This window comes from Rhodoblastus sp. 17X3, from assembly GCF_030056575.1.
Taxonomy (GTDB): domain Bacteria; phylum Pseudomonadota; class Alphaproteobacteria; order Rhizobiales; family Beijerinckiaceae; genus Rhodoblastus.
Genome location: NZ_JASHHX010000026.1, coordinates 1 through 47,092, shown reverse-complemented (window position 1 = coordinate 47,092; position 47,092 = coordinate 1). Strand labels below are relative to the sequence as shown.

Here is a 47,092-nt window from a genome sequence, read left to right as displayed (position 1 = left end):
ACCCAATCCGGTCCATGGCTGGATGGAAAGGATGCGCCAGTCGCGGTCATAGCCGGGGTGACAATCTTCAAGAATTGGCGAAAGGCGTCATTCGGCAGCCTCCGCCTCGTGCAGTGCGTGAGTATTTTCTGAAGCTACCGCCGGGCGCCTAATTGGTATCAATTGGAGCGCTGCTATTGACGGGGACGGTGCGATGGATTGGCATGTCCAATATCGAAAAAGTGGAGCGCACCACATCGTTAGGCACCGGACCCCCGAGGAAGCCATCAAGGACGCATGTTCACTTATCGACGGAGGCTATGACGTCTTTGGCATTGGCGCATGGCCGCTCACCGATTCCATTGAAAAAGGCGAAATTGCCAAGATTTATGCTCTATGGGTGAGAGCAAAACATCCGTTCGGCAGAGATTGACGCTGCGACCCGATCGCTCGCGGGGCATTTGAGCCGCTTACGGCGAACGCCGACCGGCAACAATCGGCGGCTTTCAGTCATAGGCCGAGGGTCTGGTTCAGGACGGAGAACGGACCGAAGCGCGACCGTTGGGTTGCGCCAAGAGCGGCAATTCGAGTGTGGTCGGACGGCTCACGCGCAATAGACCCGATTTTTTTCATTCAGAAGTGATCCACGGCGTCGACGATCGCCGTGTTCCTTTCATGCCACCTTTGCGGCTAAGCTGAAACGATCGAGTCCCAATTTAGATTCGCAGGCCGCTAGGGGAAAAGCAATGATCAAGGTTTGGTGCGCGGTAGCATCATTATTCGTGACAATGGCGGGATTTTCCGCCGCGCCAAGCGCGCAAGCCGCGCCTTGCCTGATCGTCACCTTGACCGGCACGAGCGGCCCGCCACCCTATAATGGCCTCGCCGGACCCGGAACGTTAGTTCGGTATGGTGACGACGCCAACAACTGCAGTTCCACGCTGATGCAGTTTGACGTCGGGCGCGGGACACTCATGCGCCTATCGCAAGTCGGCGCCCAGGCGGCTCAGCTCAACGCCGTCTTCTTCACGCACATGCACTCCGACCACATGGAAGGTTTTTCCGATATCGTTCAGATGCGCTGGATGTTCGGCTCACCAAAAACGCCGAAGCTCGATATCGTTTGCGCCGTGGATGCGAAGTCGCCGTCTGGGCCTGACTTGAGCTGCAGCAAATTCGTGGCCCATATCGATGACGCCTATGAGCAGTCCGGCGAAACCGCCTACCGCGCCTTTGAGCTGAACGGCATCGTCAATCCAGCCGGACCCGTCGCCGGGTTGAATGTCATCACGTTCGATCCAAAGGATGAGCCTCAGGTCGTGTGGACGTCAGGCGAAGTGAAGGTCAGCGCGATTCGGACAACCCATATTCCGGGTTCCGCGGCGTTTCGGGTCGACACGCCGGCCGGCAGCGTAGCGATCGGGGGGGACTCCTCCAATGACACGCCGGCACCGCCCCGCAGGACTTCAACATCGGATGAATTCGAAAAACTGGCCAAAGGCGTCGACGTCATCGTGAATACGACCATTCATCCCGTCCTGTCGCCGGAAAGCGGCGCAAGCACCCCGCCCGCAGTCTACTACCGCCAGAGCAACGCCGCCGACCTCGGCGCCATGGCGCAGAGAGACGGGGCCAAACACCTCATGCTCACGCATCTGGCGCCGCCCATCGGCGCCTCCATGCAAGGAACCGTGCAAATCAAAGGCGGCCCGCTGACCGAACAGGATTATAAAAAGGCTGCCCAGGATGGCGGCTTTACCGGAGATATCGTCGTAGGAACCGACCTTGCCAGCGTGAGGTTGCCATCGAAATGACGCAGGCAGCTCACTGCCTCAATTTGTTTCGTTCGTGTTGACGCTGATCAAGCCGTGACAGCGATCCGTGGAATATGAAGGCTTGGCGGAAACACCGCCTATGAGCTTCTGCCGCGCAGAGCGAACAGGAACAACCTGTTGATTTCGTCGAGAAACACTCGCTGGCGCCCTCGAGAAATTGTAGCGTAGCACTGGAAAGTCCGGATCCCGCCCGCCGAAAATCGGAGCGCGCTTCATCCGCGACTGACGACAAAATGGGACAGTGACCGGATATGGGAGTTATTGGGAGGCTCGGCGCTGCATCGATCCTTGCGGGTTCACTCTTGTGGGCTGGCGGCGCGACGGCGGCCGAGGAGGGTAAGAGTGTCTACTTGCTCGGCGCCGCGACCTCGATGGCTGGCGTGACGCCGCCCCCCGGCTTCTATTTTTCCTCGTTCACCTATTTTTACCAAGGTAATGGAAGCGGCAATACGGCCTTGAGTTGGTCCCTGAGCCGCGCAGGAACCGAACTTCCACCATCGAGCGTTCTAAAGACCAACGCTAGTTTGAGCGTCAATGCGCAGGTCGGGATCAACATCTTTACGCTGATTTACGTGTCGCCCGAGCAGGTCCTGGGAGGGAACGCGGGGTTCGGTGTGCTTGCGCCTGTCGGTTATCAGGGAGTCGACCTCGATGTGACCGCATTGTCGAGCCTGACGCTTCCCAATGGAAACACGTTGCTCGCTGGACGCACCCTTCGGGAATCCGATCATACATTCGCGTTCGGCGATCCGCTGGCGACGGCGTTCATCGGATGGAATTCGAGTTTCTTTCACTGGAAGCTGACTGGCCTTCTCAATGTTCCGGTGGGAAGTTATTCCGCCACCAACCTCGTCAACATGGGATTCAACCGGTGGGCCGGAGACCTAACCGGCTCGATGACGTACCTGAATCCGCAGTCTGGCCTGGAAGTTTCTGGGGCGGCCGGGTTCACCTTCAATGGCGAAAATCCGGCCACAAAATACAGGACGGGCACTGAATTTCATTTCGAGGGGGCGCTCATGCAGCACGTCTCGAAGGCCTTGGCGATCGGCGTGGTCGGATATCACTATGAACAGATCACAGGCGATAGCGGAGCAGGGGCCGTAATTGGGCCGTTCAAAGGTCGCGTATCGGCCCTCGGTCCAAACCTAACCTATAATTTGGAAGTCGGTGGCGTGCTGCTTTTGACATCCGTGAAATACGTACGCGAGTTCGATGTTGAGAACCGCCTCAGCGGTGATGTGGGAATGTTTACGCTGACCATTCCGCTGGGAGGGGGGAAGCCTTCGCCCGCCCACAGCCCCGGCTGAGGCGTGGCGCCCTGGGGACAGCCCGGTGGAGGCAGCGGAGCGCGAAATTGGCGCAGTTGTCACATCATCCACAGACGGCAACAGAATTTCTGGCCGAGAAGGGCCATGAGCGCTGGTTCATTTTGCTATCGGAATGCCCGCTGAGTGGGCGATAGCCGCCAGCGGGACCTTCATGTCGTAAGACCGCAACGAGCCGTTTGCGGTCAACGCCGACCGGCAAGAATCGGCGGGAAACGGAAGCTCGCGGGCGCAGCCGGCGAGGGGCAAGGATGGGCTGATTCTGTTGAAAAACTCTTTTTCAGCTGCTGATCACAATTTTACAGCCCCTTGGAGCCTGCGGAATAAAAAAGATGCGGGGGACCAGTAGGATTGACGAAAAATCGGCTGAAAACCACCGCAGCCAATTATAGATGGCATTGAACGAGAAAAGTCGCTCGCCATCGAATTTTGCGGGATTTTTGAGACATCTAATTTTTCGAGTTTTTCAACAGAATCAGCCGTTTGCGACCAACGCCGACCGGCAAGAATCGGCGGATAGCGGAAGGCCAGGAGAGCTGTCGGCAAGGGCGGCTAGGCGCCAAGTTGCGGACATGGGCGGAGATTTGCACCTGATTTCTGCACCGACCAAGTCATTAATCGGGCTGGACTTGGCTAAAAGGTCGTTGCGCCGAATGGCATAGTCAAAAATCATCTTTTGCAGCGTCGCCATTTGTGTGACTTTTTTCGGGAACCGACGTTATCATTCAATCTGCTGCCGCCTTCGACTGAAGCGCGGCCGCGGTCGATGACGACAGGGCGCGCGATCTGGCCTTGATAAGCAAAAAACAGTTGTTCGCGCTTTTGGGGAGGAACAAGCCATGAGAAGGTTTTTTTCTATACTCGGCGTCTCGGGCGCATTGGCCACTGGTCTGATGACCGGCAATGCTGAGGCCTTCTCCCCGACTCCCGTACCTGCGCCGAATTCCGACTTGATCCTGGTTCTTGGCGGTTGTGGCCCTGGTTACTACCCGGACGCCTACGGGCAATGTGTGCCCGGTGGCGGCTATTACGGAGGCGGAGTCTATCGTGGCGGAGTCTACCGTGGCGGCGCGGTTTATCGCGGCGGAGTCTACCGTGGCGGGGCCTATCGTGGCGGCGCGGTTTATCGCGGCGGCGGTTATCGTGGCGGCGCGGCTTATCGCGGCGGCGGCTATCGTGGCGGCGCACGCGGCGTCCACGGCGGCGGGAGGGGCGGCGGACGGAGATCGGACTTCCGCCTGAAACACGACATCACTCTGCTCGGCTACATCCCCAATGGCGTCGGCTTCTACCGCTTTGTTTACAATGGAGGGAGTAAGGCCTATGTCGGCGTGATCGCGCAAGAAGTAAGAGGCGTCATGCCCGAAGCGGTTTTCGGAGGTCGGGACGGCTATTTGCGGGTCGACTACGACAAGATCGGCGTGAAATTCCAGACTTATGATCAGTGGTCGACGTCGGGAGCACGAATTCCTACCCCATGGGCTCCGTCAATGCAGTGAGTCTATCGGCGTCAGCTACGAATTTACCCCCAGGGTTGACCGCGAATCAAAAGTCTACTTTGGCGCAGAGATGGAAGAAGGCTGAGCATATAGGCTCGACCAAATTCGAGCGGGTCCCTCCTAGCGGGCTGCTGAAAAAGGCTTCCGCTTAAGCCAGGTCCGTGATTCCCTCGCTTTGTGAAAAGGAGCGAGGAATGCGCGGGACAGATCAACAGCCTGGGACGCTTTTCAGCTATGTGGATCTGGAATCGCGGGTGCGGTCCGATCACCCGCTGCGCGCGATCCGGGCGATCGTCAACGACGCTTTGGCGACGTTGACGCCCGATTTCGTCTCTCTTTATTCGAAGATTGGCCGCCCCTCGATCGCACCGGAGCGGCTGCTCCGCGCCATGTTGCTGCAAGCCTTTTATTCCGTGCGCTCCGAACGGCAGCTGATGGAGCGACTCGACACGGACCTGTTGTTTCGCTGGTTTGTTGGCTTGGCCATCGACGACAAGGTCTGGGACGCCACCGTGTTTTCGAAAAACCGCGACCGCCTGCTTGAGGGCGCCATTGCGGCGAAGTTTTTGGCTGCCGTGCTGAGCCAACCGCGGGTCAAGAAGCTGATTTCGAGCGACCATTTTTCCGTCGACGGCACGCTGATCGAAGCCTGGGCCTCGATGAAGAGCTTCCGGCCGAAAGACGGTTCGGGCGACGAGCCGCCGCCCGGCTCGGGGCGCAACGCCGAGGTCGACTTCAAGGGTCGGAGGCGCTCGAACGAGACGCACGCCTCGACGACCGATCCCGAGGCAAAGCTCTATCGTAAGGGCGCGGGCATGGAGGCCAAACTCGCCTATCTCGGCCACGCCTTGATGGAGAACCGGTCCTGCCTGATCGTCAACGCCTGCCTGACGCCCGCCGATGGGCATGGCGAGCGCAACGCCGCGCTGGCGATGATCGAGCCGCTCGCCAACCGTCCGACCGGGATCACGCTCGGCGCCGACAAGGGCTATGACGCGCGCGTCTTCGTCAACGAACTGCGCGCGATGAATGTGCGCCCGCATGTGACGCAAAACACCAGAGGACGGCGCTCCGCTATCGATGGACGAACCACGCGCCATGCCGGATACGCGGTCAGCCAGCGCATCCGAAAACGCATCGAGGAGGCGTTCGGTTGGATGAAGACCGTCGCCGGTCAGCGCAAGACCCGGTTTCGCGGCGCCGAGCGCGTCGGCTGGTCGTTCGCCTTCGCCGCCGCGGCCTATAATCTCGTGCGACTGCCCAAACTCATGGCGGCGTCGCCATGAGCGCGCCGGCGGACTGCCAGCTCGTTGGGCGCTGGCGCATTGTCGAGGCCGACCTTTGGGATCGCGACCATCTCGATCTCTGTGGACCGGCTGCGATCACGATCGGCGCAGAAGGACGCGGCGAAATCGCCTTCGGCGCAATGGAGGCGGGCCTTGAAATCGCCTATGGCCGCACCTCCATCGACTTCAACTGGATCGGCTTCGATGAGGGCGATGACGTATCAGGAGAAGGTTCAGCTGAATTGCTCGACGATGGCTCAATCGAGATTGAGTTTGCATATCACAATGGCGACGAAGCCGTGCTCAAAGCCAAACGCGAGCCTTTTTCAGCAGCCTGCTAGTGGATAAAACCTGACGCTTGGTGCCGACAACGAAAGGCGCAAAACGGCGGGAAGCGGGAATAGCGCGAAGGACCGGTCCCGAGAAAACACCGGTCGATGGCGGAATGGGAAAGATGCGCCACAAGCGGAAATCCGGAGGGGCAAGATCCGATCCGCGATTTCAGCGGATTGCGGACCTTGCTTCCGATAGATCACGACGCGATCCTGAGACCGCCCCCCTCCCCGCAGCCTCGTCGCACGTCGCATTGCGGCCGGAATCGGCAGCGGGGAGATCGCGCAACAAAAGGCCGCCAGTCGGCGGCCCTATTTGCAGAGATTGAAGCCAGATCCCGCTGAGCAGGAATGAACGTATTCATTCGTAGCGATAGTGGTGGTGATAGTGATCATTGTGGTGAAACCCACGGGCGATTGACGGCCCCGCCACGTAACCGACAGCGCCTCCCGCGACCGCGCCCACCGGACCTCCGACAATGGCGCCGGCGCCCATCAATCCTTCATTCAGCCGCTCCCCGGCCATTGCCGGAGCGCCGGCGAGAAGAAGCGCCAGGACAAAAAAAGTGCGTGTCATTTTATGATCTCCATATGCGGCGTAACGACGAGATGTGGCCAAATTTATATTCGGCCCATCAGCAGGAGAACGACGACGACGAGCAGGACCAGACCTATTCCGCCGCTGGGGACATAGCCCCAACTGGCGCTGTGCGGCCATGTCGGCAACGCGCCGACCAGAAACAGCACCAGCAGGATGAGCAGGATTGTGCCAAGCATGAAAAAACTCCTCAGTGGACGATAGGCGCGACGGCCTTGAAAGGCTTCGACGCCGTCGCGCGAAAATTGTTCGGATGGCGATTAGGTTCGACGCCGCTTGCCGCGTCATCGTGAAGGCGTCGCTTTCGTTCGCTCGTGGCGCGCGTGTCCGCCAAGGCGTTTTCGCGGCGCCGCCTGGTTCCGCAGTCGCTATTTTTTGAGGCTTTCCCTGAGCGCGTCCTTTGCGCCGCCCACGGCGTTCTGGACTCGGCCTTCAGCCTTGTCGTGCTCGCCTTCCACAACGAGTTTGGCGTCGCCGAGGGTTTTTCCGGCGGCTTCCTTGATGGCGCCCTTGGCCTGTTTGGCGACGCCCGCAATGCGGTCTTGGTCCATGTCGATTGCTCCGGTTTGTCAATGTTTTCGCGAGGGCGAACTCTTCACGGGCGACGGACTGCGTTACGCCCTGTTCGTCTTTTCAATTTACCGCGCCCGGAAGCTGAGCCGACAGAATCGGAAACTACTCACGCCGGATACGCGGCGCGTTTTGCTCAACGTCTTGTGCGAATTCAGCGCAAAGCCTTCTCTTGTTACGTCGATCATGCTGTGAGCCGAGACGCGCTTCGTTAGCGCGCTCTCGAGGCCTTGCACGAACCTGTCGTTTCGTCTGATCGCCATGACGAGCGTAGGTAGTTTCCGGCGCTAACGCGTGGAAGCCGCCGTGGTTAGCATTCATCCAACGCGATGATCTTTTGCGCCCCTCGCGTGTTGTTTCCAGACGGCGCGTCAAACTCCATGGCGGGGGCCGAATCTGGATCGGACGAAAGGGCGTCCCATGAGCACTCTTCTAATTATTGTCGTCTTGATCCTCCTGTTCGGCGGAGGCGGTGGCTATTACGCGCACAACCGCTATGGCGGCGCCGGACTCGGAGGCGTTCTCGGAACGGTTCTGCTGATCGTCGTCGTGCTCTGGCTTCTTGGCGGACTTCACTGAAACTATGCTTCAAACGGCGGCGGTCGGAATTTTCCAGTAACGGGGTTGGTCATGGCCGATAACGATCGCGCGATGGAAACGAACACGGAAGCTGAGTCGCCGCCGGAAATGCCGTTGCCCTCCGAACCGCAGGTGATTTTCCTCGGCGGCCTGTTCGCGCTCGCCGTTTTGACCGCAGCCTACGCCGCACGCGAAATCGTGCTGCCCCTGGCCTTCGCCATCACGCTGAAGCTTCTGCTGCAACCGGTGATGCGCCTGGTTGAGCGGGCGCGTCTGCCGCGAGCGGTCGCGTCCCTGCTGATCATCCTGGCCCTGCTCGCCCGAAGCTTCGCTGACGGCTTGTTCACCACCGTGTTGTTTCTTTATTTTCTGCTTTTGTCGGGTGACAGCTTCCTGCGGCGGCTGGTGGAAATCCTGCCGCGTTTCGGGGCTAAGCGCCAGGCTATCGACATTTCTCAACAGATCGAAAGCGATATTTCCGCTTATCTGGAGACGATCACGGTCATGAACTTAGCCGTCGGTCTCGCCACCGCTTTGGTCATGCACCTCACGGGGGTGGGAGATCCGATTCTTTGGGGCACGTTCGCCTTTCTGTTGAATTACGCGCCGATCATCGGTCCGGCGCTTTGCACGTTCGTCTTTCTTCTGGCCGGGCTGTTGACCATCGACGGACTTTGGGCCGCGCTGGCGCCGGCCGGTCTCTATTTAACGATCCATATCATCGAAGGCGAGACATTGACTCCAATGCTTCTGGCGAGGCGCTTCACGCTCAATCCCGTGCTTGTGATCCTGTCGCTGGTGTTCTGGTTCTGGATGTGGGGCATTCCCGGCGCGATTCTGTCCGTGCCGATGTTGGCGATCACGAAAATCATCTGCGACCGCATCAGACCGTTCGCCGCGCTAGGCCATTTTCTGTCGGGCTGATGTTATCTCTGCATTGGCGCGCGATGATGCACGCAAAGCTTGCTCGCGTTGGCGCCTCAGTCGGCCGGGGGGGCGTCCGCAAGTTCGGATCGCTCCGAGAGGGCCGCCACCGTCAGTCGGAAATAATGTTCGGCGTGCTGGAGATAATTCTCCGCGGCCACACGGTCGTTGCCGGTATGGGCGTCGCGCGCGAGCTGAAGATACCTTTCCGCCACGTGTTGCGCGCCGCCGTGGATCTTGACGTCCGGACCGTTGGATTCGTATGAACGCTCAAGGGAGCTGCGCTCACGTCGGCTGTTGGTTGAGGGGTTGCGAAAACGGCTAGTCTGATCGGATTGCATTCTTGTCTTTGGCCTTTCAAGGCTGAGGTTCGGAAGCGATCAAGCTTCCGTTGGTGGTCGGTTGATGACCCGGCGGGTCGAACCACGAGCGGCGGCGCACTTGCGGAAACTGGCCGGATGAAATGAGAGGAGCGCCGTCCTCTCAGGCCATGACCACCCCTAGACTTCGACGCCGTAGGCGCGGGAAACCTCGTCGCCGAAGATCACGACAGCGCTTTTTTTGCCGCCACCGGCTTCGATCTTGACCCGGGGACACGGTGCGTCGGTGAAGCCAAAGACGCCGTGTCCATCGACGACGATGATGTGGTCGTCCCAGTCGATCCGATCATCAAATCCGTAATGGCTGACATGGACCATTTCGTCGGAAATGACGATCCCTGCTTTCGGAAACGATCGAAGATCAAGCGGACCAGATGTTCGCGGTTATCGACTTCCATGGCCGTCGACAGGCTGTCTTTCATCGTGAATCTATGTTCCCGCATTCGCATGGCCTGGATCCTTTTGAAGTCGCCCTCCGCAGTCAACTCGACTTTACCCCGCGCGCAGGGAGCAAAACAGGCCTGGAACGCAACCATTTCATTTATAACACATGCAGCCACAAAGAAGACTCTAATTTCGAGACAATAAAAAGGCGAGCTGGCGACCAAATCAAGCGACGGCCAACTTTACCGAATAAAATCCGGCGCGCGTCCGCCGCAGGCGTCGCCGCTGTTCCGTCATTTCTGAGCGGTCATCAGATCGGCGGATTTGAAATAGGTTCGTGCATGAGCGACGAGAACGCCGTCGGCGGGATGGTCGACGGTTTCGACGCCGGCGACATGAGCCATCATCGTCGGAGCGTAGCGCGTGATATGCTTGACCAGCGCCGTCTTGGCCACGCCGGGCCCGGTGATCAGGATCGCCTTCGATCCGCCGATCGCGTCGACGACAGCCGAAAGAAAGGCTTGGTCCTCGGGCGAGTGGCCGCTGCCGATGGCGTTGGTCTTGTGATGAATGTGAACATGGGGATCGTTCGGTCGGACGGTCAGGTTGTCCACCTCGTCGGCGCTGAAATGAAAAATGCGCGCTTCGTGATGATCGATCCAGACGACGCTATGATTGTGTACGGTCATGGCCAGGCTCCTGTCCTTCTGGCAAGGACGGCGGGCGAGCGCCCGCCGTCGGTGATCGATCAGTCATGACCGCCATGATCGTAATGATGATGATGGTGGTGGCGATGGTGGTGTTCGTGGTGATCGTAATCGCCATGGTGGTGTTGATGTTCCATTGGCATGGGATCGGCCGCCGCCGGCTCGACCAGCACGACGAAGGGCGCCAAGGCGAGCGCGGAGGTCGAGAACGTCGCGGCGAGGAGTTTCATAAGCATTTAGTTTCCTTTCGGCTTGGGTGTCCGTCCGGCGCCGCACTATTCCGCCGCCGGACAACAAACGCATTTGGACAAAGATCAGATCTCTGTCCGGCGTCTCCCTTGGCTACGGCTGCAGCGTCCGGACTGACTCGCGCCGCAAGCGCCTGGCGAAAAAGCCCCGCTCGTCATCAAGCCGCCGCCGTCCCGAGCGCGGAGGTGATGGCGAGCAGCATATCGTTTTCGAAATAGGGCTTTTGCAACACTGTTGCGTTTGGCTTGAGCAGCCGGACAGCGGAAGCGTCGCCGCTGACGAAGATATGCGGAACGTAACATTCGCGAGTGATCGCCTCGACTGCGCCGATTCCGCTGCCTTCCTGCAAATGCGCGTCGACGATCATCAGGTCGGGCTTCAGGCGGCGCGCGCTGGCTACGCTGCCGCTCTCGCTGGACTCGATGCCGCAGACCTCGTGGCCGAGGGCCTCGATCAGTTCGGCGAGCAACTCGGCAATGATCCGATTGTCTTCCACGATCATCACGCGGAGCTTTTTCATCAGGCGCATCCGTCGAAAGCGGCGCTTTGATCCGCGCTGGCGGAAAATCCCGCCGATGCGCACCATAGGCGCCGTCGCCGGCGCGGCGCAGTGTCGGAATCTACTCACGCGCCCGACGCGCGAATAACGCGGCCCCGCCCTCGATTCAGTGATAAGTTCGCTATGCCCTGGTTGCGCAGGCGATCTTTCGGAAAGGTTTCGCATGCGACACGTTCAAAAGCGCTCCGAAAAAAAAGCCGGGGCGCCTTCCGGCTCACCGCCCCCGCACTTTCCCGGCGGAGAGGGCCCGGAAGCGTCGTCACGCCAGACCCGTCTGGCGGAGCTGTGTCAACGCCTAGTGCTCGAGGTTTACGCGCCCGCGGCGGTTCTGATCGATCGCAAAAACGAATGCCTGTTTTCACTCGGGCCAACGGATCGCTACCTGACCCTCGCGCCGGGGCAACCGACCCACGACCTGCTGGCCATGGCGCGCAAAGGATTTGTGTCCAAGCTCAGATCGACGATTCAGCGGGCCTTTCAGGACAGTGGGCCTGTGACGACCGGCGGCTGCCGCGTCGAGCGCGACGGCGAGCCCCTTCGTTTCAGCCTGTCGGCTCGGCCCGTTCTCAGCGAAGGCGAGGACTTGGCTCTGGTCTGTTTCCTCGACGAGCCAAAGCAGGATCGCCGCGAAGGCAGCGCGGACGCGGCGGGAGAGGTTTCGAGGGTCGCCGAACTCGAACAGGAACTGGAGGCGACGCGAACGGAATTGCAGGGCGCCATGGAAGCCTTGTCGATCAACAAGGCGTTCCAGTCGGCCAACGAGGACTTAACTGCTCTGAACAGCCAACTCCGGGAAACGCTGGACCGCCAGCGGACCACCTCCGACGATTTGCAGAATGTGCTGTACAGCACCGATGTCGCGACGATCTTCCTCGATGTGAACCTGAACATCCGCTTGTTCACGCCGGCCGCCGGATCGCTGTTCAACCTTATTCCCGGCGATGTCGGGCGCCCCCTGGCGGACCTTGCTTCGCTCGCCGCCGACGGCGCGTTGCTGCCCGACGCGCGCGCCGTGCTCGCCAGGCATACGCTGATCGAGCGCCAGATCGAGGGGCGCGGCGACGCCTGGCATCTGCGACGGATCCTGCCTTACCGCGCGCAGGACGGCGGCGTGGGAGGCGTAGTCATCACCTTCGCCGACATCACCGAGCGCAAGAGCGTCAACGACGCCCTCGATGCGGCCAGGAGACAGGCGGAAATGGCCGATGCGGCGAAGTCGCGGTTTCTCGCCGCCGCCAGCCACGATTTACGCCAGCCCCTCCAAACGCTGGCGCTGCTTCAAGGTTTGCTGGTGCGCGCGGTCAAAGGCGAGCGCGAGCGCAAAATGGTCGCGCGGATCGGCGAGACGCTGGGCGCGATGACCGGCATGCTCAACGCGCTGCTCGACATCAACCAGATCGAAGCCGGGGTGGTTCGCGCAGAAATCGAGCGGTTTCCGGTCAACGACCTGCTGGAGAAATTGCGCGACGAGCTGACCTATCAGGCGCAAGCCAAGTGTCTCGTATTCCACATGGTTCCTTGCAGCCTGTCGATTTACAGCGATCCGCGCATTCTCGAACAGATGATCCGCAACCTGCTCGCGAATGCGCTGAAATACACCAAAAGCGGCAAAATTTTGTTCGGTTGCCGCCGCTGCGACGGAAAGTTGCGCATCGAGGTCTGGGACACCGGGATCGGGATTCCGGACGACGAGATCCAGGCGATTTTCGACGAATATCATCAGGTCGGCAACGAGGCGCGCGAGCGCAGCCTGGGCCTCGGTCTCGGTCTTTCCATCGTGCGACGTCTCGGCAATCTGCTCGGCCACCGCGTGCGCGTGCGTTCACGCCATGGCGAGGGCTCCGTGTTCTCGATTGAGGTCGCGCTTCCCGAGGGCACGACGGCGCCGAAGCCTGTCGACCGTCGCAATCATGGCGATCCGGCGAGCGGCCCGGCGACCGTCCGCAAGGGCGCAGTTCTGGTCGTCGAGGACGATCCTCAATTGCGCGAATTGCTCGCGCAATCTCTCATCGACGAAGGGCATCGCGTGGCGCGCGCCTATGATGGCGACGAGGCGATGCAGTTGGTCGAAGGCGAGGATTTCCGTCCGGATGCGATTCTCGCGGACTTCAATTTGCCCAATGGCAAGAATGGGCTCGAAATCGCGGCAAAGGTCCGGGAAAAACTTCATCGCGACGTCCCGGTCATCATCTTGACCGGCGACATCTCGACCAAAACTTTGCGCGCCATTGCCGGCGCCGATTGCGGGCAGCTCAACAAGCCGGTGAAAATGGATGACGTGACGCAGGCTGTCCAGCGCGCGCTCGCGCCGAAGCCTGAGCAAACGCGGGCGCGTGTTCCGATTGAGACGGTCCCGGCGCCGGGACCGCCGGTGATCTTCGTCGTCGACGACGACGATCACATTCGGGCGGCGCTGCGTAGCGTGCTCGAGGACGACGGCCGGACCGTCAAGGATTTCGCCAGCTGCGAGGACTTTCTCGAAGCCTTTCGCCCGGGCGAGGACGCATGCCTGCTGATCGACGCGCAATTGCCCGGAATGAGCGGGCTTGATTTGCTGCAACGCCTCAGCGACGAAGGCCGTCTCTTGCCCGCCGTGATGGTCACCGGCAAGGCCGACGTCGCGATGGCGGTGCGGGCGATGAAAGCCGGTGCCACGGACTTCATCGAAAAGCCGATCGGCCGCGACGAATTGCTCGCCTGCGTCGAGCGCACCCTCGAAAACTCTCAGGATGCGAGCAAGCTCGTCGCCTGGCGGGAAGCCGCCGCGAGCCATATGGCGGGGCTCACGCTGCGGCAAAAGCAGGTCATGGAGCTGGTTCTCGCCGGTAGCCCGAGCAAGAACATCGCCGCCGATCTCGGCATCAGCCAGCGCACGGTTGAGAACCATCGCGCCGCGATCATGAAACGCACGGGCGCCAAATCGCTTCCGGCGCTAGCCCGCCTGGCCGTCGCCGCCGTGTATTGAGCGCGACCGTTGCAGCGGCTCGCATCGTCTGATGCGCAGAAGTCGAGGCGCCGGCCAGTTTCACCATCGATCTGGCGCGGCCGGACATCGATGCAGGCGCGCTTGGACGCGGGTGCGGCTTTGAAGAATCGTCTTCAATGCGCCGCCGTGACCTCTACCACGACATTCATGCCCAGAAAGGCGTCGCTGGCGCCGACGAAGCTGCCCTCCACTGGCATGGCCCGACGGATGTCGCGCGCGACCGCCACGGGAATCAGATTATAGCCGCCGAAACTGCGATTGGTCGGATCGAACGTGATCCAGCCGGCGCTAGGCACGTAAATTTCCGCCCAGGCGTGGGTCGAGCCGGCGTCGGCTGAGCCGATGGGGCCCGCTTCGGCGCCGTGGAGATAGCCGGAAACGATCCGGGCGCCGAAGCCCAGACAGCGCGCCGCCTCGACGAACAGGACCGCGAAATCGCGGCACGAGCCCCAGCCTCGATCGAGCGTCTGGATCGGCGATTGCACGCCTTCGTCCTCGCGGCTCTGATAATTGATCCAGGCCGAAACGCCGATACCGAGATCCTTGAGCAGCGCGAGGGTGTCGGTCTGCGCGCCGCGCACAAAGGCCCAGGCCCAGTCGCGAAGGCGCCCGTTCGGATCGGCATATTGCTGGAACATCAGGGCCCCGAGATCGGTCCGCTCGTCCTCGGCATAATGAAACGGGTAAAAAATGGCCGAAGCCGCAACATCGAAGATGGGCCAGGCGGCGGCGTCGAGAGTCAGTTGCGTCACGCAATCGATCGTCAGCCTGTCCGCGACGGCGTTGAAATGCGCGGTCGCCACGGAATTGCCGAACACGTCATGAGCGAAGGTCACGGTCGCTGGCGGATCGGTTTTCAATTCGCTCGAAATCAGCCGCAAGTCGCGGCTTTCGCGCGGGCGCAGCATCAGACGGTGAGGCCCGAGGCTTACGGGCTGGCCGTAGCGATAGGTGGTCTTGTGGTGGATCTGAAGCGTGGTCAATCGAACCCCCATCCTTTGCCGAAACAAACGGCTTCCAGCGCAAACGCCTTCGCTGCGGCCCATCGAAATGAATCGAGATGGAGCGAATGGATATGATTGTCCTCGTCACTTGTTTTCAGCAATAATATCACCATATCATTAAAGTCGATAGACGGCTCCCTGATTGCGTTTCTGTTCAAAATAAAACAGATTCACAAAAACATCTTGCCTGAAAACGCGATTTCGACGGCCGGCGGTTCAGCTGGCAAGCATTTACGTCAATTTTGAAAAAGGGGTTTTCATGCCAAAGGGAACCGTGAAGTGGTTTAACACCGAAAAAGGCTTTGGCTTTATTGCGCCGGATGATGGCGCCAAGGATGCTTTCGTCCATATCAGCGCCGTCGAGCGCGCGGGTATCGGCCAATTGCGCGAAGGCGACAAAATATCTTTCGAACTGGTCGCCGACCAAAGAAGCGGAAAGCTCTCGGCGGACAGGCTCGAAATGCTCAGCTGAATTTTTCGCCGGGTCTGCATTCATCAACCCGGCGACGATCGCCGCGCCTTTTCAGGTCGACCACGGATGTACTGGCGATCTGGCCGGCGATGGAGGTCCATTCCCTGGAAAGCGGCTTCTTCCCCACCCGGCGGAGCGCCCTGCGCTTCCTACGCCCGGTGACGGTTGCGGGGCGTGATGTTGGCGCGCCCGCGCAAGGCTTTCACGCAAGCGCGCTCACAAACGGCGCGCGACAGGAGTTGATCATGGCCAAGGAACAGAAGCGCGGCAACCGTGAAGCGAAAAAGCCCAAGGCGATCAAGGCTCCAGCCAATCCGAATCCGACATCGACGCTGACGGGCAGTCTCACGCCGATCAAGCCGCCGAAGAAAGCCAAATGAGGCGCCGTCCATGACCGTTCGAACCAACGAGACGAATGTCACGTTCAAACGTGCGTTTTCCCTGCCCGAACTGGAGCATCCGCAGCCCCCTGGGACCTATCGTGTCCTCACCGACGAGGAAGAGATTCCCGGGTTGTCGTTTCTCGCTTATCGCCGCGTTGCGACTATCTTGCGGCTCCCCTCCCTGGCGACCTCCGGTCGGCCGGAAGAAATGATTTCCATCAACGCCGCCGAGCTTTCGGCCGCCATGGCGGCGGACGGAGAGGGCCGATGATGATCAGGGGCAACAAGGCGAAGGCGTTGCGTTATCTGGGCGGCATTTCCGGACAAGGGATCGTCACGCAAAATGGCAAGAGGCTCGCGCAGGCCAATTTCGATCTGGATGGCTATTTCCGCGCCGCAGTGGGGGTCACGGGCAGCGGTGAAATCCAGGCGCCGGCCGAGATTCTCAAGGGGCTGTTCGGCCGCACGGATCTTCAACTCCTGACCGACCGGGGACTCCTCCTCGATCTCAGCTTTTCGGACGCGACGCTGGCGCCGGCCAGCGAAGTCGCCCATGTCGATGTGACTGGACAATTGCCGACGACGCCCTCCGACTAGCGTCACTGACGCGGGTCGAACGGCTGCGAAACGCAAGGATCGGAGCGAAATTGTCGCAAGCCTTCCCGCCGCTTGGCCCGGAATTCGAGCCCTTCCTTCATGCTGTGGTGTGCGACGAGGTCAACGGCGCGCCCTTGACCATGGTGTCGGCCATTGCGCGCTCGGGCGCCGATCCGTGGCAGGAGGCGGCCCGCATCGCGAGTTTGCCGAAATCCGGCGCGTTCGAAGCCTTGGCCCGCCTGATTCCGGTTTCCGGCGAAGATGAAAGCAAGGCCATCGCGAAACGGCTGTTCGCCCTGCTCCCGGCGCCGCGGCCAAACATGAATTTCCGCCTCGCCGGATCGCCGCCGAAGAGCGGCGGCTTGTTCCGGAATCCGCTTGTCCCGATCGTCGTCGCATTGATGCTCGGTCTCGCGCTGGTTTCCTTTTTCAAGGCGGCGACGCCATCCGGCGCGGGGCCGCACGAACCGCCAACCACCGCTGACAAGACCGATCCCTGATCGCAGGGATGATTCACGTCCGCAAGACCTCGGGCCGCGACGAGCGACCGGAGCGCCTTGTTTTTCCGCCGCATTGAGACCCGCGCGACAGACGTCGGCGCGGTCGCGGCACCAAGCCGACCCCGTTTTCGAATTCGAGGCTCAGTTGAGTATTTTTTCGCAACGCCTTTTCTCGCGCAAATCATCGCCATGGGACAATCAAGAGCCTATTCGCGAAGAGCTTTTCAGCGCGGAGCGCATCGAGGACCATGCGCGGAGCCTGGCGGCTGCGCAGCCGGTGACGCCGAAGCGGGCCAAGGGGCGCCCGCTGGCTGGCCGCCTCGCCGCGAACGGCGCGATCCTGCTGGCCGCGTACAAAAGCCTTCTGCACGGCGCCGACGAAGGTCGCGCGGTCACGCCAGCGGCGGAATGGCTGATCGACAATTATCATCTCATCGAAAAGCAGATCCGCGAGATCCGCTCTGATTTTCCGGCCGGCTATTATCGGCAATTGCCAAAACTCGCCGTCGGACCTTTCGCCGGATATCCCCGCGTTTTTGGCCTGGCCTGGGCCTTCGTCGCACATACCGACAGCCGCTTCGATTCGGCTATGCTGGTTCGATTCGTGCGCGCCTATCAGGAGGTGCAGCCGCTGACGATCGGCGAACTCTGGGCGGTGTCGATAACCTTGCGCATCGTCATGATCGAGAACCTGCGCCGACTCGCCGTACAGATCGTCGCGGGCCGCACGGCGCGCCATCTGGCGGATGATCTCGCCGACCGGTTGCTGGGAGCTGCCGGACGAAAGCCTGAGTCTCTCAAGGTCGCGCTCGCCAACCATGAGGACGCCGTCCTTTCGGAAGCCTTCGCCGTCCAACTCATCCACAGGCTGCGCGATCAGGATCCGGCCATCACCCCCGCCCTGACCTGGCTCGGCCAGCGTCTCGCGGCACAGCGCACGACTGCCGACATCGTCGTTCGCGAGATTCATCGGCGGCAGGGCGCGACCAGCGTCACCGTGCGCAACATCATCACCAGCCTGCGTCTGATCTCGGACGTGGATTGGAAAGACCTGTTCGAGGACGTCAGCCTCGTCGATGAAGCGCTTGCCGCCGGTGGCGGCTACAAGGACATGGATTTCCCGTCGCGCAATCTCTATCGCACCGCCATCGAGGAATTGGCGCGCGGCTCCAGCAGCGCCGAACGCGAAATCGCCCATGGCGCCGTCGCGGCGGCCAGGCGCTTTCACAACGCGGCGTCAGGACAGGACTATGCGCGAAAGAGCGATCCCGGCTATCACCTCATCGGCGGCGGCCGCGAGGAATTCGAGAATACGATCGGATACCGCCCGCACGCGCGAAAATGGCGCGTGCGGCTCCATCGAATTTCAGGAATCGGATTCTACGTCGGCGCGATCGGCGCGGTCGCCGCATGCCTTCTCGGCGCCGCGCTTGTCGCCCTCGCCGCGGTCGGCCCCGGCGCCCTGCCGCTGGCCGTTCTGGCGGTTCTTGGCGCAATACCCGCCGTGGACGCCGCGGTCGCTCTCGTCAATCGCGCGGTGGGCTTCGGCTTCCACGCTCATCTCCTGCCAGCCCTGGAGCTCGCCAATGGGGTGCCGACGCATTTGCGGACGCTCGTCGCGGTGCCGACGCTATTGACCCATCCGGCCTCGATCGAGGAGCAGATCGAGAGTCTTGAGATCCACCACCTCGCCAGTCCCGACGGCGATCTGCATTTCGCGCTGCTCTCCGACTGGCTGGACTCCCCAAAAGAACATGTCGAGGGTGACGAGGAGCTATTGGCGACAGCGGTCGAGGGGGTCGCGCGGCTCAACCAGACTTACGGCTCCGCGCCGGGGGGGCCGCGCTTCCTGCTGCTGCATAGGAAGCGTGTCTGGAGCCCAAGCGAATCGCGCTGGATCGGCTGGGAGCGCAAACGCGGCAAACTCCATGAACTGAACCGCTTTTTGCGAGGCGCGACCGATACGGGCTTCATCGCCCTCGACGGCGCGGCGCCGCTCGCCCCACCCGACACGCGCTATGTCGTCACGCTCGACGCCGATACGCGCCTGCCGCGCGACGCCGTGCGGCGGCTGATCGGAAAAATGGCGCATCCGCTCAACCGGCCGCGTTTCGATCCCGCGACGAGGCGGATCGTCGAAGGCTATGGCGTGCTTCAGCCGCGCGTCACTCCTTCGCTGCCGGTGGGGCGCGAGGGCTCGCTGTTCCAGCGCATCTTTTCGAGCGTGAGCGGCATCGACCCCTATGCGTCGGCGGTTTCCGACGTCTATCAGGACATGTTCGGCGAAGGCTCCTACGCCGGCAAAGGCATCTACGACATCGATGCTTTCGAAGCCGCGCTGGACGGTCGCGCGCCGGACTCGACGCTGCTGAGCCACGACCTGTTCGAAGGCGTGTTCGCTCACGCCGGCCTCGCCTCCGATGTCGAAGTCGTTGAAAGCTATCCGCCGCGCTATGATGTCGGCGCGCTGCGCCATCATCGCTGGGCGCGCGGCGACTGGCAGCTGCTGCCGTGGATTCTCGGTCGCGGCCCCAATCCCCAAAACGCTTCAAAAGCTTCCGCCGCCGTTCCGGCGATCGGGCGCTGGAAAATGCTCGACAATCTGCGCCGCACCCTGTCGGCGCCCTTCGCGGTGCTCGCCTTGCTCGCGGGCTGGCTCATGCCGTTCGACGTGGCCCTGGTCTGGACCGGATTCGTGCTTGCGACCATCGCACTGCCGCCGATGATTCCAGTGATCGCGGCCATGCCGCCGCGAAAGCCCGGCGTGACCCTGGCGAGCCATTTCCGCGCCGTCGGCCGCGATCTCAAACTTGCGCTCGTCCTGTCCGCGCTCACCGTCATCTTCCTGGGCCATCAAGCCTGGCTGATGGGCGATGCGATTTTTCGCACCCTCTACCGCCTCTATGTCAGCCACAGGAATCTCCTGGAATGGGTTCCCGCGGCGCAGGCGACCGGCGCGCGGCGGCTCGACCTGTCCGCCTCCTATCGCCGCATGTTCGGCGCGCCGATTTTCGCCGCGCTGGCCCTTGCCTTCGGCTGGATCCGCGGACCGGAAAATCTCGCGCTGGCCGGCGCCTTCGCCGCGCTCTGGCTGGCTTCGCCCGCCGTCGCGCGCTGGGTAAGTCTGCCTCCGCCGCGCCGCGCCGGCCGCGCGCCGCTCTCCGGGGACGACGCGAAAGCCTTGCGGCTGACCGCCCGCCGCACCTGGCGCTTTTTCGAGACCTTTGTCACCGGCGGCGACCACATGCTGCCGCCCGACAATTTTCAGGAAACGCCGACGCCCCGCGTGGCCCATCGCACCTCGCCGACCAATATCGGCCTTTATCTTCTCTCGCTGGCGAGCGCCCACGATTTCGGCTGGCTCGGAACACGACAGATGGCCGAGGGGCTCGAGGCGACGCTCGCGACCATGACCGGCATGGCGCGTTATCGGGGCCATTTCTACAATTGGTACGACACCAGCGATCTGCGCCCCCTCGATCCGAAATATGTCTCGACGGTCGATAGCGGGAACCTTGCCGGCCACCTGATCGCCCTCGCCAACGCCTGCCGCGAATGGCAAGGCGCACAACCCGACGCCGCATCCCGCCTCGCCGGGATCGCCGACGCACTCGACCTGACGCGGGAAGAGGCTGAGCGCCTGAGGGACGGGCGCAAGACGCAGACCGTCACGTGGCGCCAACTCGACGATGCGCTGGCCGCGCTGGCTGTCGCGGCGCGCGATCCGCTTTCGGTGCCGGATGATCTGGGGGCTCGTCTCGAAAAGCTCGCCCTTCAGGCCGACACCATGGCCGATATCGCGAGGGCGCTGGCCGCGGAGCGCGACGACGAGAACAGCTTTGACATGCTGTTCTGGGCGCAGGCCAGCGTGAACTCCATCGCGGCCCATCGCGATGATTTTGCACGCGACGTTGAAAACACTCGCGCCTTGCGGTTGCGGCTGGAGCGGCTGGAGGGTCAGGCGCGCTCGATGGCGCTCGCCATGGACTTCGGCTTTCTCATCGACCGCCAGCGCAATCTGCTTTCGATCGGCTGCCTCGCGCCCGAAGGCTCGCTCGACTCCAATTGCTATGACCTTCTAGCGTCCGAAGCGCGCCTCGCGAGTTTCTTCGCCATCGCCAAGGGCGATATTCCGGCCCGCCATTGGTTCCATCTCGGCCGCGCCGCGATCCCCGTCGCGCAGGGCTCCGCGCTGATTTCATGGTCCGGGTCGATGTTCGAATATTTGATGCCGTCCCTGGTGATGCGGGCGCCGGCAGGAAGTCTACTGGACGGCACGAACCGCCTCGTCGTGGGGCGGCAGATCGCTTTCGCCGAGAAGCTCTGCCTTCCCTGGGGCGTTTCGGAATCGGCTTACAACGCGCGCGATCTCGAATTCACCTACCAATATTCCAATTTCGGCATTCCCGGCCTCGGGCTGAAACGCGGGCTCGCTGACAATTTTGTCGTCGCCCCTTATGCGACCGGTCTGGCGACCATGATCTATCCCCGCGCGGCTCGCTCCAATCTGGATCGGCTCGCCGGCATCGGCGCGCGCGGGCGCTACGGCTACTACGAAGCGATCGACTATACGCCGGCGCGCGTGCCGGACGGGCAGGATCGCGCCGTCGTACGCGCCTTCATGGCCCACCATCAGGGCATGACCATCGTCGCCATCGCCAACGCCGTTCTGGGCGCGAGAATGCGGGCGCGGTTTCACGCCGAGCCCATGGTTCAGGCCACGGAACTGCTGTTGCAGGAGCGTGCGCCTCGCGATGTGGCCGTCAGCCATCCCTGGGCGGCGGAAACCAAATCTGCCGCCAGGAAGGGGCGCGACGCCGAACCATTGGGCGGGAGGCGCTTCTCCTCGGCGCAGCAAGCGAGCCCGGCGACGCATTTGCTCTCCAACGGGCGCTATTCCACCATGCTGACCACGGCTGGCTCAGGCTACGGCCGCTGGGAACAGTGCGCCGTAACCCGCTGGCGCGAAGACGCGGTCTGCGACGATTTCGGCTCGTATATCTTTCTGCGCGACGTTCACAGCAACGAGGTCTGGTCGGCCGGATACCAGCCGAGCGGACGCGAGCCCGACGATTACCGCGTCGCTTTCAACGAGGACCGCGCCGAATTCATCCGACAGGACGGAATGCTGACGACGTCGCTCGAGGTCCTAGTCTCGTCCGAGGACGACGCGGAAGTACGGCGTGTCTCAGTGACGAACAGCGGCCCGCGCGCTCGAGAAATCGAGATGACCTCCTATAGCGAACTGGTGCTGGCGGCGCAGGCGGCGGATGTGGCCCATCCGGCTTTTTCCAAGCTTTTCGTCGAGACTGAATTTCTGCCTGAGGTCGGCGCGATTCTCGCCACGCGACGCAGGCGCGAGCCAAACGAACCGGAAATCTGGGTTGGTCAGCTCGCCGTGGTCGATGGGGAAGCCATCGGCAAGATCGAAATCGAAACCGACCGTGCGCGTTTCCTCGGACGCAGCCAAAGCGTGAGAACGCCCATCGCCATGATCGACGGGCGCGCGCTCTCGAACACCGCTGGCGCCGTGCTCGACCCGATTTTCGCCTTACGCCGACGCGTGCGCATCGCGCCGGGCGCGGTAGCGCGCATTTCCTTCTGGACGATGGCGGCCTCGACGCGCGAAATCCTGCTCGACATTGTCGACAAGCATCGCGACGCCACGGCCTATACCCGCGCGTCGACCCTCGCCTGGACACAAGCGCAGGTGCAATTGCATCATCTCGGGATCACCGCAGGCGAAGCCAGCCTTTATCAGCGTCTGGCGAGCCATGTGCTCTACGCCAACGCGACCATGCGGCCGCCGTCCGACGCGATCCATCGCGGCGCCGGAGCGCAGTCTGGGCTTTGGCCGCTTGGCGTTTCCGGCGACCTGCCGATCGTCCTATTGCGCATTTCCGACACCGACGATCTCGATGTCGCCCGCGAATTGTTGCATGCCCACGAATATTGGCGGATGAAGCAGCTTGCCGTTGATCTGGTCATCCTGAACGAACGCCAATCTTCCTACGTCCAGGATCTTCAGATCGCGCTTGAAACGCTCGTCCGCACTCGGCAGATGCGTCCACGGCTTCGCGGCGACGAATCGCCGGGCGGCGTTTTCGTGCTGCGCGGCGATCTCATGCCTGCCGAGACCTCGGCCCTGTTGGCCTCGGTCGCGAGGGTGGTCATCCTCGCGCAGCGCGGCGGGCTGGTTGTGCAGCTCGACCGGATCGTCGAGTCGGAAACGCCGCCCAAGGCCTCCGCGAGCCCGTCGGCTAACCGCGTTGTTGCGCCAAGCCCGCCGTCGGCGAAAGCGCTCACCGAAGAGCTGGAGTTTTTCAACGGGCTTGGCGGGTTCGACAAGGACGGTGAAGAATATGTCACGGTGCTCGGACCGGGCCAGACGACGCCAGCTCCCTGGATCAATGTGATCGCCAACGAGAATTTCGGCTTCCACGCGGCGACGGAAGGCGGCGGCTACACCTGGTCCGTCAACAGCCGCGAAAATCAGCTCACGCCCTGGTCCAACGATCCCGTTGTCTATCGCCCAGGCGAGGCTTTCTATCTGCGCGACGACGACACCGGCGAATTATGGAACCCGACCGCGCTTCCCATCCGAATCGAGGCGGCGACCTATATCGCCCGCCACGGGCGCGGCTACAGCCGGTTCCAACATACAAGTCACGGCGTCGAATCCGATCTTCTGCAATTCGTCCCTATCGACGCATCGATCAAAATATCGCGGTTGAAACTGCGCAATCTGTCGGGGCGCTTTCGTCATCTGAGCGTCACCGCTTTTGTGGAATGGGCCCTCGGCCCCTCGCGCTCGGCCGGATCGCCTTTCGTTATGACCACGCTGGACTCGCAATCGGGCGCGATCTTCGCGCGAAATCTCTGGAGCGGCGACTTTGGCGCGCGCACCGCCTTCGCCGATTTCAGCGGCCGCCAGACCGACTGGACCGGCGACAGAAGGGAATTCATCGGCCGCAACGGGACTCTCGGCGCACCAGCGGCTCTGGCCAGCGGCGGCGTCCTGTCGAACAGTCTCGGCGCGGGCCTCGATCCCTGCGCCGCGATGCGCTCCAGCCTCGTGATGGCGCCGGGCGGCGACGCCGAAATCACCTTTCTGCTCGGCGATGCCTCGGATACACGGGAGGCTCGGAATTTGATCGCGCTTTATCGCCGCGCCGATCTCGACGAGGTTTTTGCCAAAGTTGGTCGTCATTGGGACGGTCTACTGGACGCAGTCAAAGTGAAGACCCCGGATCGGAGCATGGACATAATGCTCAACGGCTGGCTGCTTTACCAGACCGTCGCCTGCCGCCTTTGGGCGCGCGCTGCTTTCTATCAAGCGAGCGGCGCCTATGGTTTTCGCGATCAGCTGCAAGACGGCATGGCGCTTTCGGCCACGCGCCCGCAAATGACTCGCGCGCACATTCTGCGCGCGGCGGCGCGGCAGTTCATCGAGGGCGACGTCCAGCATTGGTGGCTGCCCCATTCAGGCCAGGGCGTGCGCACGCGCATCTCCGACGACCGCGCGTGGCTGGCCTTTGCCGTCGGCCAATATGTCGAGGTTTCCGGCGACGCCGCCGTTCTCGATGAAAGGGTTCCCTTCCTGGAAGGTCGGGTGCTGGAGCCGTCGGAATATGACAGCTTTTTCACGCCAACTGTCAGCGAAGACACAGCAACCCTGTTCGAACATTGCGCCCGTGCGCTCGACAGCAGCCTGGCGCAGGGCGGCCACGGCTTGCCGCTGATCGGCGCCGGCGACTGGAACGACGGCATGAATCGTGTCGGCCCGCGGGGCGCCGGGGAGAGCGTGTGGCTCGGTTGGCTGCTCTACGCCACGCTGAAAAGTTTCTCCCCTGTCGCGGAGGCGCGAGGCGAGCGCGCCCGCGCGGAAACTTGGCGCGCCCACGCAACCGCCTTGCAGGCGTCGCTGGAGCGCGAGGCCTGGGACGGCGAATGGTACCGGCGTGGCTTCTTCGATGATGGAACGCCGCTTGGCTCCAGCCAAAGCGAGGAATGTCGGATCGACTGCATCGCGCAATCCTGGGCCGCGCTGTCCGGCGCAGCGCCACTCGATCGGGCGACGCGCGCGATGGCGTCGGTCGAGCGCGAGCTGATCAGCGCGCGAGATGGACTGGCGCCCCTATTTGCTCCGCCGTTCGACAAGACGCCGCTCGATCCCGGCTATATCAAGGGCTATCCGCCTGGCGTCCGGGAAAATGGCGGCCAATACACCCATGCCGCGCTCTGGTCGGTGATGGCCTTCGCCAAACTCGGCCAGGGCGACAAGGCGGCGAGCCTTTTTTCGATGCTCAATCCGATCAATCACGCCCGCACGCGGGCGGAAGTCCACCGCTACAAGGTCGAGCCTTATGTGGTCGCCGCCGATGTCTATTCCATGCCGCCGCATGTCGGACGCGGCGGCTGGACCTGGTACACGGGCTCAGCCGCCTGGATGCAGCGCGCGGGCCTGGAAAGCATCCTGGGAGTGCGTCTGGAGGGCGACTGCCTTCGCGTCGATCCCTGCATACCCAAAGCGTGGGCTGGCTTCGAACTCTCTCTCCGGCACGGTTCGTCGCGCTACGAAATTTGCGTCGAAAATCCTGCAGGAGTCGAACGAGGCGTCATTTTTGCCGCCATTGATGGCGCCAAAATTACAGCGCGACTGCCCAGGTTGCTGCTTGTCGATGACGGCGCTGCGCACCGGGTTGTCATTCGATTGGGATGAATGGACACTCGCATCGATTGAGGATCATTCGGCATGGTTTTTCGATAGCCTCACGGCACACTAACTATTGGCCAAATGGAATATCGCGAGGACGTCGATGCGTTAGCCAAGCCGTGAGCTGGCGCATGTTTGCGGGCGTCCAGGGCGTTCAAAGATCCAAACTGAAGGTCAGCTTTCTGCCGCATTGGGTAAATTTTGCCGCGACTAGTGAAGGTCCCCAACGGGTCACGAAAGGTCACACAACTGCAAGAGCGATCGGCCGTTATCGGGTTTATTGCCGCCGGTCGTGGCCGGACCGGATTGCGCCAGGACCGGTAGTTTGGCATTGGCCGAACGAAACCGTGTCTTCGGCCGAAACCGGACCTTTTGATCGGGACATACCAGCTCGGCGTCCAAAATTATTCCATGCAAAATCACACTTTGCCTTTAAAATTCGCGTCCGGATAAAGCCATCGTCCTGTCTCAGCGCAACGAGCCGCGCGCGTAGCGAATTCCTCCAAAGAAACCTTATCGTCGCCAGCCTCGCCTCCGCCGCCCTCAAGTTTGATCTGGACAAGGAGCTGAATTGAATTCGATAAGGCGAATGAGCGCCGCCCAGTTCAAGCGGCCACAACAGGGCTGATGACGATGACTTGTTCCTGGCGCAAAGCTGTTTCGGCAATCTTTTACAGCCTGGCGATTCCGCATGCGGCGCTGGCGTTCGAGGCCCCGCCGACGGCGCAGGCGGAAGCCGTTCTGGGCGCCGAGGCCACCGGCCCGAATTACCGCATCGACCCGGACGTGCGCAGCGACGGCCTGCTGCGGCTTTTCGTCCTGCGCACCCGCTACGGCGCCTTTGACGTCGATGGCGAGGATCTGATGCGCGAGCGCATCCGAGAGTTGCAGGCCCTGCGCAAGCTGCAGGCAATGTCCGAGTCGGACGTCTTTTTGAAAGCGGCTGGGGCCGCCGCCCAGGCGCCGCTGGCGTTTGGTCAAGACCTGATCAAGGATCCCAAGGCGACGCTCGAAAAATCGATGTCCGGCGTCGGCAACATGTTCGGCCGCGTCGGCGCGGCGATCAACAACCGCCAGGCCAACCGCGACAATGTCGCCACCAGCCTGCTCGGCATCGACGCGGCGCGGCGCGCGCTGGGCGTCGAACTCGGCGTCGATCCCTTCACCGATTTCGCGCCGCTGGCGTCCAAGCTCAATGATGTTGCCACCGCCTCGGCATTGGGCGGCCTTTCGATCCGCGCGGCTCTGGCGGCGATCCCCGGCGGCGCCGGCGTCGCGGTCAGCTCCAGCTCGACGGCCGAGACCATTCGCGCCACATTGGTGGAAAAGACTTCGGCGCAGATCGCCGAAGAGGTCAAGGCGACGTTGGCCCGTCTGAAGGTTGCGCCGGGCGTCGCCAGCAGTTTCGTGGAGAACCGGCGCTATACGCCCGCCGACCTGCTGATCATGGCGCGCTCGCTTGCCGCCTTGCGCGCGGACAACACCCAGCTGTTTATCGCCCGCGCCGTCAACGCCGAAACCCGCGAGGAGGCGGTGTTCCAGCGCCATCGCGCCGAACTTCTCGCCCGCTACGCCAAGAACTACGGCATTGGCGCTTTCGTCGATATCGGCGGCGTCCCGCTCAACCACCTCGACGACGGCAGGGTCATCGCATTATTCCCCTTCGACGAGGTCTCCTGGACCGAACGCGTCGCGGGCATGTTTCAATATGTCGCCAGCGCCGCGCCGCACGAGCATGGCCAGCCGCTGCTCGTCACCACTGGCGAATTGACGCCGATGGCGAAAGATGAAGTCGGCCGGCTGGGCTGGACCGTCGAGACCATTCGCTGAAGCGCTCGATTGAACAAGGCTTCGGCGCGCTGGGCTCCACATGACTCGCCGACCCTTTAGCAGAAGATTTCAGAGCCTTTGCGTCGGTGGAAAGCGGAAAGCCGCGAACATTGCTAGCAAGGTCGGCTCGGCGCCAATTCCAGACTTTCCCTGGCACGATTAGTAGCTCAGGGGACCCATTCAGACGATGTCTGACGCCATGCTGTGGCGCCTACATTTTCCCCTAAACTGCACCGCGATGTGGACCGAGGAACTAACTCTTTTCCTGCGAAGTCACACTTCGCCATCGCGCTGCGTCGAGCGCCATCGTGCCGGCGAGCGACCTGACCAAGATTTGAACGCGCGCGTGAAGGCGCTTTGTTCGGCAAATCCTAATTGCGCGGCAATATCCGCTATCGTCGTCTCTTTGACCAAAAGACTTTTCGCAACTTCGAAACGCACCTCGTCGAGGAGGGCGGAATAGCTGAGGCCGTATTTTTCAAGACGGCTCGCCAAGGTTCGAGGGCTTGTGTCAAGGGAGCGGCAGACGCCGTCACGTGAAACCGTGCCCGCGCTAATCTGACTGCGAATGACATGTTTCACGGCGATCGGGAAATCAGCTGTCGCGGTGGCGGCGGCCTTTTCGAGCATCGGAGCAAGAACGTCCAGGTAGTCAGGCTTTCGGTCGCGCACCGGCCAATCAAGGGTCGTCGCATCAAATACGAGGCAGGAACAAGGCGCGGCAAATTCGATCGGCGCGTCAAAAAAACGCAGGAACGGAGCCTTATCACCCGGCGCCTTGCGGCCGAGTCGGACGCGGCTGGCGCGCCAGTCGGAGCCACAGAGCTGGCGCATGATGTTGTAGGCAATCGCGACGGAGCCGTCCTCGATCTGATCGACCGCTTCGATATTCGCCGCCGTGACCGCGTAACCAAAGGAGGCTTCGTCTTGCCGTAGGACGAGAAACGTCGATCCCCCGGTTTCGCTCGTCTTTAAAGTGTCATTGATGGTTTGCAGCGCCTGGCGCACGGTCATGGAATTGACCGACACTAGCCCGGTGAGGCCGATTGCGCTCGCGGTCGTCCTGATCCCGACGCGTAAGCCGACGCTTTCGCAGCCCGTCTGCCTGACAGTTTCCGCCAGCACGCGTCCAAGCGCAGCATAAGGAATGACGTTTTCGAGATTTGAAAAGACCGAGGGCGCGAGTCCGGCGCTCCGCAACACGGCGTCAACATCTGCGCCAAGCTCGCGAAGGACGGCGGGAATCGCCGCAATATTCCGGATCGTGGCGACGGGTTCGCGGCGTCGCGGGTGAGCGGAGGTGTCCAATGCCTTCAATTCCTCGCGAGCGCCGCGCACTGTGATTATTCGTGACTTGGAGATCTGCTCAATTAGTCAAAAAGGTCTCCTCAATGTCAATACGGCCCGGCGCCGCGCAAGGTATCCTCAGACAAGTCCTGCCCGGCTTTTGTTCGCTTTGGCAGTTGTTCTGAAATGCGATTCTGGATCCGGTTCGTTCGAGGGATTGTGAAAAAGGCGCTGATCTTCTCGGCCGTCGGCGAAGGCGTGACAGGGCTTTCCCTCGTTCTCGCGCCGTCGCTCGTCGGGTCTTTGCTGCTTGGCGAGCCGCTGGCGGGCGCAGCCACTTCCGTCGCCCGCGTGGCGGGGCTCGCTCTGATCGGATTGGGCATCGCCATCTGGCCAGGTCCGCCCCGGCTGGGAATGGCGTTTTACAGCACATCCGTCGCCGTTTTCCTCGCCTATCTCGGGGTTGCGTCGGATTTGCGAGGCGCTTTGCTCTGGCCTGCTGTGGGCGTTCATATCCTCATCTCAATCCTCGTGCTGGCCGAGGCAATTGCGCCGCGGCGTTCCGATATTCAGGAAGAAGGGTCGAACGATGCATGATGCGGAAGGCAGTGCGTGCGCTACGAAGCGGACGCTGCGAATGAAGGATGTCGATATGGCTGTGCCGATTGACTTGACCGCCGCCGGGTATCAGTTTCAATCCAATCGGCGCAAAATATGCGCGAGGCCATATCGCCAGAGCTTTCGCGCGGGTCCGGGAGGATGGGTTATGAGAAATTGGCTCGGCTCGATCTCCGTTTTTTCGCTTTTGGTCTCCGTCGCACCGGCGCTAGCGCAAGGCAATCCCCTCCGCGACGCCTATTTCGGCGAGACGCACATTCATACGAGCTGGTCGGTGGACGCCTGGGTCATGGGCAACCGGATCACCGGTCCGGACGACGCGCTGAAATACGCCCAGGGCCAGACGATCAAGCATCCGATGGGCTTCGACATCAAGATCGACACGCCGCTCGATTTCATCGGCGTCACCGACCATTCCGAATATGTCGGCGTCACCAAACAGGCCAACACGCCAGGATCTTACGTGAGCAAGCTGCCAGAGGCGCAGCCTATGATCATGAAAGATCCGAACAGCTCGGCAGAGCAAAATCAGGTATTTTCATACCTGCTCAAGCTTGCTGCCAGCCCGCCGGTGAAGGCCCTCATGGACCCGAAAGTCACTTCGACCGTTTGGAAGGACAATGTCAGGATCGCCGACGAAAACAACAAGCCGGGCAAGTTCACGGCCTTTTGTTCCTATGAATGGACGTCGATGCCGGGCCAGCGCAATCTGCACCGAAATATCTTTTTTCGCGCCTGCGAGCATGTGCCGGACTATCCGTTCAGCGCACTCGATTCCAAGCGCCCCACCGACCTGTGGGACTGGATGGACGCACAGCGCAAAGCCGGCAATGAGCTGCTCGCGATTTCGCACAATGCCAATGTCAGCGACGGCTGGATGTATCCAGTCGACGTTGACAACACCACCGGCAGGCCAATCGACGCCGCCTGGGCCGCGTCCCGCGACCGCAACGAACGCCTGATCGAAATCAAACAGGGTAAGGGGCAGTCCGAAACGCATCCCTTGCTCTCGCCCAATGACGAATTCGCCAGCTACGAGCTCTATCAGACCATTCTGGGCCAGCCGGCCGATTCGGGACGCATTGACCACATCACGGGCAGCTTTGCGCGCCAGGCGTTGAAAGACGGCATCGCCATGCAGGATGTGCGGGGCTACAACCCCTACAAGTTCGGCATGGCGGGCGGGTCGGACGGACATAATACTGGCAGCCCCTATCGTCAGGATAATTTCTTCGGCCTGCACGCCAATGCCGACGGTTCGGTCGAACGGCGCTTCGCCGGCGTGCTGATCGGCGGCACCATGGACGTCCGCCTCGAAAATCCGGGCGGTCTGACGGGCGTCTGGGCGGAGGAGAACAGCCGCGCTTCGATCTGGGACGCCATGTACCGAAAGGAAACCTTCGGCGTCAGCGGACCGCATATCAAGGTGCGCTTCTTCGGCGGCTGGGGCTATGACGCGGGCGTCGTGAACGCCGGCAACTGGGTGCAGCAATCCTACGAGGGCGGCGTACCGATGGGAGCCGACCTGCCGCCGACGCCTTCGGCCGGCAAGGGAACCGCCCCTCATTTCGTGGTATGGGCGCTGAAGGACCCGAGTTCGGCCAATCTCGATCGCGTCCAGCTCATCAAGGGTTGGACGCAGAACGGCCAGAGCTTCGAAAAGATCTACGACGTCGCCTGGGCCGGCGACCGCACGCCGGACAAATGGACCGGCCGCGTGCCGGCGATCCGAAGCACGGTGAATTTCGACACCGCGACCTATACGAACGACGTCGGTTCGGCCGAACTGAAGACGGTCTGGACCGATCCGGATTTCGATTCCACCCAACACGCCTTCTACTACGCTCGCGTTCTGGAAATTCCGACGCCGCGCTGGACACTGATCCAGGCGGTGAAGTCTGGGTTGCCGCCGCCAGACGTCGTTCCCCTCACGGGGCAGGAACGCGCGTGGACTTCGCCGATTTGGTATGCGCCGTCGGCCGAAGCACGCAAGGCGGCGCAAGCGGGGACCACGGTGGCCGATCTCAAGGATAAGGGCGCCGCCGTCGTCAGCGAAGACGAGCTGAAGGCCCTGGTCGAGGGCAAGGCGTTCTGGCTGAAGAACAATGTGACCGGCGAGCAGTTCTGGCAAAGCTTCACGGCCGATGGCCACACAACGGTCTATCGCGTTGGACCGGGCGCGGAAATGCCGAGCGGTTTCGGCAAGGTTGCGCTCGATGGGTATGAAGGCTTGACAAGCCCTTACAAGGTCGAGGGCGGCCAGCTCATCACCTTCGTGTCGCAGGACGCTTACGCCTACACCTTCTATAAGCTCGGCGACGCCTATTACGCCGCGCGCAGCAATGAGTTTGGCTACGCCAATTATCAGATCGTGCCGCCGCCTAAATTCGCGATCAATCCGCTTGATGCGGTGGTCGGCCGGTTCGCCGACACCCTTAAGCTGACCGAACAACAGCGGCAGCAGGCGCTCCCGTTCCTCAAGCAGGAACTGATGCAATTGGCGTCCCTCAAGAAGGACGCCTCCCTTTCGCCAGAGCAAAAGATCGAGCGCCTGCGGGCGTTCAGCGTCTCGCTGGACGAGAAATTAAAGCCGTTGCTGGACGCGGACCAGCAGGCGAGCTTCGAGGCGGTCCGCGACCAACTGCGCCGGCGGCTGATCGAGCAGGTCGCGAGCAAGGCGGCCGGTGAAGCAGAAGCCGACGTCAAATCCTGGTTCACGCGAGAAAGCGACAAATAGTGGCGGGTTGGCGGCAGCGGGCGAGGCTTGGGCGGCTGGCGGGGCTCGGTCTGCTGGCCGGGCTGCTGGGCGTAAGCGTGGCGGCGGCCTGCCCGCTCTGCCTGGGGGCGTTCCGCCCAACGGCCTCGCAACAGCTCGTCGCGTTGCCCCATGCGGTGCTCGCGCGGCGGTCGGGCGATGGCGTATATTCGGTCCTTGACTTGATCAAGGGCGAGGCGCCGGCGGGCGGCAACATTCTAGCGAACGCGATCCAGCTCGACCTCGTCATGCCTCCCGACGCTGTTCTGCTCCTTTTTCGCGACGAATCCTGGTCGGAATGGGTCGCCGCCGGCGCCGTCGCGGTCGAGGATGCGGGCTGGCTGCGCGAGATCGCCCGGGGGAAGCGCCCACAGGACATGACTGACGAGGACTGGAAGGCCCGGGTCGCGCTCGTGCTTCCCCATCTCCAGCCCGGCGAGCCGCTGGCGACGAAGATCGCCTATGGCGAATTGGCGACCGCGCCCTATGCCGCCCTGCTGGCCGAGAAACCGCGCCTCGATCCCGCGGCGATCCGGCGCTGGCTGGCTGATCCCGAACTATCCGTCCGGCGTCCCGTCTATCTCCTGCTCCTCGGCGTTGCGGGTGACGAAAAGGACGCTCAAAATATAGAACAACGGCTCGATGCGGAGTGGCTGACCGGCGATGCGACCGATCTGGGGCCTGCGCTCGCCGCAGACCTGCAATTGAGAGGTCCCTCACGCCTCGCCTGGGTCGACGCCAGATATATGGATGACCGTGCGCGCTCGACGAAAGAACTGGAGGCGGCCCTGCTTGCTCTCAGCGTCTTGGGAAAAGCGGATGGAGAGATTCCGCGCGAGCGGATCGTCGAGTCCTATTTGAAATTCATTCGCGCGCACCGCGATCTTGCCGGCTTGGTCGCCTGGGATCTGGCCGCATGGAATGTTTGGGACGCCGCGCCGCTCTATCGTGAAATCATGAAATCGAACATCCGGCAGCATTTTGCGTCGCAGGTCGCGATTGCCGAATATCTGGCGCGAAGCCCGAAGGAAGGCGCCGAAGCCGCGTCGGTCACATCGAAATGAGCGACATCCCTCAAGAACGCCTTTCGCTGCGGCAGCGCCTTCTGCGCGAGCCGCTCGTCCATTTTATGGTGCTGGGCGGCGTCCTGTTCGGCGCCTATGCCTTGCAGGAGGGCAGGCGCGACGGCGTGGAGCCGTCGCGGCGGATCGATCTGACGATCAGCGACATTTCCCAGCTGGTCCGGGTTTTTCACTCACAATGGCGCCGCGACCCTGCGCCGGAGGAGCTTCGTCAACTGGTCGAGGAAAAGGCGCGCGAGGAGATCCTCTACCGCGAAGCGCTGGCGCTCGGGCTCGACAAGGACGACACGATCGTCAAACGCCGCTTGGCGCAAAAGATGCAATTCCTCGCTGAAGACGTCGCCGCGGCGCACGAGCCAACCATCGAAGAACTGAAGACATGGTATGAGGCCAATCGCGAACGCTTCGCCTTTCCGCCGCGCATCGGCTTCCGCCAGCTCTATTTTTCGACCGACCGCCGGGGCGCGAAGGCGCGGGACGACGCGGAAGCCGCGTTGGCCAAGCTTGCGGGACAGACCGAAAGCGCGAGCATCGCGGCGTCGCTCTCAGATCCGTCGATGTTCCAGGACTATTACAGCGACCGTACGCCGGAATTTCTCGGCAAGGAATTTGGACCGAAATTCGCGCTCGCGATCACGAAATTGGCGTCGGGCTCCTGGCAGGGACCAATTGAATCCGGCTTTGGTTGGCATCTCGTCTATGTCGATGCGCTCATTCCCGGCCGCGTCCCTGCATTCGAGGAAATCGAGCCCGAGGTGAAGCAGGCCTGGCTCGCAGAACGGAAGAGCCAGGCCTGGGACAAGACCTATCGCGACCTGCGCGCCAAATACATGATCTTCCTGCCAGCGCCGCCGGAAGATGCCCCTGCCCACGAAAGCTCGAAGACCGAACAGTCGACGCCGCCCGGCCGAAAGGATCCGTCGTGAGCGCATGGAAGCTTGGCCTCAGTCGGCGGCTCATCGTTCCGCTGCTCGCTTTGCTTTTGGCGCCGCTCACAGCGCTCGCGCATGAAGCGCGCCCGGCTTATCTCGCCATCGCGGAAACCGCGCCGGGGCAATACAGCGTCCTTTGGCGCACGCCGATGCTGGCGGGCATGCGGTTGCCGGTCGCGCTGCAATTGCCGCAGGGCGTGCGCGATCTCCGTCCGCCGCAATATGACGAACTCGCAGAATCCCGCGTCGAACGGCGATGGATCGACGCGGGCAAAGGCGGTCTGCAGGGCAAGCGCATCGATTTCCGAGGATTGGAGCTGACGATAACCGATGTTTTCGTGCGGATCGAGCGCCTCGACGGGGCCCATTCGACCGAAATCGTCCGCCCCTCGCGTCCCTATATCGAGGTCCCGGCGCCGCGTGGAGGACTCGCGACCGCACAAGCCTTCCTGTTGCAAGGCGTCGAGCACATCCTGTTCGGCGCGGATCACCTGCTGTTCGTGCTCGGTCTGTTGCTGATCGTCAAAGACCGATGGATGTTGGTCAAAACCATCACGGCCTTCACACTGGCGCACAGCCTGACGCTCGCCGCCGCGACGCTCGGTTATGCGAATATTCCGGGTCCGCCGTTGAACGCGGCCATCGCGCTTACCATTCTTTTCCTTGGCCCCGAAATCGTCCGTTCATGGCGGGGCGAAACAAGCTTCACGATCCGCCATCCCTGGGTCGTCGCCCTCGCCTTCGGGCTTCTGCACGGCTTCGGCTTCGCCAGCGGCCTGACAGCCCTCGGCCTGCCGCACGATGAAATCCCCTTCGCGCTTCTGTCGTTCAACGTCGGCGTCGAGATCGGGCAACTCGGCTTTGTTGCTTTGATCCTGTTGCTGCTGCGCGCCTTCAAGGTTCTGGAGATGCACTGGCCGCTCTGGCTTGAGCGGACGCCGGGTTATATCGTCGGATCGCTGGGCGCGTTCTGGACGATCCAACGGGTCATGCTGATAGTTTCGGGGGAATGAGATGCGGCCGAACACAGTTCGATTGATTTTGATCGGCTGTATTATGCTCGCGCCGACCTGCGCGCACGCGCATGCACAAGCCGGCGATGCCAGCGGCTTTCTCACCGGGTTCCTGCATCCCCTCACTGGCCTCGACCACATCATCGCCATGGTGGCTGTCGGCCTGTGGGGCGCGCAACTTGGCGCCCCGGCGATCTGGCTGCTGCCGGTGACCTTTCCGATTGTGATGGCCTTCGGCGGATTCCTCGCCCTGATCGGCGTTCCGGTTCCAGCGGTCGAGATCGGCATCGCCTTATCCGGCGTTCTCCTCGGCGTCGCCGTCATGATGGAAAGCCGCCCGCCGCTTTTTCTCGCGCTGGCGGTCGTGGCGCTCTTCGCGATCTGCCACGGTCACGCGCATGGCGTCGAACTTCCGCCCGCCACAAGCGGCCTGACCTATTCCATCGGCTTCGTCGTGGCGACAGGCCTCCTGCACGCTTGCGGCATCGGAGTTGGAACCATCCATCGCTGGTCCTATGGACGCCTGGCGCTGAGGGCGCTTGGGGGCCTGATTAGCGCTGGCGGCATCTTTTTTCTTGCTCAAGCCTTCACATGACGGGTTGGCGCGTTTGGGCGCATTCGGCGTTTTATGGCGTAGGCTTGATCCTGTCGTCGCGGCCGGCCGCAGCACATCTCGTCCAGACCGGCCTTGGTCCCGTCTATGACGGCGTCGCTCATTTCGTCGTGTCGCCGGAATATCTCGCGCCAATCGTCGGCGCCGCGATTTACGCCGGCTTCGGCGGCAAGGCCCCGGCGCGCCGAGCCATCGTGATGCTGCCTTTGTTTTGGTTCGCCGGTAGCCTGCTGGGCGAGTTGCCGCGCGCGCCCCCATTGATCCTTCCGACATGGTTGGTTCTGATCGGGATCGGCGCGTTTGTCGCGGCCGATTTGCCCCTGCCGGCGGCGCTCCGCATCGCCCTATGCAGTATGGTCGGCATCGCCCTGGGATATTCCAACGGTCTCATTGCGGCTGGGGCTGCCGATCCCCTTCGCAGCGCGCTCGGCGCGACGGCGGCCGTCTTCATCGTCACATCCCTTGCCAGCGCCGCCGCAGCCGCGACATCGGGGTGGATCAGGATCGTTTTCCGCGTACTCGGCAGCTGGATCGCCGCAAGCGGGCTACTGGCGCTTGGCTGGGCGCTCCATTGAGTCCTCGCCAAGCCAACTTTATCTTCGTCCTTTCGCCGACTTCCAGGATGACCGCTCGTCAACTCATTTCCGCAGTTCAGCCCACTTCCGCTTCCCGGAATCATGGTCGCCATAGACGGGTTCGACCTCGAATTGGGTCACGAGCACCTATTCCTGCCGTGCAAGCAAAGACCGCTGACGGCAGATTTGCTGCCCGCGGCGGGAGGCTCGCTCGGCGCCAGGTCCGGACATTGCTGAGCATGACGACGACGCGAAGGAACGACAGAAAGCCGCCATTGCCGCAATCAAAAAATTCTAAACTATGCAGTTGGGCAGGGAGCCAGGTCCCGTCCGGTTCGCTTCACGATACCTCTCACTTGTTCAGATCCCATTGCATCAGTTTCTTCGCCGCCGTGCCGAGCGGGCCGAGTTGATAGACGGCCGCGCCGGTCGGCGAGAAGGCAAACGGCTCGAACGGTTCGGCGATCATCTGGTCGAGCGTAGCGGTCGGGGCGGCGCCGGTGCTGACATGCGGATTGAAGCGCTCGCCCGCCCCGATCTGCTCGAACCGCGCGACGTAATCGACGAGCGCGGCGTCGATCCCGGGATCGCCGTGCGACGCGGTGAAGGCCGCGATCGAGCCGGCGCGCAAGTTGAACGGCGCTGCGGCGGCCATGATGTCGGCCTGCAGCCGGATCAATTCTGGCGTCGGCTTCGCCACAATGCCGGCGACTCCCAGCCCGCCGCCGGTCGGAAGATAATAGAGCTTGAACGCCTCCAGCTTCATCGCGTTCACATCGGCGGCCGCGAGCGCCTTCTCCACAGCGGCGTAAAGCTTGGGCAGGTCCGCCTTGCGGACGAAGCACTGCAGCATCGTGATGTGCGGAGTGTGCGTTTCATCGAGGGCAAAGCCTTTCGGGTAAAGGCCGAGCAGGCGGGCGTTATTTGCGGCAGCCTGCTGGAGCATGGCGGCGTCCGGCTGCAGTAGGATGTCGATGGCGACGATGTCGCTTGGAAAAATGACGTTCCAATCCTTCTTCATGCTGACGACCGTCCAGCCCTCCTTGCTGGCTTCCGCATCGAGCGCGGGCGTGAAGGCGCCGGGTTTGACATCGGGCAATCCGCGCGCCGGGCCATAGGCGAATTCCCGGGCCGCGTCGTCATGCAGCACAAGCAGCTCGAAGCGCGCGCCGCCGCCGCCCTGCGCATATTCCAGCATCTGACGGTCGCCGTCCGAATTGCCGAAGGCCATGATCGGGACGCGCCCGATATGCTGGTTGATGCCGACCGGCTTGCCGCCCTTGTCGTCGATGAAGTTCAACTCCGGCAGCCGCACCAGCACGGGCTTGCCATGGCGCAATTCAAATTTCGTCTTGATGCTGCTGCCGACGACCTGTTCGGGCGGGACGCCGTAAACGCGTTCCGCCCAAGGGCGCATGAACTCGATGCCGCCGCCGGAGACGATGAAATTCTTGAAGCCGTTGGCGCGCAGATAAGCGAGCGCTTCGAGCATCGGCTGATAGGTCATGTCGGTGAACAGCTTGCCGGTCTTCGGGTTTCTCGCGGTCGCGATCCAGTCCGTCACGATCTGCGCGAATTCGTCGTCGGTCATGCCGGCGTGCGTCGCCATGAACAATTCGAGGATCGCATGGTCGCCTCCCGCCAGCGCGGTCTTCAGATCGCCCTTCAGCAGCGAGGCGAACGGCTCCTTCGTCTTCCATTCGGGATGCTGCGGGGCGAGCGCCTTGACGCGATCGAGCGCGAAGTAAAGCTGGACCGGCGCCGGCTGCTCGCTCCACAGCGTTCCGTCATTGTCGAATGTGGCGATGCGCTCGGCGGGCGGCACGAAGTCCGGCCCGCCCGGCGTCGTGACCTTGTTGACGAAAGCGATGAGGGCCTGCTTGGCCAGGCCGTCGTTCCAGGACGGCAGCGGATCGCCGGCAAGAACCGGGCCGGCAAAGACGCAGAAGAGGATCGCGAGAAGGATGCGCTTCATGATCATGCTTTTCCAAAGTCCAGTTTGGCCATCTCGCCGGCACGTCGGGAGCCAATCTGCGCCAAGCGACGTCAAAAGACGAAGATCACCTGCGTGCGCAATTGCCAGTCGGCGCCCAGTTCCGGCCGGATGACATTGTAATAGGCGCCGACCATCAGATTGACCGGCTGTTTTCCGATCTTGATCAAGCGCCCCACGCCGCCTCCGATGGGAACCGTCCATTTGGTCCCCGGAATGTCCCAGTTCGCCGTGATTATCGGCGCGCTGGTGAGGTACCAGCCGCCGCTGAAATTGTAGTTGACGAAAGCTGGGTAAGGAAATTGCTGTAGCCATTGCCGAAGCGCCCGCTCGTGCTGCCGAAGGACCAGATATTGTTGACCAGCGCGCCCGCGACCCACGGCCCGTTCATATAGACGAGGACGCCGGTCGGACCGCCGCCCCAGACGCTCGAGCCAAGATAGGGCGATGTGATCGTCGGAACCTGAACGACGGGGCCGAGGCCCCAGAGCCAGCCGTTGCTCGGTCGGCTCGGCGCCAGGAAGGCGGAAACGCTGGTGGGGGAAGCGCCGAAATTCGTGCTCGGCAGCGGCGACATGTCGGGATTCCACGCCAGCGGAAGGATGGTGCGGGTGATGACGTTCCAGTTTTCGTCGATGTGGAACGGGATCACCGGCTGGATGTTGAGGATTTCCTGCGCGCCGTGATGCGGCCCGACGCCGAAATTGGTGTTGCTCTGGAACGGGAAGGTGACCAGATCGCCGATCGGATTCTGCACTTTCTTGGCGAGATCGGAATCGCTTTCGCCGCTTGTATCGGCCGCCTTGTCGGCGCCCGCCGCTTGTTGGGCTTGCGCGGGGCGAAAGTCGGCGAGCGCCATGGTGCCAGTATGGCCGCAAGCAGCGCGGGCTTTTTCATAGAAATCATCATCGATGGAGCCTTTGCGCGCAGTTGGAGCTTTATCGCACTTCTCGAACAGCGACCCGCTTCGCCTTCGCATGGGAAAGAGGGGCGGCTGGCTCTGGCCGCCCCTGAACATTTTGGGTCAGTCGCCGGCGCCCTTGGCCGCCGCCGCCGCCTCGGCAGCCCTTTTCTGCATTTCGGCTTTCAGAGCGTCGAGATTAAAGCTCGCTCCCGGCTGCATCGGAGGATAATCGACGAAGGTCTGGGCCTCCTTCGCCAGCATCTGCTGCACGAACACGAAACGCCAGAATTCGAACTTGAACCAGTCCCAATATTGGGCCGAGCCCTTCGCCAGCCCGTCCCCCGACCATCCGGTCCGCTCGAACGGGTCGAGACGCAGGTTGGTCAGGATGGGCATGTCGGGGTGGTTTTTGTGGCCGATCCACCCTTCGGGCTGGTCGATGAAGCGATATTTGAAATCGTCGATCCGGACGGCGCCAAGCGTGCTTTCGCCGAAATAGAGGATTTCATGCCGCGCTGACGGGCCCTGGCCGGTGATGGCGGCCATCTGATTGTAGCCGTCCAGATGGTTCTTGTAGGTGCGGCCGCCGATCTCCTTGCCCTTCAGCAATTCGTCGCCGATGTTGGGATCGCCTGCCGCCGCCACGAAGGTGGGCAGCCAGTCCATGCCGGAGAAGATGCCGTTCTGGATGGCGCCCTGCGGCACGCGGCTCGGCCACCGCAGCAGGGCCGGCACCCGGAAGCCGCCCTCCATGACCGTCCCCTTGGACAAGGCGAACGGCGTCTGGCCGCCGTCGGGCCATGTGAATTGCTCAGGACCATTGTCGGAGGTGATCAGGACGATGGTGTTGTCGTCCAGGCCCTTGTCCTTGAGATATTGCATGACCATGCCGATGTCGTCATCGAACTGGGCCATGCCCGCTTCCTGTTCCGTCCATCCGTTGGTCGAGTTCCGCATGGCCTCATATTTGGGCGAGAGATGCGTCACCACATGCATGCGGGTCGGATTGAGCCACAGGAAGAACGGCTTGTTGGCCGCTTTTGCCTTGTCCATGAACGCAACGGAAGCGGCGACAAAATCCTCGTCCACCGTCTCCATGTTGTATTTGATGCCTTGCATCGGGTGCGGCGGCAACGGCCCTTCGTCCACGATCTTCTGCTTGCCGATCTTGCCCCAACGCGGCATCTCCGTGGGGTCGTCAACGTCGGTGGCCCAGCTGTGCACCAGGTTGCGCGGCCCCACCTGGTTCAGCAATTCCTGCGGATAGCCGGGATGGAACGGGTCTTCCATCGCGTCGAGATGGTAGAGGTAGCCGAAAAACTCGTCGAACCCATGGAGGGTGGGCAAAAATTCATTCTTATCGCCCAGGTGGTTCTTGCCGAATTGGCCTGTGGCGTAGCCCATTGACTTCAGAACCGTGGCAATGGTCACCGCGTCGGCAGGCATGCCGATCGCCGCGCCCGCCTGGCCGACCGTGGTGAGGCCGGTGCGGATCGGCAACTGGCCGGTGACGAAATTCGCGCGGCCGGCCGTGCAACTCGCTTCGGCGTAATAGTCGGTGAAGAGCATGCCCTCCCTGGCGATCTTGTCGAGGGTGGGGGTCTTGCCCGCCATAATGCCATGGCCATAAACGCCGATGTTGGTAATGCCGATGTCGTCCCCCATGATGACGACAATGTTTGGCTTGCTCGCCGACGCCGCGCTCGCGGGCGCCGCTGAAAGGCCGGCGAGCGCGGCGCAAAGCGCCAGCCAATGTTTTGGCTTAGATCGCATGATTTCTCCTCCAAAGACGTCCCTGGCCAGATGACGCGCTTTTCAGCCGCCGCGGATGAGCGGGATCGCGGATGGTAGGGGAAAAGCAGCGAATCCGCCGCTCGCAGAGCGCAATATCCGCTCACTGAGCGCATTGACTGCGATTATATTTGGAATAGCGTGAAAAGCGGTGTGAGGGCTCCGGCGCCAGGGCAGGTCGAGACGATAGGAAAGTGTACGGGCTGGTGGCGATACCTGCAAACGAATGCCAGACGTTCGACACGCGCGATCCCGATGAGCTTGCCGCGCGGCTGAGCAGTCTTTTCGGCCGTGCAAGCCTCGATCTGCGCGGCCGGAACGCCCCATTCCGCTGCCGGATGAAGTCGATCGCCCTTGGCGCCGTCGGCCTTTTCCACGGCCAGTACGAAAACGGATTCGAGATCCGCTTTTCCGAATTCAACGCCTTCGCGGGAAGTCCATCGCCACTTAGCGGCGCGGGCGCGCATGAGATCTGCGGGCGGGAAGTCGCCGTATCGAAGGATAACGGCGCCGTCCTGTCTCCCGGCGTCGCCACGCTGCATTACGGCGCCAATTTCGAACATTTGAGCATGACGGTGCAGCCGGCCGCATTGATGGGCAAGCTGTCGGCGATCGTCGGGGACCTGCGATTCGGACCCCTGCGTTTCGAGCCGTCGGTCAACGGGCGCGATCCGGCGGCGTTGCGGCTGGATCGCCTGCTCCGCTATGTCGCAGCGGAGGCAGGACAATCGTCGCCGGTGCCGCCGCTGCTCCAGTCCGAACTGCAGCAGTCGATGATGACGGCGTTCCTGCTGGCCAATCCCAACAATTACAGCAGGCTCTTGCACGGCGAGCCTGAGGCGGCCGCGCCGTGGCAGGTCCGCATCGCCGAGCAATTCATCGAAGCGAATTGGGACCAGCCTGTCACGATCGAGGGGTTGACTTCGGCCGCTAATGTCAGCGCCCGGAGCCTCTTTTCGACCTTCAGATCGGCCCGGGGTTATTCGCCGATGGAATTCGTGAAGCGCGTGCGGCTCGGACGCGCCTGGCAAAAATTGTCGCACCCGGACGCGAACACTTCGGTGTCGACCGTTGCGTTCGAATGCGGCTTCGGCAACCCCGGACATTTCGCCGTGGATTATCGTCGCCAATTTGGCGAACGGCCCTCCGAGACATTGAGGCGCGGCAGGAACTAGGCGTTGGTGAAGTCCGGCCGCCCCAACGGCGTCGTCCTGCGACCGCACTCCATTCAAGCAAAAATTCGCGGTCGGTGAGCGGAGAATGCGCTAGTTGAGTTGCCGACCTTGCTGCTCATTGCGTAATGTCGGAGCGGCCAGGACGAGAAGAATGCGAAGAACAACATGGTCATGACAGCGATCCGCGCCGGCAAGCGAGCGCCCGCAATAGTCCTGTTGAGCGTGGTCATCACGCTTTTCGGCTTGGGCATGGCGCCGCCGGCGCGCGCTGGCGGGGGCACATCCCTGAAGGCGTGTGCGGCGTCCTTCAAAGCTCTTTGCGGCCATGTCAAACCGGGCGGCGGGCGGATTCAGGCCTGCTTTGACTCCAACCTCGGCAATCTCTCGGAACCGTGCAGGACCAAGCTGACGAAAGCCGCCTCCTCCGCCCAGACCTGTGTGGCCGACGTGCGGAAGTTATGCGGCGGCGCCGCGCACGCGACCGGGACCATAAGCTGCATGAAGCCAAGGCTGGCGGAGGTCCGCCTTCCCTGCAAACGCGCTATGGCCAAGGTCGCAATCCAGTATTCCCGCGGACAGTGAAATCGTTTTCGGAGGGTCTTGGTCGGCGAATGGAATTCTGCTGAACGCCAAGCAGCAAACTGGGGAAACAGTGATGACAGGCATAATCGGGAATTCTCCGCGCGGCCTCGGGTCAGCCATCCACGAACTGCGTGGCAAATGGGGCTGGATCGTCGCGCTCGGCGTCGTCTTTGTCATCTCTGGCGCCATCGCGCTCGGCAGCGTCATCCTCGCCACGGCGGTCTCGGTCGTCTATGTCGGCTTCATGATGCTGCTGGCCGGGGTCGCGGAAATATTCAGCGCCTTCCAGATGAAGACCTGGGGCAAATTCTTCCTCTGGATCCTTCTGGGCTTGATCTATGCGCTCGCCGGCTTCTTCGCCTTTGAAAATCCGCTGCTGGTCGCCGGGGTGCTCACCCTCTTTTTGGGCGCGGCTTTGGTCGCCAGCGGGATCCTGCGCATTTATCTCGCCTTCCAGATGCAGGAGGGGACGCGATGGGGCTGGGTTGCCTTTTCCGGCGTCATCACGGCCCTGCTCGGCCTTATGATCCTCGCGCACTGGCCCGTTTCGGGGCTTTACGTCCTCGGGACATTTCTGGGCGTCGATCTGCTTTTCACCGGCTTCAGCTGGATCAATTTCGGACTGGCCCTCAAGCCTCGCGCGTGAAGTACGGACCGGCCGTGTTTCGACGGCGCGCTATGTGTTCGGCGGGTTGGTGGCATCCGATTCCGGCACCGACAGCCTGCGCGTCCAATTGCCGATCCACTGGCTGGCGATCGCGAAGAAAAGTCCGGTCGACAGCCCGTACACCAGCGTGCCGGTCAAGGCTTCGAGCGGGGCGAGCATCCGTGACGGCTTGGGCAGGACGAGGTCGCCGTAACCCAGAGTCGTGTAGGTGACGCCGGAAAAATAAAACGCGGATTCTGCGTCGGGAAAGGAGCCCCGCCACCAATAGAAAAAGCCCCAAAGGCAAATTTCGGCCGAGTGAAGCAGGATCAGCCAGCATGTCACGCCGATCACCAGGGCGGTCGCCAGCGGGAAGCCCGATTTCGTCAGGATCCGCGAGCGGATCAGGATCCTGATCAGCGCGGAGAACCCCGCGGCATGGACGAGCGCGGTGAGAACCACCAAGCATCCGGCGATCAAAATTTCCATCAGGATTGAGGCTCCGCAGGCTTTGGTCGAGTCGGACTTCTCAAAGTGGAGCCGATCTTACTCAGTTCGGCTAGACGAGGCTGGCAAAACGTGGCCAGTTCCCCCATTCAAAGGATGATTATGTGTCTCAAGAGAAGACCGGTTTCTGGTCCAGGAACGCCCCCCTCATCATATCTTCATTGGCGATGATTGGGACAATGATAAACGCATTTGTGGGCGCTAACTCGTTTAACGTAAACAAAGAAGCGTATCAGTTGAACCAGGACAACCTGAAGACGACCGTCTTTCTGCAATTGCAGCAGCATTACAATGCAGTCGCCGCAAGCCTTCCGGAAAAAATGTTTGAACCTGATTTCAGGCCCGAGCCAGGAAGCGCCGATTACAGAAAAATACTCAACTACCTGCTTGTTTGTTATGCGGAATGGTATGAGACGAACAAGATGTCGAATGGCGCCTATGTTGGCCTTTGGTCGAATTATTACTCCGGCCTCATTCAAAACGCGCTTGTGCAGTTTCCGTCGGTTCGTCATGTCCTGGAAGACATGATGCTTAGCTACGGAACGAACGACCCCAATATTCAAGAGTTTTATCTTACAATGCGAATTCTGGCCGAACAGGGTGGCAAACGGCTTGGGCCAATGCCTGATCGGCCAGGAGGACCTGTCTCATCGCCCATAAGCGCGCCGACGGCCATTTCGCACTGATCATGGATTGGGAACCCGTCCGCACAATGAGCGGCAGCCACGCCTCGTCCATCACATGTCTCGAATTGCCGCTCCTTTCCGACATCGAGGACCGCTTGCCGACGGCTGGCGTTCCGATGAGTCCAAACGCGGATGACCGCCGTGGGTCCAGCCTGTGTGGAAACGCATTGATCTGGTAGGTTCATTCCGCTGAGGGGGGCGGAATGAATCGTTTCATCGAGGGCGAAGACCGGCGGCAAGCGACACTGCTCCCTGATAGTTTGGAAGACTATGTGACGGACGATAATCCAGTCCGCGTCATTGATGTTTTCATCGACGAACTGGACTTGGCGGCTATGGGCTTTGCCGGTGTTGAACCGGAAGCGACGGGCCGGCCTATCATCCAGCGACGCTGCTGAAGATCTATCTCTATGGCTGTCTCAATCGCATCCAATCGAGCCGCCGGCTCGAACGGGAGACCCAGCGCAACATCGAGTTGATGTGGCTGACCGGCCGCTTGATGCCGGACTTCAAAACGATCGCCGACTTCCGCCGCGACAATGGGCCGGCGATCCATGCGGCCTGTGCGCCGTTCGTCGTGCTGTGTCGCCAGCTCAACCTGTTCACCCGGTCTGTCGTTGCGGTGGACGGGAGCAAGTTCAAGGCCGTCAACACCCGCGACAAGAACTTCACGGTGGCCAAGGTCGCCAAGCGCATCGAGCAGGTGGAGGCCAGCGTCGCGCGCTACCTGGCCGCGTTGGACCACGCCGACCGGCAGCACGACGACGTGGCCGAGACGAAGACAACCCGCATCAAGGAGAAGATCGAAGGCCTGCGGCGGCAGATGCAGTCCCTGAAGGCGATGCAACGGCAGGTCGAGGAAGCGCCCGACAAGCAGGTTTCCCTGACCGACCCCGACGCCCGGTCGATGGCGACCAGCGGCAAGGGCACGGGCGTTGTCGGCTACAATGTCCAGATCGCCGTCGACGCCGAGCACCATCTGATCGTCGCGCACGAGGTGACCAATGTCGGCACAGACCGGTCGCAACTGGCAGCCATGGGCGGCAAGGCGCTCGATGCGACGGGAGGCGAGGAAGTTACCGTGCTGGCGGATCGCGGCTATTACAACGGCGAAGAGGTGCTGGCTTGCGAAGGAACGGGTGTGCTGCCTTACGTTCCCAAGACGCATACCTCAGTCAACACCAAGCGCGGTCTCTTCTCCGTGCAGGACTTCATCTACGACGCCGAGAACGACCGCTACACCTGCCCGGCGGGGAAGATTCTGACCCGGGGAAAAGTGCGCTCAGACCGCCGCGACAATATGGACCACTACCGCAACCTCACCGCGTGCCTGACCTGCGGGCTCAAACCCCAATGCACCTCTGACAAGGTCAAGCGGCAGAAACGCTGGGAGCACGAAGCGGTGCTCGACAGGATGCAGGCGCGGCTCGACCGCATGCCAGAGGCCATGATCATCCGCCGACAGACCGTTGAGCATTGTTTCGGAACCCTCAAGGCTTGGATGGGCAGCACTCATTTCCTGACCAGAACCCTTGAAAAGGTGAAAACTGAAATGAGTTTGCAAGTGCTTGCCTACAACATGAAGCGGATGATCAATATCTTCGGCGTCAGGCCGCTCATGCAGGCCATTGCCCGCTGAACTCGTCGGGCCGGACAGCGCGCCATCGTTCCTCCCGCCGATCCGGTACTGCTATCGGAAAATCAAAAAATCACGTTTCTACACGGCCTCGGTCATTATTCCCAGTTCGTTCGTTGCTTCCGAAGTCCGCTATCTCCCGGATAACGGTCGGAAAGCTTCGAGTTGCGGCGTCACCGTCTGGCGGCGCCGCAACCAATCCGTCACAGGTCTACCTGCTCCTCTGCGCGCCGTGTTGCCAATGAGCCATAGGTTTCTCCGGTTTCTTCAAGCACAACGTTCCGACCTGTGACCACTTCATACCTGCGAACAACCAGGTCGAGGTAGTTCGGATCGAGCTCGACGCCGCAGCAAACACGGCCAACCGCGTCGGCCGCCAGGAGAGTCGAGCCGGAACCCAGGAACGGATCGATGACGATGTCGCCGCGATGCGTGAGATCGAGCAGCGCGTCCTCCAGCATCGCCGTCGGCTTGACGGTCGGATGGTCCTGCAGGCCGCGGCGCGCGTCGGAACCAAGAGAGGACGCGCCCGGATAGGTCCAAACATTGGAGCGCCAACGGCCCTTGCGGCCGAGTTCGACATTGTTGACGTGAGGGGCG

41 protein-coding genes and 2 pseudogenes are annotated in these 47,092 nt (G+C 62.0%); 26 read left to right on the top strand and 17 right to left on the bottom strand.

The genetic code is table 11. The annotated features are described in order from the left end of the window. Positions 1-193: 193 nt before the first annotated feature. From QM467_RS17960 to QM467_RS17935, 6 genes are all read left to right on the top strand, one after another. A complete protein-coding gene (locus QM467_RS17960; protein WP_283367712.1) occupies positions 194-412 on the top strand; it encodes a hypothetical protein in 219 nt (72 codons plus the stop codon). A gap of 313 nt (positions 413-725) precedes the next feature. Next, positions 726-1,793 carry an MBL fold metallo-hydrolase gene (locus tag QM467_RS17955; RefSeq protein WP_283367711.1) on the top strand — a complete coding sequence of 356 codons (1,068 nt, stop codon included), beginning with the start codon at positions 726-728 and terminating at the stop codon, positions 1,791-1,793. 371 nt (positions 1,794-2,164) lie between these two features. Next, positions 2,165-3,124 (top strand): SphA family protein, encoded by a 960-nt coding sequence (locus tag QM467_RS17950; protein ID WP_283367710.1) that lies wholly within the window; start codon positions 2,165-2,167, stop codon positions 3,122-3,124. A gap of 857 nt (positions 3,125-3,981) precedes the next feature. Next, positions 3,982-4,641, top strand: a complete 660-nt coding sequence (locus QM467_RS19845) for a tail fiber domain-containing protein (protein WP_342395142.1) — start codon at positions 3,982-3,984, stop codon at positions 4,639-4,641. 194 nt (positions 4,642-4,835) lie between these two features. Continuing rightward, positions 4,836-5,927, top strand: a complete 1,092-nt coding sequence (locus tag QM467_RS17940; protein ID WP_283367709.1) for an IS5 family transposase — start codon at positions 4,836-4,838, stop codon at positions 5,925-5,927. Then, the gene (locus tag QM467_RS17935) at positions 5,924-6,268 is read left to right on the top strand and encodes a hypothetical protein (RefSeq protein WP_283367708.1); all 345 of its coding nucleotides are present in this window, start codon (positions 5,924-5,926) and stop codon (positions 6,266-6,268) included. Before QM467_RS17940 ends, QM467_RS17935 begins: the two co-directional genes overlap by 4 nt. Before the next feature lie 352 nt (positions 6,269-6,620). Here QM467_RS17935 and QM467_RS17930 read toward each other — a convergent pair whose 3' ends face one another. From QM467_RS17930 to QM467_RS17920, 3 genes are all read right to left on the bottom strand, one after another. Beyond that, positions 6,621-6,836, bottom strand: a complete 216-nt coding sequence (locus QM467_RS17930; protein ID WP_283367707.1) for a hypothetical protein — start codon at positions 6,834-6,836, stop codon at positions 6,621-6,623. A 44-nt stretch (positions 6,837-6,880) separates the two neighbouring features. Next, complete coding sequence (locus tag QM467_RS17925; protein ID WP_283367706.1) at positions 6,881-7,036, bottom strand: DUF3309 family protein; 156 nt, start codon at positions 7,034-7,036, stop codon at positions 6,881-6,883. A gap of 189 nt (positions 7,037-7,225) precedes the next feature. Then, positions 7,226-7,408 carry a CsbD family protein gene (locus tag QM467_RS17920; RefSeq protein WP_283367705.1) on the bottom strand — a complete coding sequence of 61 codons (183 nt, stop codon included), beginning with the start codon at positions 7,406-7,408 and terminating at the stop codon, positions 7,226-7,228. A gap of 439 nt (positions 7,409-7,847) precedes the next feature. On the opposite strand from QM467_RS17920, the gene QM467_RS17915 reads away from it, so the two are divergent. After that, a complete protein-coding gene (locus QM467_RS17915) occupies positions 7,848-8,006 on the top strand; it encodes a DUF3309 family protein (protein ID WP_283367704.1) in 159 nt (52 codons plus the stop codon). A 51-nt stretch (positions 8,007-8,057) separates the two neighbouring features. Beyond that, positions 8,058-8,930, top strand: a complete 873-nt coding sequence (locus tag QM467_RS17910) for an AI-2E family transporter (RefSeq protein ID WP_283367703.1) — start codon at positions 8,058-8,060, stop codon at positions 8,928-8,930. Between the two features lie 56 nt (positions 8,931-8,986). Here the strand turns inward: QM467_RS17910 and QM467_RS17905 are convergent, their stop codons facing one another. From QM467_RS17905 to QM467_RS17885, 5 genes are all read right to left on the bottom strand, one after another. Next, on the bottom strand, positions 8,987-9,271 hold the full coding sequence (locus QM467_RS17905; RefSeq protein ID WP_342395141.1) for a DUF4167 domain-containing protein: 285 nt from the start codon (positions 9,269-9,271) through the stop codon (positions 8,987-8,989). Between the two features lie 159 nt (positions 9,272-9,430). Beyond that, positions 9,431-9,628, bottom strand: a complete 198-nt coding sequence (locus QM467_RS17900; RefSeq protein ID WP_283367702.1) for a hypothetical protein — start codon at positions 9,626-9,628, stop codon at positions 9,431-9,433. Between the two features lie 359 nt (positions 9,629-9,987). Further along, positions 9,988-10,383: a translational machinery protein gene (locus QM467_RS17895; RefSeq protein ID WP_283367701.1), complete on the bottom strand. Its 396-nt coding sequence runs from the start codon at positions 10,381-10,383 to the stop codon at positions 9,988-9,990. A gap of 59 nt (positions 10,384-10,442) precedes the next feature. Beyond that, the gene (locus QM467_RS17890) at positions 10,443-10,637 is read right to left on the bottom strand and encodes a hypothetical protein (RefSeq protein ID WP_283367700.1); all 195 of its coding nucleotides are present in this window, start codon (positions 10,635-10,637) and stop codon (positions 10,443-10,445) included. A 170-nt stretch (positions 10,638-10,807) separates the two neighbouring features. Further along, a complete protein-coding gene (locus QM467_RS17885; protein WP_283367699.1) occupies positions 10,808-11,170 on the bottom strand; it encodes a response regulator in 363 nt (120 codons plus the stop codon). A gap of 337 nt (positions 11,171-11,507) precedes the next feature. Between QM467_RS17885 and QM467_RS17880 the strand changes: the two genes are divergently transcribed. Further along, positions 11,508-14,174 carry a response regulator gene (locus QM467_RS17880; RefSeq protein WP_283367698.1) on the top strand — a complete coding sequence of 889 codons (2,667 nt, stop codon included), beginning with the start codon at positions 11,508-11,510 and terminating at the stop codon, positions 14,172-14,174. 134 nt (positions 14,175-14,308) lie between these two features. On the opposite strand, the gene QM467_RS17875 is transcribed toward QM467_RS17880, so the two are convergent. Together QM467_RS17875 and QM467_RS19950 are read right to left on the bottom strand one after the other, a co-directional pair. Further along, positions 14,309-15,178, bottom strand: coding sequence for a transglutaminase family protein (locus tag QM467_RS17875; protein WP_283367697.1), 870 nt, complete (start codon positions 15,176-15,178; stop codon positions 14,309-14,311). A 175-nt stretch (positions 15,179-15,353) separates the two neighbouring features. Further along, positions 15,354-15,695 (bottom strand): hypothetical protein, encoded by a 342-nt coding sequence (locus QM467_RS19950; protein ID WP_446737799.1) that lies wholly within the window; start codon positions 15,693-15,695, stop codon positions 15,354-15,356. 221 nt (positions 15,696-15,916) lie between these two features. Here QM467_RS19950 and QM467_RS17865 point away from each other — a divergent pair, with 221 nt between their 5' ends. The 6 genes from QM467_RS17865 (at position 15,917) to QM467_RS17840 (ending at position 27,697) form a co-directional block, all read left to right on the top strand. Beyond that, on the top strand, positions 15,917-16,051 hold the full coding sequence (locus tag QM467_RS17865) for a hypothetical protein (protein WP_283367695.1): 135 nt from the start codon (positions 15,917-15,919) through the stop codon (positions 16,049-16,051). A 10-nt stretch (positions 16,052-16,061) separates the two neighbouring features. Continuing rightward, positions 16,062-16,325 carry a hypothetical protein gene (locus QM467_RS17860; protein WP_283367694.1) on the top strand — a complete coding sequence of 88 codons (264 nt, stop codon included), beginning with the start codon at positions 16,062-16,064 and terminating at the stop codon, positions 16,323-16,325. Beyond that, complete coding sequence (locus QM467_RS17855; protein WP_283367693.1) at positions 16,322-16,651, top strand: hypothetical protein; 330 nt, start codon at positions 16,322-16,324, stop codon at positions 16,649-16,651. Before QM467_RS17860 ends, QM467_RS17855 begins: the two co-directional genes overlap by 4 nt. A 50-nt stretch (positions 16,652-16,701) precedes the next feature. Beyond that, positions 16,702-17,151 (top strand): hypothetical protein, encoded by a 450-nt coding sequence (locus QM467_RS17850; protein WP_283367692.1) that lies wholly within the window; start codon positions 16,702-16,704, stop codon positions 17,149-17,151. Positions 17,152-17,296: 145 nt separating this feature from the next. Next, entirely contained in the window at positions 17,297-25,873 is an 8,577-nt protein-coding gene (locus QM467_RS17845) for a GH36-type glycosyl hydrolase domain-containing protein (RefSeq protein ID WP_283367691.1), read from the top strand. Between the two features lie 621 nt (positions 25,874-26,494). Continuing rightward, the gene (locus QM467_RS17840; RefSeq protein ID WP_283367690.1) at positions 26,495-27,697 is read left to right on the top strand and encodes a hypothetical protein; all 1,203 of its coding nucleotides are present in this window, start codon (positions 26,495-26,497) and stop codon (positions 27,695-27,697) included. A 273-nt stretch (positions 27,698-27,970) separates the two neighbouring features. Here the strand turns inward: QM467_RS17840 and QM467_RS17835 are convergent, their stop codons facing one another. Further along, the gene (locus tag QM467_RS17835; protein ID WP_283367689.1) at positions 27,971-29,005 is read right to left on the bottom strand and encodes an AraC family transcriptional regulator; all 1,035 of its coding nucleotides are present in this window, start codon (positions 29,003-29,005) and stop codon (positions 27,971-27,973) included. A 198-nt stretch (positions 29,006-29,203) separates the two neighbouring features. Between QM467_RS17835 and QM467_RS17830 the strand changes: the two genes are divergently transcribed. From QM467_RS17830 to QM467_RS17800, 7 genes are all read left to right on the top strand, one after another. Further along, entirely contained in the window at positions 29,204-29,581 is a 378-nt protein-coding gene (locus QM467_RS17830) for a hypothetical protein (RefSeq protein WP_283367688.1), read from the top strand. A 169-nt stretch (positions 29,582-29,750) separates the two neighbouring features. Further along, complete coding sequence (locus tag QM467_RS17825) at positions 29,751-32,339, top strand: DUF3604 domain-containing protein (protein WP_283367687.1); 2,589 nt, start codon at positions 29,751-29,753, stop codon at positions 32,337-32,339. Next, entirely contained in the window at positions 32,339-33,421 is a 1,083-nt protein-coding gene (locus tag QM467_RS17820; protein WP_283367686.1) for a hypothetical protein, read from the top strand. The genes QM467_RS17825 and QM467_RS17820 overlap by 1 nt, the downstream gene beginning before the upstream one ends. Continuing rightward, complete coding sequence (locus QM467_RS17815) at positions 33,418-34,365, top strand: peptidylprolyl isomerase (protein WP_283367685.1); 948 nt, start codon at positions 33,418-33,420, stop codon at positions 34,363-34,365. The genes QM467_RS17820 and QM467_RS17815 overlap by 4 nt, the downstream gene beginning before the upstream one ends. Next, complete coding sequence (locus tag QM467_RS17810; RefSeq protein ID WP_283367684.1) at positions 34,362-35,384, top strand: HupE/UreJ family protein; 1,023 nt, start codon at positions 34,362-34,364, stop codon at positions 35,382-35,384. Before QM467_RS17815 ends, QM467_RS17810 begins: the two co-directional genes overlap by 4 nt. Positions 35,385-35,427: 43 nt before the next feature. Further along, complete coding sequence (locus QM467_RS17805; protein WP_283367683.1) at positions 35,428-35,979, top strand: HupE/UreJ family protein; 552 nt, start codon at positions 35,428-35,430, stop codon at positions 35,977-35,979. Further along, the gene (locus QM467_RS17800) at positions 35,976-36,572 is read left to right on the top strand and encodes a HupE/UreJ family protein (protein ID WP_283367682.1); all 597 of its coding nucleotides are present in this window, start codon (positions 35,976-35,978) and stop codon (positions 36,570-36,572) included. Before QM467_RS17805 ends, QM467_RS17800 begins: the two co-directional genes overlap by 4 nt. 991 nt (positions 36,573-37,563) lie before the next feature. Here QM467_RS17800 and QM467_RS17795 read toward each other — a convergent pair. From QM467_RS17795 to QM467_RS17780, 4 genes and pseudogenes are all read right to left on the bottom strand, one after another. Then, positions 37,564-38,547: pseudogene (locus QM467_RS17795) on the bottom strand (HAD family hydrolase); the annotation flags it as partial. Between the two features lie 71 nt (positions 38,548-38,618). Further along, on the bottom strand, positions 38,619-38,744 hold the full coding sequence (locus tag QM467_RS17790; RefSeq protein WP_283367681.1) for a hypothetical protein: 126 nt from the start codon (positions 38,742-38,744) through the stop codon (positions 38,619-38,621). Positions 38,745-38,800: 56 nt separating this feature from the next. Further along, entirely contained in the window at positions 38,801-39,424 is a 624-nt protein-coding gene (locus QM467_RS17785) for a hypothetical protein (RefSeq protein WP_283367680.1), read from the bottom strand. 165 nt (positions 39,425-39,589) lie between these two features. Continuing rightward, on the bottom strand, positions 39,590-41,242 hold the full coding sequence (locus tag QM467_RS17780) for an arylsulfatase (protein ID WP_283367679.1): 1,653 nt from the start codon (positions 41,240-41,242) through the stop codon (positions 39,590-39,592). A gap of 224 nt (positions 41,243-41,466) precedes the next feature. On the opposite strand from QM467_RS17780, the gene QM467_RS17775 reads away from it, so the two are divergent. Next, the gene (locus QM467_RS17775) at positions 41,467-42,435 is read left to right on the top strand and encodes an AraC family transcriptional regulator (protein WP_283367678.1); all 969 of its coding nucleotides are present in this window, start codon (positions 41,467-41,469) and stop codon (positions 42,433-42,435) included. A gap of 655 nt (positions 42,436-43,090) precedes the next feature. Continuing rightward, complete coding sequence (locus QM467_RS17770; protein WP_283367677.1) at positions 43,091-43,663, top strand: HdeD family acid-resistance protein; 573 nt, start codon at positions 43,091-43,093, stop codon at positions 43,661-43,663. Positions 43,664-43,693: 30 nt separating this feature from the next. Here the strand turns inward: QM467_RS17770 and QM467_RS17765 are convergent, their stop codons facing one another. After that, the gene (locus QM467_RS17765; protein ID WP_283367676.1) at positions 43,694-44,152 is read right to left on the bottom strand and encodes a potassium channel family protein; all 459 of its coding nucleotides are present in this window, start codon (positions 44,150-44,152) and stop codon (positions 43,694-43,696) included. A gap of 122 nt (positions 44,153-44,274) precedes the next feature. On the opposite strand from QM467_RS17765, the gene QM467_RS17760 reads away from it, so the two are divergent. Both QM467_RS17760 and QM467_RS17755 read left to right on the top strand, forming a co-directional pair. Further along, the gene (locus tag QM467_RS17760) at positions 44,275-44,856 is read left to right on the top strand and encodes a hypothetical protein (protein WP_283367675.1); all 582 of its coding nucleotides are present in this window, start codon (positions 44,275-44,277) and stop codon (positions 44,854-44,856) included. Positions 44,857-45,059: 203 nt separating this feature from the next. Then, positions 45,060-46,495 (top strand): annotated as a pseudogene (locus QM467_RS17755) (IS1182 family transposase). A 200-nt stretch (positions 46,496-46,695) separates the two neighbouring features. Here the strand turns inward: QM467_RS17755 and QM467_RS17750 are convergent. Then, a partial coding sequence (locus QM467_RS17750) for a DNA-methyltransferase (protein WP_283367674.1) occupies positions 46,696-47,092 on the bottom strand: 397 nt, incomplete at its 5' end.

Coding starts and splice junctions, on each gene's coding strand:
- QM467_RS19845 (WP_342395142.1), top strand. CDS start 3,982: ATGAGAAGGTTTTTTTCTATACTCGGCGTCTCGGGCGCATTGGCCACT.
- QM467_RS17865 (WP_283367695.1), top strand. CDS start 15,917: ATGGCCAAGGAACAGAAGCGCGGCAACCGTGAAGCGAAAAAGCCCAAG.
- QM467_RS17860 (WP_283367694.1), top strand. CDS start 16,062: ATGACCGTTCGAACCAACGAGACGAATGTCACGTTCAAACGTGCGTTT.
- QM467_RS17905 (WP_342395141.1), bottom strand. CDS start 9,271: ATGCAATCCGATCAGACTAGCCGTTTTCGCAACCCCTCAACCAACAGC.
- QM467_RS17805 (WP_283367683.1), top strand. CDS start 35,428: ATGCTCGCGCCGACCTGCGCGCACGCGCATGCACAAGCCGGCGATGCC.
- QM467_RS17935 (WP_283367708.1), top strand. CDS start 5,924: ATGAGCGCGCCGGCGGACTGCCAGCTCGTTGGGCGCTGGCGCATTGTC.
- QM467_RS17955 (WP_283367711.1), top strand. CDS start 726: ATGATCAAGGTTTGGTGCGCGGTAGCATCATTATTCGTGACAATGGCG.
- QM467_RS17800 (WP_283367682.1), top strand. CDS start 35,976: ATGACGGGTTGGCGCGTTTGGGCGCATTCGGCGTTTTATGGCGTAGGC.
- QM467_RS19950 (WP_446737799.1), bottom strand. CDS start 15,695: ATGAATGCAGACCCGGCGAAAAATTCAGCTGAGCATTTCGAGCCTGTC.
- QM467_RS17960 (WP_283367712.1), top strand. CDS start 194: ATGGATTGGCATGTCCAATATCGAAAAAGTGGAGCGCACCACATCGTT.
- QM467_RS17915 (WP_283367704.1), top strand. CDS start 7,848: ATGAGCACTCTTCTAATTATTGTCGTCTTGATCCTCCTGTTCGGCGGA.
- QM467_RS17885 (WP_283367699.1), bottom strand. CDS start 11,170: ATGAAAAAGCTCCGCGTGATGATCGTGGAAGACAATCGGATCATTGCC.
- QM467_RS17815 (WP_283367685.1), top strand. CDS start 33,418: ATGAGCGACATCCCTCAAGAACGCCTTTCGCTGCGGCAGCGCCTTCTG.
- QM467_RS17900 (WP_283367702.1), bottom strand. CDS start 9,628: ATGGTCCATGTCAGCCATTACGGATTTGATGATCGGATCGACTGGGAC.
- QM467_RS17780 (WP_283367679.1), bottom strand. CDS start 41,242: ATGCGATCTAAGCCAAAACATTGGCTGGCGCTTTGCGCCGCGCTCGCC.
- QM467_RS17785 (WP_283367680.1), bottom strand. CDS start 39,424: ATGGCGCTCGCCGACTTTCGCCCCGCGCAAGCCCAACAAGCGGCGGGC.
- QM467_RS17765 (WP_283367676.1), bottom strand. CDS start 44,152: ATGGAAATTTTGATCGCCGGATGCTTGGTGGTTCTCACCGCGCTCGTC.
- QM467_RS17910 (WP_283367703.1), top strand. CDS start 8,058: ATGGCCGATAACGATCGCGCGATGGAAACGAACACGGAAGCTGAGTCG.
- QM467_RS17890 (WP_283367700.1), bottom strand. CDS start 10,637: ATGCTTATGAAACTCCTCGCCGCGACGTTCTCGACCTCCGCGCTCGCC.
- QM467_RS17770 (WP_283367677.1), top strand. CDS start 43,091: ATGACAGGCATAATCGGGAATTCTCCGCGCGGCCTCGGGTCAGCCATC.
- QM467_RS17840 (WP_283367690.1), top strand. CDS start 26,495: ATGACGATGACTTGTTCCTGGCGCAAAGCTGTTTCGGCAATCTTTTAC.
- QM467_RS17930 (WP_283367707.1), bottom strand. CDS start 6,836: ATGACACGCACTTTTTTTGTCCTGGCGCTTCTTCTCGCCGGCGCTCCG.
- QM467_RS17920 (WP_283367705.1), bottom strand. CDS start 7,408: ATGGACCAAGACCGCATTGCGGGCGTCGCCAAACAGGCCAAGGGCGCC.
- QM467_RS17940 (WP_283367709.1), top strand. CDS start 4,836: ATGCGCGGGACAGATCAACAGCCTGGGACGCTTTTCAGCTATGTGGAT.
- QM467_RS17855 (WP_283367693.1), top strand. CDS start 16,322: ATGATGATCAGGGGCAACAAGGCGAAGGCGTTGCGTTATCTGGGCGGC.
- QM467_RS17895 (WP_283367701.1), bottom strand. CDS start 10,383: ATGACCGTACACAATCATAGCGTCGTCTGGATCGATCATCACGAAGCG.
- QM467_RS17925 (WP_283367706.1), bottom strand. CDS start 7,036: ATGCTTGGCACAATCCTGCTCATCCTGCTGGTGCTGTTTCTGGTCGGC.
- QM467_RS17825 (WP_283367687.1), top strand. CDS start 29,751: ATGAGAAATTGGCTCGGCTCGATCTCCGTTTTTTCGCTTTTGGTCTCC.